This is a genomic window from Streptomyces sp. NPDC007189 (assembly GCF_040703635.1).
Taxonomy (GTDB): domain Bacteria; phylum Actinomycetota; class Actinomycetes; order Streptomycetales; family Streptomycetaceae; genus Streptomyces.
The window spans coordinates 1-56,247 of record NZ_JBEYEY010000016.1; the positions used below are offsets into that span (position 1 = coordinate 1).

Sequence of the window (56,247 nt, forward strand, 5' to 3'; positions counted from 1 at the left end):
GGGCCGGTTGCCCATGCTTCGGTGTCCCGCGCGCTTCCCGTGAGGCCGGCCGTGATGTCCCCGACGAGGCCGGCGGCGCGCTCCCAACTCACCCCGCGACACCGGTCGTTAACCCAACCGGGACCGGCACATCAACCGCCGCACGGGTAATCGTCCGCCACGCCGAGCACCCTCACGGCATGGCATGCACCTCGTACAGACCCGGACCCACACGCGCGGCCGCGCTCGCGGTGGCCGCCCTCCTCCTGCTGCTCGTGCCGCCCGCCGGCCGGGCCGCCGCCGCCGAGCCGGGGCTCCCGCTCGGCGACCCCGGCCTGACGGAGACCCGTACGACGCAGACGCTCGCCCAGGGCGTGACCCTCACCCGTATCGTCCGCGGGACCGAGCCCGCCCCGGCCGACCAGATCAACACCACCACGCGCGGCCCCTGGATGGTCGACGTCCTGACCATCGACCCGCGCACGGCGCGCGGCCACCTGCGGGCGACGTACGGCCCCGACCTGGCCCACACCGAGAAGACGACGGATCTCGTCCGGTCCTCCGGCGCCCTGGCCGGCGTCAACGGCTCCTTCTTCACCTTCACCGCCAGCCAGGACTACCCCGGTGACCCCGTGGGGCTCGGTCTCTTCGACGGGCGGCTGCTCAGCGAACCCACCGGTGACGGCACGGAGGCCGACTTCGTCGTGGACGCGCCCGGCAACCGCGCCGTCATGGGCAGGCTGAGCTGGTCGGGCAGCCTGCACAACCGGCGGACCGGCGCGACGCTGCCGCTGACGTACGTGAACCATCCGCCGGTCGTCCCGGCGGCCTGCGCCGATCCGACGGATCCCACCCAGTGCACCGCCCCCGGTGACGTCGTGCGCTTCACGCCCGAGTTCGCCGCGTCCACGCCCTCCGGCGCGGGTGTCGAGGTGGTCCTCGACCGGCACGGGTGCGTCGTCCGCACGCAGCGGACGCGCGGCACACAGCTGGCCTCCGGCCAGACCTCGGTCCAGGCCACGGGCGCCGGTGCGGCGGCCCTGCTGCACACCGTGGACGGCGGCTGCCTGCGCACCGATTCCGTGCTGACCGACGAGCAGGGCCGGCGCGTTCCCGTCCATCCGGGTCTGTTCGGCGTCAACGGCCGCTACCGGCTCACCGCGGACGGCCGGATCGTGGTGCCGACGGGCTCGGGCAGCTTCTTCGACCGCAACCCGCGCACCATCGCCGGCACCACCCGGGACGGCAGGATCGTCCTGGCGACCGTCGACGGCCGTATGACGACCAGCGTCGGCACGACGATGGCCGAGACGGCGGCGGTCGCCGACGCGCTGGGCCTGACCGACGCGGTCAACCTGGACGGCGGCGGCTCCACCACCCTGTCCGTCGAGGGTGCTCTGGTGAACCATCCCAGCGGGTCCGCCGAACGCGCCGTGGGCGACGCCCTGGTCTTCGTGCCCGGCCCGTACCGTCCCGCCGAGGGCTGAGCCCGCCGCTCAACCGCCCGTGCTCTCCCGCACGATGATCCGGTGCCCGGCCACATGGTCGCGCACGGCGGCGGCGTCCGGGTCGTCGATCCGCTCCAGCAGCAGCGACACGGCGACCCGGGCGATCTCCTGTTTGTCGGGGGCGACGGTGGTCAGGCTGGGCACGCTGAACCGGGAGGCCTCGATGTCGTCGAAGCCGACCACGTCGAGGTCCCCCGGCACCGCACAGTCGTGCTCGTGCAGGGCGCGCAGGGCGCCCAGCGCCAGATGGTCGTTCAGGCACAAAAGCGCGTCCGGCCGCTGCTCCCGTGCCATGAGCGTGCCGGCGGCGCGCAGACCGTCCTGCCAGTGGAAGGCCTCCACCGGCACCACCAGGTGGGCGTCGAAGGGCAGCCCGGCCGCCTTCAGTGCCTCCCGGTAGCCCTCGGTGCGCAGCCGGTCGGTGCCCTGCGGGCCGCGCAGCGCGCCGCCGATGACGGCGATGCGCCTGCGTCCCCGCGCCAGAAGGTGCTCGGTGGCCTCGCGGGCCGCCAGGACGTTGTCGATGCCGACATGGTCGGTGCTGCCCTTGGCCGAGCGCTCCCCGAGCAGCACGACGGGCAGCCGCCGGTCACGGGTGGCGAGGTCGCGGGGGAGCAGGGAGAGGGGGCTGAGGATGACGCCGTCGGAGAACTGCGCGTCGAAGCCGTGCAGCGCCGCCAGTTCACGGTCGCGTGCCGCTCCGGTCTGGTGCAGCAGGACCGTACGGCCGCGCCGGCCGGCCTCGGCCATGACGTGCTTGGCCAGCTCGGAGAAGTAGGCGACGTCGAGTTCCGGGACCGCCAGGGTGATCATGCCGGTGCGGCCCTGGCGCAGCTGACGCCCGGCGATGTTCACCCGGTAGCCGAGGGCGTCGATGGCCTCCTGGACGGCGGCGCGGGTCCGCTCCGAGACGTGCTCGAAGTTGTTGATCACGTTGGAGACGGTCTTGGGGGAGACACCGGCGTACTCCGCCACGTCCTTGATCCTCGGTCTGGCCGCCACGCTGCTCCATCCTTCCGCCTGCCGTGATCGTACCGACCGTCACGAATCGATTGCGGGCCCGGTCATCTTCTCCCGACGGGTTTACATCGATGTAATCCCATGGTGCCATGTGTCCCGCACCGATCCGCACCCCCGATGCGAGGAGCCCCATGCCTGTCCCGCACGCCGCCGACGTGCCGCGTCCCGAATACCCCAGGCCGCAGTTCGTGCGCGACGCCTGGCTCAATCTCAACGGCGAGTGGCAGTTCGAGATCGACCGGTCGGACACCGGCCTGGAGCGCGGTCTCGCGGCGCGGGAACTGACCGGCACGATCCTCGTGCCGTTCTGCCCGGAGTCGGCGCTGTCCGGGATCGGGGAGACGGACTTCCTGGAGGCCGTCTGGTACCGGCGGACCGTGACCGTGCCCGCCGCCTGGGGCGACGCCCGGGTGCTGCTGCACTTCGGCGCCGTCGACCACGACACCACGGTCTGGGTGGGCGGCGTCGAGGTCGCCCGGCACCGCGGCGGCTTCACCCCGTTCACCGCCGACCTCGGCGAAGTCGCCGCTCCAGGCGAGGAGTTGACCATCGTCGTCCGGGCCCGCGACAGCAGGCACGGCGTGCAGGCGCGCGGCAAGCAGTCCACCTGGTACGCCAACTCCCATTGCCACTACACCCGGACGACCGGCATCTGGCAGACGGTGTGGCTGGAACCGGTCCCGCGCGCCGCCGCCCTCAAGCGGCCCCGCATCACACCCGACCTGGCGTCCGGCTCCTTCTTCCTGGACCTCCCGCTGACCGCCAACCGGCCCGGCCACCGCGTCCGCGCCACCCTCGCCGACGGCCAGGGGGAGATCGTCAGCGCCGAGACCCGTGCCGACCTCGACCTGTGCCCCCGGCTCGTCCTGCCGCTGCCCGCCGACCGGGTGCGCCCCTGGTCGCCGCAGGACCCGCACCTGTACGACCTGACCCTGGACCTCCTCGACGCCGACGGCACGGTCGTCGACTCGGCCCGCTCCTACGCCGGCCTGCGCTCGGTCGCCGTCGACGGCAGGCGGCTGCTGCTGAACGGGCGGCCCGTCTTCCAGCGCCTCGTCCTCGACCAGGGCTACTACCCGGACGGCCTGATGACCGCGCCGAGCGACGCCGACCTGGTCCGGGACATCGAACTGGGCCTGGCCGCCGGCTTCAACGGCGCCCGGCTGCACCAGAAGGTCTTCGAGGAGCGCTACCTCTACCACGCCGACCGGCTCGGCTATCTGGTCTGGGGCGAGTTCGGGGACTGGGGCTGCGAGGTCGGCGTCCGCGACGACAACCAGCGCCCCGACGCCTCGTACGTCGCCCAGTGGCTGGAGGCCCTGGAACGCGACCACTCGCACCCCTCGATCGTCGGCTGGTGCCCGCTGAACGAGACGTACCAGCCGCTGCACGACCGCATCACCCAGCTCGACGACGTCACCCGGGCGATGTTCCTGGCCACCAAGCAGGCCGACCCCACCCGGCCGGTGATCGACGCCTCCGGATACGCCCACCGGGTCGCCGAGACCGACGTGTACGACTCCCACTGCTACGAGCAGGACCCGGCCGTCCTCGCCAAGACCATGGGCGGTCTCGCCGAGGGCAGGCCGTACGTCAACGCGGCGCCGGACGGCCGGCCGTGGTCGGTGCCCTACCGCGGACAGCCGTACTTCTGCAGCGAGTTCGGCGGCATCTGGTGGGACCCGGACGCCGCCGGCGAGGCGGCCGGGAACGAGCCGGGCAGCTCCTGGGGGTACGGCGAACGGCCGCGCACCGCCGATGAGTTCGTCGAGCGCTTCACCGGCCTCACCGGCGTGCTGCTCGACGACCCGGACATGTTCGGCTACTGCTATACCCAGCTCACCGACGTCTTCCAGGAACGCAACGGCGTCTACCGCTTCGACCGCTCCGAGAAGGTCGACACCGCCCGGCTGAGGGACGCCCAGTCCCGCCCCGCGGCCTTCGAGAGGGCGACGCCCTGACAACGGCCGCCTTCCGCGTGAGCGGAGGCAGCGCACCCTGCCCGAGATTTACATCGATGTATGTCCGTAGGGCGGTGAGCATGGCGGACCCGAGTCCGCCGCGTCCCACCGCCCCCGGGAAAGGAGCCACATGACCGGCATGCCCACACCCGTCGGTCCACCCGGCCCGACCAGGCGCCGCGCCCTGACCGCGGCCCTCGCCTCCGCAGCCGCCGTCCTCGGCGCCGGCGCGCTCTCCGGCTGCGGATCCGCGCTCGCCGCCGACGACTCCACCGTCCGCCTCTGGGACCTGTTCAGCGGCGCCGACGGCGGCCTGCTCAACGACATGGTGCGCGCCGCGCGACCCGACATGCCGGGCACGCGCATCCAGCGCACCGTCCTGGAGTGGGGCACCCCGTACTACACCAAGCTCGCCATGGCCTCCGCCGGCGGCCGGGGCCCGGACGTCGCCGTGGCGCACATGTCCCGCCTCGCCGGATACGCGCCCACCGGACTGCTCGACCCCTGGGACCTCGACACCCTGGCCGAGTACGGCATCCGGCGCGAGGACTTCGCCGACGCGGTGTGGTCCCGTACCCAGTTCGAGGGCAAGACGTACGCCGTCCCGCTCGACACCCACCCGTTCATCGTCTTCTTCCACCCCGAACCGGCCGCCAAGGCAGGGCTGTTGACGAAGGACGGCACCCTGGACGCGGAGGCGTTCGACTCGCCCGACAAGTTCCTCGCCGCCGGCCGGGAACTGGCGAAGGCGTCGGGCAGACAGGGCATCGCCTTCGGCTATGTCACCGACACCGCCCAGGGCTGGCGCCTGTTCTACGGCCTGTACCGGCAGACCGGAGGCGCCTTCCGGCTCCCGGCGGGCGGCCCCGCCGAGGTCGACGAGGACCGCATGGCCGAGGTCATCGCCTTCATGGCCAAACTCGTCGACGGCCGTGTCAACCCCGGGCAGCTCGACTACGCCGCCGCCATCGCCGCGTTCGCCAACCGGCAGACCGCGATGATCCTGTCGGGCGAGTGGGAGCTCGGCACCTTCCGCGCCGCCGACAAGAACATCGGCGCGGCGCCCTTCCCCACCGTGTTCGGCACCCCCGCCGTGTACGCCGACTCCCACTCCTTCGTCCTGCCGCACCACCCGCACCCCGACCCCGCACACCGGCGCCGCGCCCACCGCGCGGTCGCCGCCCTGCTCAAGGCCGGCCAGATCTGGGCCACCGCGGGACACATCCCCGCCTACCGCCCGGTGACCCGCACCCAGGCCTACCGGAACCTCGAGCCGCAGTCCCACTACGCCCAGGCGCAGAGCCATGTCGTGCTCGACCCCGCCGTCTGGTTCGCCGGCGCCGGATCCGACTTCCAGAACGCCATGTCCCAGGTCCTGCAGCAGGCCCTCCTCGACGGGCTCGCCCCCGACCGCGCGGCCCGCGCCATGGTGCGGCGCCTGAACACCTTCCTCTCCCAGCCCAGCCCGGCCTGACCGGCTGCGAACCATCCGCGCAGGAGGCACGACGATGTCCTCACCCCGCAACGCCACACTGCCGGCGCGCCGGCTGCTCCCACCCGGGCTGCTCTTCGCGCTCCCCTTCCTCGTCCTGTTCGCCGTCTTCATGCTCTGGCCGCTGGCCCAGGGGCTGTGGATGAGCCTCACCGACACCTCCCTGTCGGCGCACGCCCCGTCCTTCGTCGGCCTCGACAACTTCACCGAGGCCCTGAAGGACGCGGAGATGTGGCGCGCGCTGGGCCACACCGTGTGGTTCACCGTCCTGTCCACCGTCCCGCTCGTCGTCGTCGCCCTCGGCATGGCCCTGCTCGTGCACACGGGCCTGCCCGGACAGTGGGTGTGGCGGCTGGCGTTCTTCGCCCCCTATCTGCTGCCCGTGGGCGTGGTCAGCCTGCTGTGGGTGTGGTTGTACCAGCCCGACCTCGGCCTCTACGACCACCTGCTGCACGCGCTCGGCCTCGGCCAGGTGGCCTGGCTCAGCGACCGGTCCGTGGCCATGTGGGCGATCGTCCTGACCACCCTGTGGTGGACCGTCGGCTTCAACTTCCTGCTGTACCTGGCCGCGTTGCAGTCCATCCCGGACCATCTGTACGAGGCGGCCGCCATCGACGGCGCCGGGGCCTGGCGGCGCCTGTGGTCGGTCACCCTGCCCCAGCTGCGCCGGATCACCGCCGTCATCACGGTGCTGCAGATCCTGGCCTCGCTGAAGGTCTTCGACCAGGTGTACCTGCTGACCAAGGGCGGCCCGGACAGCAGCACCCGTCCGGTCGTCGAGTACGTCTACGACGTCGGCTTCACCGGTTACCGGCTCGGTTACGCCTCGGCGATCAGCTACATCTTCTTCGCCCTCGTCGTCCTCGCCTCCGCCGCCCAGTACGCCGCCCTCCGCCGCCGGGAGAAGTGACATGGCCTCCACCGACCTGCCCGTCCGCACCGCCCCCGCGCCCCGAGCGCCGTACGCCGTGAGGGAGGTGGCCGTACGACGCCGTGCGGCGCACCTCTCCCTGGGCGAGAGCCGGACCGCGCGCGTCCTCGCCCTCGCCGCCCTGTCGGTGCTGGCGCTGGTGTGGCTGCTGCCCATGGCCTGGGCGCTGCTGACCGCCTTCAAGTCCGAGCAGGACGCCAGCGATCCCGTGCACTGGCTCTGGCCCCGCCACGGCCTGACCTTCCACGGCTTCAGCACGGTCTGGGACCGCGGGGAGCTGCCGCTGTGGATGCTCAACAGCTTCCTCGTCGCGGCCGCCGTCACCGTGATCACGGTCCTGGTCTCCGCGATGGCCGGATACGCCTTCTCCCGCACCCGGTTCGCGGGCCGCCGCCGGCTGTTCGCGCTCACCGTGGCCGCCGTGGTCGTACCGCCCCAACTCCTCATCGTGCCCTGGTTCCAGCAGATGCTGAGCCTGCATCTGGTCGACACCTATGCGGCGGTGATCCTGCCGCAGACCGTCGCGCCCGTGATGGTCTTCATCCTCAAGAAGCACTTCGACTCCCTGCCCCGCGAACTGGAGGAAGCGGCGCGCATCGACGGCGCGGGCCACTGGCGGATCTTCTGGTCGGTGCTGCTCCCGCTGTCCCGGCCGATGCTCGCCGCCGTGGCGATCTTCGTGTTCATCGGGGCGTGGAACAACTTCCTGTGGCCGTTCGTGTCGACGTCGGACCCGGACCTGATGACGCTGCCGGTCGGCATCACCTCCGTGAAGGACGCCTACGGCATCCAGTACGCCCAGTCGATGGCCTCGGCCGTCCTCGCCGCGCTGCCGCTCGTCGTGGTCTTCATGTTCTTCCAGCGGCACATCGTGAAGTCCGTCGCGACGACCGGACTCGGCGGCCAGTGAGCCGGGCGGAACACCGTCCCGCCGGACGGAGTTGATCACCGCATGACCCAAGGACCCGCACCCCGGCCCCTGTCCGACCAAGCCCTCTCCGAGCTGCTGGCCCGGCAGCGGTTGAGCCCGAGGCCCGCGTCGTGCGGCTGTCGACGACGGCCGACCGGGTGAAGGCCGCGCACCTGCGGCGCGATCCGCGGGCGGCGCTGCATGTGCGGGGCGACGACGTGTGGTCGTTCGCCGTCGCCGAGGGTTCCGAGGTCACGACGGTGCCCGGTGACGCGGTCGGGCGGGAACTCCTCGCGATGATCCCGCCGCCCGCGGGACCGGACGACGAGGAAGCCTTCCTCGCCCAGCAGGTCGCCGAGCGCCGGGTCGTGATCCGGCTCCGGGTGGACCGGCTGTACGGCACAGCCCTGGACGTCGAGGGCTGACGCCGCTCTTGGCCCCTCGGCGTCCGTGTGGTCACAGCGGCTGGCTGGCGAGGGACGCCAGATAGGCGCCGTAGAGGACGGACAGGGCCGTGAGGCCGCCGCACACCAGACGCGCGCGGGGGGACGGGCCGGTGCGCCAGACCCGGACGAGAGCGCGAGCCGGGGGAATGAGCAGGGGGAACGCCGGGAGCAGGAAGCGGGGTTTGGAGGAGAAGGGGCCGGACACGGCGACCACCAGCAGGAGCAGGACGCCCGCGAACACCACGAGCGGCAGCGGGGTGCGGTCCAGGCACAGCACGCAGAACGACACGACGGCGGCCAGGACGAGCACCAGGGCCACCGGATAGGTCACCCAACTGCCCTGCAACGGCATCGACGCCAGAAACCGCAGCGGCCCGACCGTGAGATCCAGCCGGGAGTTCCAGGCGCTCTGCACCTGCAGATAGCCGCGCACCAGGTCACCGGTCTGCCGTCCCACCCACAGCACATAACCCGCCCACCCCAGCGGACCGAGCACCACCCCGGCCAGCAGCCCCGGCGAGGCGCGCCCCCGCTGCCGTACGACCTCGTGCCCGGCCGCGACGGCCACGGCCACGGCGACCGCGATGCCGGTCGGACGCGTGAGCCCCGCGAGCATCGCCAGCGCGCCCGCGGCCGGCCAGCGGCCGCGCAGCACGGCGTACAGGGACCAGGCGGCACACGCGGTGAACAGCGGTTCGGTGTAGGCCAGGGTGAGGACGACCGACTGCGGAAGTACGGCCCACAGGGCGACCAGAGCCGTGGCGACGCGCCGGCCGTGCAGATGATGGCCGACCGTGTAGATGCCGTGGACCGCGAGTGCCGCGGAAGCCCAGGCGATCAGCAGCCCGGCCGCCCCCGTCGAGACGGGCAGTAAGCCGCGCAGGGCGCGGACGAGCCCCGGGTACAGCGGAAAGAACGCCCAGTCGGTCTGGACCGCGCCCGTGGAGGTGATCCGCAGCTGCGTCCCGTAGCCGTGCTCGGCGATGTGCAGGTACCAGACCGAGTCCCAGGCATGGACCAGGCTCTTGCCGAACGGGCGGCCGGCCACGGCGTCCACGATCACCAGCAGCACGAGCGAGGCGAGCCGGACGACGGCGAAGACACCGAGGGCCCGCAGTGCTCCCGGAGGCACCTCCACCCGACCGCGGCCGGCGTCGCGGGGGCTGTCGGGCGACCGCAGCGCGGAGGACATACTCACTCTCCGACCATGAGCGGCGGCATACCCGAGCGCAAACCGGAACCCTCCGCATGGCCGAGAACCGGGGGCGGCGGCGTTGTCAGGCCGCCGTGCCGCGTAGTTCCGCCAGGGTGTCCGGGGTCAGGGGGCGGGGGGTGTGGTCGGCGTCGACCAGGACGACCGTGCAGGGGGCGCTGTGGGTGAGCGCGGTGGTGAGGCTGCCGTCGGCGAACTGGGCGAGCGGACCGCGCGGGGAACGGCCGACCGCGATCGCGCGAGCGCCCACCTGTGCCGCGTGCCGGGCCAGCGCACGGCCGGCGGCCGCGTGATCGCCGACGCTGGTGAGGATCTGACCGGTGGCGGCGATGCCCCGCCCGGCGAGCCGGTCCAGGTGAGCGGCGACGGCGGCGCGTGCGTGCTCGGTGGTCTCGGTCTCGACGGCCTGCTCCTCGACCACCGCCGTCTGCTGGACGTGGACGACCTCCAGCGGGCTCCCGGTGTCCCGGGCGAGACGGGCCGCGGCGTCGACGATCGCGGCGGCCCGGTCGTGCGCGCCCACGGCGACGATGACCGGCGGTGTGCCCGGAGCGGCCGGGCGGCCCACGGGGGTCAGCGAGGGCGTCATCGGCTCGCTCTCGCCGGTGTCCGTCTCGGCCCGGCGCAGCAGGCCGTGCCCGCTGGCCAGCACGGGGATGGCCAGGACGAAGGTGGCGGCGCCGAGGTAGAACGGCACGCTCAGGTCGGTGGCGTCGGCGAGCTTGCCGGCGAGGTACGGCGCCAGACCGCCGCCGATGAAGCGCAGGAAGCCGTACGCGGAGGAGGCCACGGGCCGCTCCACGGGGGAGACGAGCATGACGGCCTGGGTGGTGAGGGTGTTGTTGATGCCGATGAAGGCGCCGCTGAGGATGACGGCGACGATGACCACGGCCGGCGTCTGGACGCCCGCGGCGATGACGGCCATCACCACGCCGAGGCCGGCGAGGTTGACGTACAGGACCGGGGCGGTGCCGAAGCGGGCCTGCAGGCGCGGGGCGAAGAACACGCTGAACGCGGCCACCAGCAGTCCCCAGGCGGTGAAGACGAGGCCCAGCTCGTGGGCGCTCAGCTTCATCGGGTAGGGGGCGTAGCCGAGCATGGTGAAGAAGCCCCAGTTGTAGAGCAGGGCCATGATGCCCATGGTCAGCAGACCGCGGTGGCGCAGCGCCTTCAGCGGCGCCAGGGGGGAGGTGCGCCGGGCGGGCCTGGGCAGCGACGGCACGAAGGCGAGGGTCGCGACGAGGGCTATGGACATGAGGACGGCGACGCCGAAGAACGGGCCGCGCCAGCTGATGGCGCCCAACTCGCCGCCGAGCAGCGGCCCCACGGCGATGCCGAGGCCCAGCGCGGTCTCGTAGAGGATGATCGCGCCGCCGAAGCCGCCGCTGGCCGAGGCGACGATGACCGCGAGCGAGGTGGCGATGAAGAGGGCGTTGCCCAGGCCCCAGCCCGCGCGGAAGCCGACGATGCCGTTGATGGAGCCGGAGGAGCCGGCCAGCGCGGCGAACACCACGATGACGGCCAGGCCGATGACCAGGGTGCGCTTGGCGCCGAACCGGCTGGAGAACCAGCCCACCACCAGCATGGCCACCGCGGTGACGATCAGGTAGCTGCTGAACAGCAGGGAGACCTGGCTGGGCGAGGCGTGCAGGCTCTCGGCGAGGGCGGGCAGGATCGGGTCGACCAGGCCGATGCCCATGAACGAGATCACGCAGGCGAACGCCACGGCCCAGACGGCCTTCGGCTGCCGGAACGGACCGGCGGTCTTTCCGTGCGGTGCGCTCATGAACGCTTCATCTCCAGTTCTTGGCGGGGACGGTGCGAGGGGCGGGCAGGTTCAGGAACCGGCCTGGCGGTCCCGGATCACCCTGGCCAGCGCGGGCAGCGCGACGGTCACGGCGTGCCGCTCCGGCTCGGTCAGCTCATCCAGGACTCCAGCGAGGGCGTCGGCGCGCTCGGCCCGGCGCCGGCGGAAGACGTCGAGACCGGCGGGGGTCGCCTCCACCAGCACCCCGCGGCCGTCGGTGCGGTCGGCGGTGCGGCGTACCAGCCCTGCCCGTTCCAGACGGGTGACGAGCTGGGTCATGTTGGGCTGGGAGGCGTTCTCCGCGCGGGCCAGTTCGGTCAGCCGCTGGGGGCCCTCGCGTCCCAGCCGGCTGAGCGCGGACGAGGCCGCGGTGCTGAGCCCGCCGGTCGTGGCGCTGCGGCGCACGTACCGGACGATCTCCTCCACGGCGAGCATCAGGTGCTCGGCCGACGCGTCCGCCGGGTCGGCAGAGTCCATAACCCGCTTATGCATAAGCTCATTATGCATGTACGTGTACTGCTCATCAATCCCTGTGATGCCTCGTCATAGTGGGGATTTTTCGGGCAGGACGGGACAGATGGCGCTGGATATGGTGGGTACGCGGGGGACACCCCAACTCGCGCGATCCGCTGGGCCGGCGGCGTGGAAGAAGTGATTGCGATGATCTCCGACATGGTTCTGGTGCCCACCAGCGACGCCACTCTCTCCGGTGACCTCGTCGTTCCCTCGGCGGCGCGCGCCGTGGTGCTCTTCGCCCACGGCAGCGGCAGTTCCCGGCACAGTCCGCGCAACCGGATGGTGGCCGCCGAACTGCGCACCGCCGGATTCGGCACCCTGCTGATGGACCTGCTCAGCGAGCGGGAGGAGCGGCACGACGCGGTGACCGGCGAGCACCGCTTCGACATCCCGCTGCTGGGCCGGCGGCTCGTGGCCACGATCGACTGGCTGGACACCCAGCCGGACACCCGGGGCCTGCCGGTCGTCCTGTTCGGCGCCAGCACCGGCGCTGCCGCGGCGCTGGTGGCCGCGGCCCAGCGTCCGGACCGGGTGCTGACCGTGGTGTCGCGCGGCGGCCGCCCCGACCTGGCGGGCGACGCCCTGGGACGGGTGCGGGTCCCGGTGCTGCTCATCGTCGGCGGCCATGACCAGCAGGTCCAGGAGCTGAACGAGGAAGCGGCCGGGTACCTGCGGGTCCCGCACGCCCTGCACGTCGTTCCGGGGGCGACCCACTTGTTCGGCGAGCCCGGCGCCCTGGAGGAGGTCGCCGAGGTGGCCCGGCGGTGGTGCGAGGAGCGGATGACCGGACAGACCGCGCAGCACGCCTGACGACGACCTTCCCGGTCGGCTCGGGCTCGGGGCCCGTCAGCCCGGACTCGGGCGGCCGAAGAACTCGGCGTAGCGGGCCGGCAGCCCGGACAGCAGCTCGTCCAGCTGCCGGTCCGGCACCGCGTCGGCGACCGTGGACAGCACGGCGTCCGCGTCCCACTCGGCGGTGCGGGGCCGGGCGCCGGTCTGCACGGACACCCGGCGCAGGAACTCGTCGCAGTCGAACGACTCGGGACGCCCCCGGTCCAGATGCAGGGCCTCGTCCAGCGGTGCGGGCAGCCGGGCGGCCAGCTCGTCGGCCTCCTCGGGGGCGATCCGGGTCGCGAGCGCCCACAGGACCGCCTCGCAGACGTGCTCGGTCTCCTCGCGGCTGCGGTACTCCCCGCGGTCGCGGACCTGGGCCAGGAACTCTTCCAGTTGCACGGCGGCCTCCCACTGTCGTCGCAGGCCATCACGGCGAGCCGCACCCTTCCCGGCCGCCGTGGGCCCGGTCGGGCGGACGGCGGACAGGGTGATGTCGTCATTGTAGGTTCCGACCGCCGACGCCGGAGGTCGAGCGGTGCCGTGCGCCCGCGCAACGCCCCGGCCCGCCGATGTGCATCCGGGCGGCGGGCGGCGGGGAAGCCGGTCGGGTGATTGACGGGCAGGTCCCGGCTCGGGTGCGGCCTGTCGCGGGCAGGGCCGGAGACACTGCCGTCATCCCGACGGAGGTGGCGAACATATGCTCAGCGACAGCACAGCCACGGCGACGATCATCGCCGAGAAGCCGGGCGTGGCGGCGGTCGTCGCCGGTGCTCCGCGCGTGGCCGAGATCGCGGCGCGGTGCAGCGACGAGACGGAGGCCGCCCGGAGGCTTGCGCCGGACGTGGTCGAGGCGGTGCGGGCGGCCGGATTCGCCCGGCACTTCGTGCCCGCGGCCTTCGGCGGCACGGAAGGCCGTTTCGCGGACATGACCTCGGCGGTGACCCTGGTCGGCGAGGGCTGCGCCTCGGCGGCCTGGGCCGCCTCGCTGTCCGCCTACGCGGCCCGGTACGGCGCGTACCTCCCCCCGGAGGGACAGGAGGTGCTCTGGGCCGACGGGCCGGACGCCCTGATGGCGGGCGCGCTGATGCCGGCCGGGAAGGCGGAGCGGGTCTCCGGCGGCTGGCGGCTGCGCGGCGAGTGGAAGTACATCAGCGGGATCCGGTTCGCCGACTGGGTCTTCGCCTGCTCCGCCGTACCCGGCAAGGTGGGCCCCGACGGGCGGGGCGAGGTGCGGTTCTTCGCGGTGCCGCGGGCCGACATCACCGTGAAGGACACCTGGTTCACGCTGGGCATGCGCGGGACCGGCAGCGACACCATGGTCCTGGACGACGTCTTCGTGCCCGACCATCTGACCCTGTCGAGGCTCGACATCAACGCGGGGCGGGCCACGGCCTCCACGGCCCGCTGCCACACGGCGCCCGTCAACGAGGTGAACGCGCTGCCGCTCGCCGTCCCCGTGGTGGGCGCCGCCCGCGGGGCGGTGCGGACCGCGGCCGAGCAGACCATGCGGCGCACCGACCGGCGGGGCGCCCCGCTGCGCGAGAAGCCCTCGGTGCAGACCGACCTGGCGCGCTCGGCGGCCGAGGTGGACGCCGCGGAACTCCTCGTCCAGCGGGCCGCCCGGGTCGCCGACGGCGTCGAGGCGACCAGGGACGGCGAGGCGGCGGTGCGCGGCCCGCGGGACCTGGCGCTCGCGGTCGAGCTGTCGGTGTCGGCCGTCGAACGGCTCTTCCGGGCCACCGGGACGACGGGCCACTTCGAGTCCGACCCCGTCCAGCGCTTCTGGCGCGACGTCAACACCGCGGCCTCCCACGTGATCTTCTCCTTCGAGACCGCCGGGTCGGCCTACGGCGCCTGGGCCCTGGGCGCGGAGGGCGCCGAGCCCGGGCGCTGACCTCCCCCTCGCGTCGACCGGGCCCGGCGGAGTCGGCACACGTGGCCGGATCGGTCGGGCCGGGTTCGAGGCGGAGATGGAACCATGGGGTGCCATGCGCGCTGCGTACATCGAGGAGCTGGGGTCCCCGGACGTCATCCGGTACGGCGAGATCGCCCCGCCCCGGCCGGGACCCACCGACGTACTGGTGGACGTCCTGGCCACCGCGGTCAACCCGGTGGACACCTTCGTACGCTCGGGACTCTTCCGCACCCACGTCGACTTCCCCTTCGTCGTCGGCCGTGACCTGGTCGGCACGGTCGCGGAGACGGGCCCCGGCGTCACCGGATTCCGCGCCGGGGACCGGGTGTGGTGCAACAGCCTCGGGCACGGCGGACGGCAGGGCGCGGCGGCGGAGCAGGCGGTGGTGGCGGCCGACCGGCTGTACCGGCTGCCCGAGGGGGTCGACCCGTGCGCCGCGGTGGCGGTGTTCCACCCGGCCGCGACCGCCTATCTCGCCCTGTTCGTCCACGGGCGGCTCCACGTGGGGGAGACCGTGCTGGTCGCGGGCGCCGCCGGGAACGTCGGCAGCGCCCTGGTGACGATGGCGGTGCGGGCCGGCGCCCGCGTCCTCGCCACGGCCGCCGCGCGGGACGCGCGCTACTGCGCGGAGCTGGGCGCGGCCGAGGTGTTCGACTACCGGGATCCGGACCTGACGGAGAAGATCCGTGCGGCGGCGCCGTCGGGACTGGACCTGTACCTGGACACGGCGGGCGTCAACGACCTGGAGACCTGGGTCGGCCTGCTCGCCCTCAGGGGCCGCGTGGTGCTGCTGGCCGGCCCCCGGACCCGTCCCGTGCTGCCCGCCGGGGCGCTGTACATGAACGACCGCTCCGTCGTGGGGTTCGTGATCTCCCACGCGACACCCGGCGAACTCGCCGAGGCCGCCGCGTACATCAACGACCTGCTGGGCCGCGGTGTGCTCCGGCCCCGCACCATGGAGCTCCTCCCGCTGAGCGCGGCGGCCGACGTGCACGCCCGGATGGAGAAGGGCCAACTGCACGGCCGCCGCGCCGTCCTGCGCACCGACCTCCCCGCCGGCGGCTGACTCCCGCGCCCCAACCCGGTGGGGCGCGAAGCCGGCTGCGCTGGACGGCATGCGCCCGGTGTCAGGTGATGTGCCGCAGCAGGGCCGCGACCGCCGGGGGCGGATCGCCGTGCGGCCGTACCACCATCACCTTCCAGCTCGGCGCGTGCCGGGCGAAGCGGTACGTGGCCAGGTCCGGGAAGCGGCCGGCGATGGACGGGGGCATGATGCACACGCCCAGGTCGCCGCGGACCAGTTCGGATGCCGCCACGATGTCGTTCACCTCGAAGGTCGTGACCCGGTCGACGCCGGCGGCGCGGAAGGCCCGGTCGACGGCGTGCCGGATCGCCCAGCCCGGGGCGAAGTCCACCAGCGGCAACTGGGCGACCGTGTCCGGTGCGACGGCGCCCTCGGGGGCGCTCGCCGCGAGGTCCCGGCCGGGGGAGGCGACCAGGACCATCTCCTCGCGGGACAGCAGCCGGGTCACCAGCCCGCGCTGCTGCTGCCGGTCGAGCGCCACCACGGCCAGGTCCACCGTGCCCTCGCGCAGGGCCTGCCGGATGTCGGTCACCGCCGCCTGCCGCAGCTGCACCACCACCCCCGGATGCTCCGCCCGCAGTGCGGCCAGCGCGCGGTGCAGTCCCGCCCAGACACCCTGCATGATGCCGACGGTCACGCGGCCGCGCAGCTCCCCCTTCGCGGCGTCGACGGCCTCGCGCGCCAGCTCGGCGGCGCGCAGGGTGGCCCGTGCCGCGGGGACGAAGGCTTCGCCGGCCGGGGTGAGCGCCACGCGGTGGGTGTTCCGGGTGAACAGCGCGGTGCCCAGCTCCCGTTCGAGGGCGCGGACCGTGCCGGAGACGGCGGACTGGACCACGTGCAGCCGCCGCGCCGCCGCCGTGAACCCGCCCGCGTCCGCCACCGCGACGACGACTTCCATCTGCCGCAGGTCCATCATCCGCTCCAGGTGACGCCGTGCCCGTCCGCAGCCGGGGATCTTCGCAGCATCGTATGCGGAGGGGCGGCGTCCGGACGTCTGCCGCCGTGCGCGGGACGTCCCTACGCGGTGTCCCGGGCGCGGTTCCGGTCCGCCTTCCGGTGCTCGGTGAGCCAGTACAGCAGCGCCACGACGGGCAGCGCCGCGCCGAGCGCCGTCACCCCCGTCCAGCCGCCTGCGTGGTAGGCCAGCGAACCGAGTTGGGAGCCGAGGGCGCCGCCGAGGAAGAAGGTGGCGATGAAGGCGCTGTTGAGGCGGGCACGGGCGTCGGGATCGAGCCGGTAGATGGTGTGCTGGCCGAGGATCAGGGTGGCCTGTACGGCCATGTCGAGCAGCACGGCCGCCAGGGCGATCAGGACGATGTGGTGCCGTCCGATGCCCCCGACGCCGAAGGCCAGCGCGGCGAGGACGAACGCGGCGCCCGTCATGGGCCGGGCCAGGTTCCGGTCGGCCCACCGCCCGGCCAGCGGGGCCACCGCCGCACCGGCGGCCCCGACGAGGGCGAACACGCCGATCCCGACGGCGGAGTAGTGAAAGCCGGGACCGGCGAGGACGTAGGAGATGGTCGTCCAGAAGGCGCTGAACGCGCCGAACATCGCCGCCTGGTACAGGGCGCGGCGCAGCAGCGCGGGGTGGATGCGCAGCATCCGCACGGTGGAGTGCAGCACCCGGGCGTACGGGATGGTCGTGGTCGGCGCCTGCCGGGGCAGGGCCGAGCGCAGGGCGACGGCGAGCACGGCCATCAGGACCGCCGAACCCAGGTAGACCACGCGCCAGCCGGCGATGTCGGAGACCAGACTGCTGAGGGTGCGCGAGAGCAGGATCCCGGTGAGCAGTCCGCTCATCACCCGGCCCACGATCCGGCCGCGGGCGTGGTCGGGTGCGAGGCTCGCGGCGAACGGGACCAGGATCTGGGCGACGACCGAGGTGGCGCCGGCGGCCAGGGAGGCGATCAGCAGGGTGGGGAAGTTCCCGGCCAGCCCGGCCGTCAGGAGAGCGGCCGTGGTGACCATCAGCAGCACCGTGATCAGGCCGCGCTTCTCCAGCCGGTCGCCGAGCGGCACCAGGAAGAGCATGCCGATCACATAGCCGACCTGGGTGAGCGTGATCAGCCAGCCCGCCGCCGCGGTGCTGGTGTGGAACACCTCGCGCAGCGAGGAGAGCAGGGGCTGGGCGTAGTACAGGTTGGCGACGGTCATGCCGGAGGCGACGGCCAGCAGCGCGATCAGCCGGCCCGGCACACCGTGCGCGGGCTCGGCGCCGGTCGCAGGCCGACGTGACGTCCGGACTTCGGATGACTGGGGCACGTGACCTTCTTCGTAGTGGGAAGCCGAGCAGCCTGGCCGGCCGCCCTCACCTGCACCAGCAACCGGGCGGCCTCTCTGCTTCCCTCCTGGTCGCGATGATTGGGGATAGCCCTCATCACCGTCGGAGATGGCCGGTGCGCTCAGCGGGCGGGACGCGTACCGTCGGTTCGGCAACAGTGCCGCGCCCAGGGAGGTCATGGCCATGGACGGACCGGCCCCGCACTCCGAAGCGGACGCGGTGGAGGCCGCACAGCAGCGGCTCGACGGCCTGTACGCCGTACGGCCGCCGTGGGAGATCGGACGCCCCCAGCCGGCGTTCCTCGCCCTCGCCCGGTCCGGTGCCCTCCGGGGCCGGGTGCTCGACGTCGGCTGCGGCACCGGGGAACACGTGCTCATGTGCGCCGGCCTCGGGCTCGACGCCACCGGAGTGGACCTGGCGGACACGGCCCTGCGCGCCGCCGAGGACAAGGCGCGCCGGAGTGGCGTGCGCGCCCGGTTCCTGCACCACGACACCCGGAGGCTGGCGGACCTGGGGGAGCGGTTCGACACCGTCCTGGACAGCGGCATGTTCCACATGCTCGACCCGGACGACCGTCCCGCCTTCATCCGCGGCCTGCGCGCCGTTCTGCGCCCCGGCGGCCGCTACTTCCTGCTCTGCTTCAGCGACAGGGAGCCCGAGACACCCGGCGCCACGGGACCCCACCGGCTGACGCGGGACGACCTCACGGACACGTTCGCCGGCACGCTGCACCTCGACTTCGCCGTACCGGCCACCATCGAGATCAACCTGGACCGCCCCGGCATCCGCGGCTGGCTCGCCGCCATGACCATGCTCTCCCGCCCGGCGGACCGTACCTGAGCGCATGCGTCGCCGGTGCACGGCGGGACGCGTACAGGTGGCAGGACGTCAGCCGGACCCCGGGGTGTGACCCGTCCCGGACTCGAGGGCCAGCGCCGCGAAGGTGGCCAGCCAGTGGTCGGTGGTGAAGTCCTCGCGCCGCACGGCGGGCAGGCCCGCCGCCAGGTGGGCGTCGGCGGCCTCGGCCAGGCGCGTCCGCACCGGCCCGTCCGGCAGCGCGGCGGCGATCGAGCGCAGGGCGGCGGCCCGGCTGAGGGTGAGCCCGAGCAGATGGCCGATCTGCGGGTCGGCCCGGTCGGAGACGACGGGTACCTCCAGCACCGGGCAGGGTGCGCCGGAGCGCAGCGCGGGCAGGAAGCGGTCCAGCCACCGGGCGAACTGCTCCCCGCCGAGCACCCGGCGCATGGCGTCGGCCTCGGTCAGCGCCGGGGACAGGAAGTCCTGGCCGGACGGTTCCCAGTGCGCGGGCGCGTCGTGGTCGTCGGCGAACCAGGTCAGCAGCCGCCGCCGTACGGCCTCGGCGGTCGCGGCGGGCAGTTCGGCCGCGTCGAGCAGGAGGCCCAGCGCGAAGGCGCTGTTGGGATGGGTGCCGTGGCGCACCGGATAGGTGGCCTTCGGCAGCCACTCGGTCAGCAGGGCGTCGACGGCGGCGACCGCCGGCGCCAGCGCCTCCGCCCAGCGGGCCCCGGCCGCGCCTGCGTCCCGGCATTCGGCGGCGAGTGCCACGAGCCAGGCCCAGCCGTACGGCCGCTCGAAGGAGGGACGGCCGAGCAGGTAGGCGGCTTCTACGGCGATGTTCGCGCAGGTGAGGTGCCGGTCGAGGACGTCGGTGACCGGCGCCGTGTCCGGCAGGGCGGGCGTGGCGCCGTGCCGGCGCAGGAGGCGGACCAGCAGCCAGTGCATGTGCACCGACGAGTGCCAGTCGTAGGAGCCGTAGAAGGCCGGGTGCAGGGCGCTGGGCCGTACCTCCTCGTCCGGCGACGTCATCAGGTGGGCGGGGGAGTTGGGGTACTCGCGGGTGATGTTGGCCAGGGCGAGCCGGGCGAATCCGGCCGCGTGCGCGGCGAGCGGCATCAGTGGGTGGCTCCCTCGGTGACCTTCAGGTCGCCGTCCGCGGGGGTGCGGGCGGCGGCCAGCAGCAGCGCGCGCAGTCCGCGGGCGACCGTGGCGGGCTCCAGGGCGGGCGCGGTGCCGTCCGTGACCTGCTCGGGCGCCCAGGGCACATGCACGAAACCGCCGCGGGCGTGCGGGAACTCGGTGGTGATGAGGTGACCGAGGCCGTACGCGACGTGGTTGCAGACGAACGTGCCGGCCGTGTTGGACACCGCGGCCGGCACGCCCGCCGCGCGCAGGGCGGCGACGCAGGCCTTGACCGGGAGCGTGGAGAAGTACGCGGCGGGGCCGCCGGGGATGACGGGCTCGTCGATGGGCTGGTTGCCCGCGTTGTCGGGGATGCGGGCGTCGTCGACGTTGAGGCCGACGCGTTCGACGGTCACGCCGGGACGGCCGCCCGCCTGGCCGAGGCACAGGATCAGATCGGGCTCGGCGGCGCGGACGGCGTCGCGCAGGGCGTCTATCGACTCGCCGAAGACACAGGGGAGTTCGGCGGCGGTGACGGTGAGCCCGGCGGGCGGCTCGGCGGCCACGAGCGAGGCCGCCTGCCAGGACGGGTTGACCTGCTGGCCGTCGAAGGGGGCGAAGCCGGTGATGAGCACGCGGGTCATGGCACTTCCTTACCTGGGGTGCGGTGGCCGGACCGGTCAGAACGCGAAGAACGCCATGAGCGCCGTGCAGCAGACCAGGAGCGGAAGGGCCGTGGGGATCTGCGCCTTGATGGGGCCGTACTGGTCCTTCAGCTCCAGCAGGGTCGCCGGGACGATGTTGAAGTTGGCCGCCATCGGCGTGCACAGCGTGCCGCAGAAGCCGGCCAGCATGCCGACGGCGAGGACGGCCGGCGGATCGCCGTGCATCTGCTGGATGAGGACGGGCCAGCCGATCGCCGCGGTCATCACGGGGAACGCGGCGAAGGCGTTGCCCATGATCACGGTGAACAGGAACATGCCGACGCAGTAGGCGAGGACGGCGAGGTACTTCGAGTGGTCCGGCAGGACGTCGTGCACGATGGTGCCGACCTGGGTGCCGACGCCCGCGAGCGCGAAGATCGAGCCGAGTACGGCGAGGAGCTGGGGCAGCAGCAGGGCCGAGCCCATCGCCTCCAGCATGGAACGCCCGGAGTGCAGCGGCACGGACAGCTTCCGCTCGCCGGTGACCAGCATGCCGACGCCGAGGGCGACGAGACAGCCGATGCCGAGCCCGATCAGGGTGGCCTTGCCGGTCTCGAACAGGCCCGAGTCGTCGAGGACCGAGGCGCAGACGATGGCGACGAGCGGGATCGCCAGGGCCGGGATGAAGATGCGGCTGCCGAGCCGGGTGGCGGAGGCCTCGCGCTCCTCGGCGGTGCTGGTGACGGGGACGCCCTTGCCGAGGAAGTTGAAGCCGGCGAGCACGATCAGGGCGAGGACCGCGGCGCCGAGCGGTTCGGCGGGCAGGGTCCAGCCGCCGTTCTTCGCGGTGGCGTTGGCGACCCCGGTGCCGTAGGGGAAGGTCAGCCCGAGCAGGCCCCAGAACGCGGCGGAGGTCCACCGCCTGGGGTTGCTGCGGTCGGCCGCCATCTGCACGGCCATGACGACGAAGACGAGGCCCACCAGCCAGTACAGCCATTCGACCTTGATCACTTGTTGCTCTCCTTCGGCAGCGGCAGGTCGTGTTCGGCGGCGGCGAGCGCCATCTCGCGCTGCAACTCGCGGTCCAGGAGCAGCAGCCGGGCGCCGTGGATCAGGAAGGCGCAGACGGCGACCGGAACCGCCCACAGGGCCAGCTGGGTCGGCTCCAGGTTCTGGTGGTACGTGGAGTTGACGAAGCCGGTGATCAGCAGGATCGAGCCGATCGCGACGAAGCAGTCCTCGCCGAAGAACACGCCGACGGTGTCGGCGGACGCGGAGTAGGACCGCACCTTCTCCCGCAGCCGCTCGGGCAGCGCCGCACCCGCCGAGCGTTCGGCGGCGGCCTCGGCCATGGGCGCGACGAGCGGCCGCACCGTCTGCGCGGGCCCGCACATGCTGGTCAGGCCGAACGCCGCGGTGACCTGACGGACCAGCAGGTAGACGGTGAGGAACCGGCCGGTGCTCAGCGCGCCGAGCCGGGCGATCAGCCTGCGGGCCTGTTCCCGCAGGCCGTAACGCTCCAGCAGACCGATCACGGGCAGGGCGACGGCGAAGACGGTGACCGAGCGGCTGTCGGCGAAGGACCGGCCGAAGGCCGCCAGGACCTCCAGCGGGTTCATCCCGCCGACCAGTCCGGTGAAGACACCGGCGACGCCCACCACGAGGACGGGATTGCGGCGCGTGACGAATCCGAGGATCACCACGACGACGCCGAGGAGAACGATCATGCGGTGGCCTTAGGGGTTGTGCGGGCGTGACGCCCGGGCGGCGCGGATCCGGGGCCCCGGATCCGTGAGGGATGCAGGGACCCTAGGGGATCGTTCAACGATCGAACAAGGGGGCGTTCGTAAATCCATCTCTTGTCGGATCGTTCAACAATCGATTAGGTTCGGAATGTGATCGACCTCAACGCGGACCTCGGTGAGGGCTTCGGCCGCTGGACCCTCACCGACGACGACGCCCTGCTCTCCGTCGTGACCAGCGCCAACGTCGCCTGCGGCTTCCACGCCGGCGACCCCTCCGTGATGCGCCGCGTCTGCGACCTGGCCGCCGAGCGCGGCGTCCGGATCGGCGCCCAGGTCTCCTACCGCGACCTGGCCGGATTCGGCCGCCGCGCCATGGACGTGCCCGGCGAGGAGCTGGCGGCCGAGATCGCCTACCAGATCGGCGCGTTGCGGGTCTTCGCCCAGGCCGCCGGCGCCGACGTCGTCTACGTCAAGCCGCACGGCGCGCTCTACAACCGCACCGTGCACGACGCCGAGCAGGCCGCGGCCGTCGTGGCCGGCGTCCGGCTCGCGGGCGGGGCCCTGCCGGTGCTCGGCCTGCCCGGCTCGCGCCTGCTGGCCGCCGCGCAGGAGGCGGGCCTGACCGCCGTACCGGAGGCCTTCGCGGACCGCGCCTACACCCCCGCGGGCACCCTCGTGCCGCGCCGCGAGGCGGGCGCCGTGGTGACCGACGAGGACGCGGTGATCCGGCGCGCGCTCGCCTTCGCCGTGGACGGCGCGGTCGCGGCCGTGGACGGTACGACGGTCCCGGTGGCCGCCCGCTCCCTGTGCGTCCACGGCGACACCCCGGGCGCCGCCCGGATCGCGGCGCGGGTGCGCGAGGCCCTCGACGCGGCCGGGGTCGAGGTCGGGGCGTTCGCATGAAGGACAGCCGGTCCCTGGACGTGCGCCCCGCCGGACGGCACGCACTGCTCGTCGAACTGCCGGACGCCGAGCGCACCGCGGCGTTCCACGCCGAGCTGCTGCGGCGCCGCGCCGCGGGAACCCTGCCCCCGGTCGAGGAGATCGTGCCCGGCGCGCGCACCGTCCTGCTGGACGGCGTCGCCCGCCCCGGCGAACTGGCCCGCCGGATCGCCGCATGGGACGTGCCCGCCCACCCCTCCGACACCGGAGGACTCGTGGAGATCCCCGTGCGCTACGACGGCCCGGATCTCGCGCGGGTGGCCGAGCTGTGGGGCGTGGGCGCCGACAAGGTCGCCGCCCGGCACTCCTCGTACACCTACCGCGTCGCCTTCTGCGGCTTCGCCCCCGGCTTCGGCTACCTCACCGGCCTGCCCCCCGAGCTGCACGTGCCGCGCCGCGAGACCCCCCGCACCCGGGTCCCGGCCGGCGCGGTCGCCCTCGCCGGCCCCTACAGCGCGGTCTACCCGCGCGCCACCCCCGGTGGCTGGCAGCTCATCGGCACCATGCCGGACCCGACCCCGCTGTGGGACCTCGGCCGCGAGGAACCGGCCCTGCTCACGCCGGGCACGCGGGTGCGGTTCGTGGCCGAGGGCGGCACACCATGACCGCCAAGCTCACCGTCGTACGCTCCGGCGCCCTGACCACCGTCCAGGACGGCGGCCGGCGCGGCCACGCCCACCTGGGCGTCCCCCGCTCCGGCGCCCTGGACGCACCCGCCATGCGCCTGGCCAACCGGCTCCTCGGCAACACCCCCGACGCCGCCGTCCTGGAGACCACCCTGACCGGCTGCGCCCTGCGCCCCGACCGCGCCGTCACCGTCGTCGTGGGCGGCGCGCCCTGCCCGGTGACGGTCGAGCGCCGGCCGGTGGCCTGGGGCGTGCCCGTACGGGTGCCCGCGGGCGCCGTGCTGAACGTGGGCGGGGTGACCGCGGGCGTGCGGGCCTATGTCGCCGTCGCCGGCGGCGTCGCCGTCGACCCGGTCCTCGGCAGCCGTGCGACGGACCTGCTCTCCGGCCTCGGCCCGGCGCCCCTGCGCGACGGCGACGTCCTCCCGCTGGGCGCCCCCGCCCCGCTGCCCGCGCTCCCCGACAGCGCCCCCTGGCCGGCGCCGCCCACCGAGCTCGCCCTGCCGCTCACCCTCGGGCCCCGCGCCGACTGGTTCGCCCCCGCCGCGCTGCGCACCCTCACCTCGGCGACCTACCGCGTGTCGCAGCACAGCAACCGCATCGGCCTGCGCACCGAAGGACCGGCGCTGGAACGCGTCTCGACCGGCGAGCTGCCCAGCGAGGGCATGGTGCTCGGCGCCGTACAGGTCCCTCCGGACGGAGGCCCGGTGGTGTTCCTGCACGACCACCCCACCACCGGGGGCTATCCGGTGATCGGGGTCGTGCCCGAGGACGCCCTGGCCGCTGCCGCGCAGGCCACGGCGGGCACGCCGGTCCGCTTCACCGTGGGGTGACGGCACTGCGCCGTTTGGTGCACGTCACCCGTGGGGACCCGGAGGGACATGTTCCGAAGCCTCGCGCGCGGCTGTGTGGCGGGAGCCGCCGGCACCACCGCGCTGAACGCCGTCGGCTATCTGGACATGGCGCTGCGCGGCCGGTCGTCGAGCGGCGCCCCGCAGGCCGTGGTGGACAAGATCACCACCAAGGCGGGAGTACCGATTCCGGACGGGGAGGAACGGGACAACCGGCTCTCCGCACTGGGGGCGCTTGCCGGCATCGGCGTCGCAGTCGGGACCGGCGCCGTCATGTCCCTGCTCCACCGCGCCGGTGTGCGTCCGCCCCCCTGCCTCGGCGGCGTGCTGACCGGAGCCCTGGCCATGACGCTGACCGACGTGCCGATTGCGGCCCTGGACGTCAGCGACCCCCGCACCTGGTCGCCCGCCGACTGGGCCGCCGACGCGCTGCCCCACCTCGCCTACGGCCTGGTCACCTACGGCGTCATCACGTCCGCGCGAGAACCCGCCGCAGCCAGCGGGTGCGGGCGCCGCGGGCGTCCCGGCTGAGGGCCGCCGCGGGGGCGAGGGTGTCGAAGCCGTGGAAGGCGCCCGGCCAGACGTGCAGTTCGGCCTGGCCGCCGGCCTGCCAGATCCCCTGGGCGTACGCCACGGCCTCGTCCCGCAGGGTCTCGGCCGACCCGACGTCGAGGTAGGCCGGGGCCAGCCCGGACAGGTCGGCGGCGCGGGCGGGGGCCGCATAGGCAGGCAGGTCGGCGGCGCCGTACCGGTCGCCGAGCAGCGCCTGCCACGCCATCGCGTTGGAGATCCGGTCCCAGGTGTCGATGCCGGCCGACTGGTGACTGGAGACGGTGTCGTTGCGGTCGTCCAGCATCGGGCACAGCAGCAGCTGCCCGGCCGGGCGGGGGCCGCGACGGTCACGGGCGAGCAGGGCGAGGGCCGCCGCCAGTCCGCCGCCCGCGCTCTTCCCGCCGATGACTATGCGATCGGGGTCGACGCCGAGGTCGGCCGCGTGCGCCGCCACCCAGAGCAGTCCCGCGTAACAGTCCTCCACCGCCGCCGGATACCGCGCCCCGGGCGCCAGCCGGTACTCGGCGGAGACGACGGCCAGCCCCAGCGGCTCGGCCCACTCGCGCAGGATCCGCGGCAGCACGGACCACGCGTTGCCCGTGACCATTCCGCCGCCGTGCAGGTAGTACAGCAGGGGCAGCGGCCCGGTGATCCCGGCGGGCCGTGCGGCGACGAGCGTGACGTCCGGCGCGTTCGGCGGCCCCGGCACCCGCAGCTCCTCCGCCTCGAACCGGCCGCCGTCCCGGAGTTGGCGGACCGTCGGTCTCGGCCGGGCGGCGGCGTCCCGCTCCTGCCGGGCCGCGAGGTTCTCCGGGGTGACGGGCTCCCTCGCCGCAGGCCCCAAACCCTCCAGAACCGCGGCCAGTTCGGGGTCGAGCGGCGGCGCCTGCCGGGGCGTCGGGACGGGGCCGGGCCCGGCGGGCAGATCGTCGGCGAGGTCCATGCGGACAGTCAATCAGGCCGGACATCGCAGGGCCGCGGTCGCTGCCGGCCCGCCCGCCCCCGCCCGGCCTTGGCCGCGAGCCGCTGCTGCTGGTAGGCATGGCCTGTGCGATTCGAGAGTGTTCCCATGCCGGCGGCGGTCGCGGCACGGCCCCGTGACGCCCGCGGTTATCCGGTGCCGGCCATCACCCCCTGGGAAGGGGAGGAGCCCCAGTTCGCGCTCACCGACTACGAACGCAGCGCCGCATGCGCCCGCAAGCGCCTGTGCTCGGTGTGCAACCAGGGCATGCCGCAGGGGCCGGTGTGGCGGGTGGTGGGGGCCGCGGAGAGCACGGCGATCGGCGAGGCGCTGGCCGCGGGGCGGCCCTACCGCAATCTCGCGCCGACCCTGGAGGGGCCGGGGCACCGCGCGTGCATGCTGTACGCGTCGATGGTGTGCCCGTATCTGGCCCGGCCCAACGCCCGGCGCGGCATGTCGGCGGCGGAACCGGACGACATGACCGCGCATGTGGTGCGGGGCGCGGTGCGGGGCACGATGGGCGCGGTGGTGGGCTTCGGCGCGTACGAGTACGCCGTCACCGAAAGCCGGGTGCTCTTCCGGTTCCTCGACGTGGTCGAGTTCCTGCCGCACGACACCGCCGACGCCCACCTGGACGAACTGCGGGCCGAGCTCGCCCGGACCGCGAAGTGACCCGCACTCCGCGCCCCGGACGCGCCCGGCCCGTCGTCTGACATCGCGTCAGGGGCGGTATGCCGCCAGGCCGACCGTCGAGGTGACCTTGGCCGGACGCCCCGAGCCGTCGGCCGGCAGGGTCACCGTCCCGGACGGGGTGCGCACCGCGAGGGTCTTGCCGTCGGGGGACCAGGCGGGCTCGGTGTAGTCGGTCGTGGCGTGCGGGGTGAGGTCCTTGATGCGGTTGCCGTGCGTGAAGTCCTCGACGAGCACGTGGTCGTGGCCGGCGACCGAGCGCACGAAGACGACCTCCTCCTCGTTCGGGGACAGGGCCGGCTGGGAGCCCTTGGTGAGCTTGCCGCCCTGCTGGCGCAGGTAGTCGTCGCGGATGTAGACGGCGCCGGTGTCGGCGTTGGCGTACACCGAGGTGCCGTAGTGGCCGGCCGCGTCGGGCCAGACGTTGCCCGTCTGCGGGACCGCGCCGTCCGGGTCGGGGGAGCCGTTCAGGGGCAGGGTCTTCGGCGTGCCGTGTACGGCCTTGGCGGACACGTACTTCAGCCGGGAGACGCCCTTGGCGCGGGCGGCGAAGATGAGGTTGTCCTTGGCGGGGATGTTGTAGCGGGTGTCCTTCGCGGCCACCTGCCAGGTCGGGTGGGACCAGTTCTGGTCGCCGGGGTTCTTGGCGACCACCACACGCCCGCTGCCGTCGGGGTTGGCGATGTCCAGGTTGCCGGAGCCGTCCACGAAGGCGGCCTTCTTGCCGTCCGGGGACCAGGCGAGGTCCCGGACGGGCACCTTGAAGTCGACCTTGCGGCCGTTGATCAGCACGTACCGGGTGCCGTTGCTGACGGTCAGGGTGCCGTGCGAGGCGCCGGTGGCGGCGGAGGCGGCGCCGGAGGCGCCCAGCAGCGCGGAGCCGGTGACGGCGGCGGCCACGGCGATGGCGGCCGCCACGGTGCGGGTGCGGGTGGTCATGAGTGCATTCCCCCAGGAACGTCGACTGGTCGGGTCGTACGGTGCGTCTGTGTCAGAGCCGCTTGGTCGGCGCCCTGGTCGCTGAAGGCCACGCGATGGTCTGCCGCTCTGTTCCGATCCGAGCCTGACAGATCCGGATCTTCGAATCGTCCGTTCGCTGTCACAGGGGTGTAACACGGACATTCCTCACCGCTACCACCAAAAGGCCGGGCGGGGTGAGAACGCGACGTGCATGGCGTACGCGTACGTCAGGCGACGGAGGCCGCCAGGTCCAGTTCGCCTGCGATCGCGTCCCGCAGCGCGTCGTGCTGCGGCCCGAGTGCGAACCGCTCGTCCCGCCACCGCTCCGGCGGGTACAGCCACACGGGTTTGCCCACCAGTTCGGGCGGCTCCCACCCGAACCGGGGCCAGACATGGGCGTGCAGGAACGGGTCCGTGTTGCCGAGGATCTCCAGGTTCACCCGGCGGAAGGCGGGATCCAGGCGCCGGCAGGCCCGCTCCACGGCCTCGCCGAGCCGGTCCATGTCGGACAGGAACGCCAGCCGCCTCGCCCTCGGCAGGTCCGACAGCCGCTGCACACCCGGCTCGTCCGCCAGCAGGACCGAGTAGCCGGGCAGGAACTGTACATCCCCGATCACCGCGAAGCCCGCCTCCAGCCGCCGCAGCACCGTCGGGTTCTCGCCCCGCAGAGCAGCCCCGATGCGATCGTCACGCCAGTCGTCACTCATGGCCCCAACCTACGGCCTGTCCATACAGGCAAGGGCGGCAGCCGGGTGACCGCCTCAGACCGTCGACAGATCGATGGCCCGGTCGACTTCCTGCGGCCGCAGCACGCGGAGGATGCCTTCCAGCAGGTAGTAGTCGGCGTAGGGGAGGGATATCTCGACTCCGTCCTCGGCCGGCCGGTTGCGGGTGCAGCGGGCGACTATCGCTTGCGCGCGGGTGGAGTTCCGGGTCAGGCAGGTCTGCGCAAGCGCGGTGAGGATCCGCAGGGCGACCTGCCGGTAGTCGTGCCGCCCGGTCGCGGCGGACAGGTCCAGCAGCCCGCAGGCCATCACGGCACCGGCCGAGGCGTCCTTGACGTCGTACGGCGCCTGGGGTGCGCGGTAGTCCCACACGGGGACGTGGTCCGGACTCAGCGCTCCCACCGCGAAGTCGGCGAGTCTGCGGGCCGTGCTCAGGAACTGCTGGTCTCCGGTCCGGCGGTACATCGTGGTGAACCCGTAGATCCCCCAGGCCTGTCCGCGGGACCAGCAGGAGTCCGGGCTGTATCCCTGGACGGTGTTCGGGCCGATCGGCGCGCCGGTGTCGGGGTCGAAGTCGAAGACGTGGGGAGTCGAGCCGTCCGGGCGGGGAAAGACCCGCTGTGCCGTCCTGGCGTGCTCCACGGCTACGCGGAGATACCTGCCGTCTCCCGTCTCCCGGCTGGCGAACGCCAGCAGGTCGAGGTTCATGATCGTGTCCATGATGACCCGGCCCGCGTTGACCGGGTCGTTCAGTGCTCCCCAGGCCCGGATGAAGTGGCCGTGGGGGTTGTAGCGCTGGATGAGCGAGCCGGCCGCCTCGATCGCGCCCGCGCGCCAGTAGTCGTCGCCGGTCAGCCGCCAGGCGGTGACCCAGGACGGAGAGAAGAGGAACCCGAGGTCGTGCGTGGTGGTGTCGTACCGGCGCGGGGCGAGCCGGCGGGCGGAGTCGAGGGCCAGCGTCCGGAACACCTGGTCCCCGCTGTGGAGGTACGCCATCCACAGCGTCCCCGGCCAGAATCCGCCGACCCAGTCACCGTTCTGCGAGTAGACCCACTTCTCGGCCTTCGTGCCGACGGGAAAGCTCGTCACCCCCGGTGCGACGGCGCGGAGTTTCTCCACCGCGTAGTCGGCGGCCGCGCGCAGTGCTCGCACGGTCGGCGCCGGGACCGGGTCGCCGGACGCCTGAGCTGCCTGTGCGGGTGCGACGGTGGTGGCCGTGGCGCCGGCCGCCACGGTGAGCACGGTGCGCCGGGGAATGCTCATGGACGCCTCCAAGTGAGCGGTGCCGCAGGGACGTTGAGGGAGTCTGGCACGGCGGCCGTCCTCACGTACACCCATGTGTGCAATGTTCACGTTGATGAACATCGGATCGTCGGGCCTCGTTGCGGCGGGCGGCTCGGCCGCGGGTAGCGTGCGCAGCGACCCGCTCATCCGGCCGCGTGTCCGGCGATCCCGGGCACGGCCGGACGCGTCGCTCCGTCAGGCCCCTGGTTCCGTCAGGAAGGTGACCCGCCGATGCCTCAGCCCGCCACGACACCCACCGCGAGCACGCCGAGCGCCCCGGTCCTCGCCGAGGTCGTCCGCTCCGGATTCGTCGAAGGACGCCACCGGGGCAGCGTGGTGGCGCTCGCCGCCGACGGCTCGGTGGAGTGGGCGATCGGTGATGTCACGTCCCCCGTCTTCCCGCGCTCCGCCAACAAGCCGATGCAGGCGGCGGGCATGCTGCGGGCCGGCCTCGACCTCGTGGGAGAGCGGCTGGCCCTGGCCGCGGCAAGCCACTCCGGGGAACCGTTCCACCGCGACCTGGTGCGCACGATGCTGAAGGAGCATGGGCTGACCCCGGATCACCTCCAGTGCCCGCTCGCCCTCCCTCTGGACCAGCAGGAGCAGGAGGCCTACCTGGCGGCCGGCGGCCGGCGCGACCGGGTGGCCATGAACTGCTCCGGCAAGCACGCGGCGATGCTGGCCGCCGCCGCGCTGCGCACCTGGCCGCTGGAGTCCTACCTCGACCCGGAGCATCCCCTCCAGCGCGTCATCCGCACGGCCCTGGAGGAGGCGGCCGGCGAACCGGTGGCCGCCGTCGGCGTGGACGGCTGCGGGGCGCCGCTGATGGCGATCAGCCTGACCGGCCTCGCCCGCGCCTTCCGCTCCTTCGTCCTCGCCGCCCCCGGCACCCCCGAACGGCGGGTCGCCGACGCCATGCGGGCCCACCCCGAGTACGTCGCGGGCACCCACCGCCACGACACCTGGCTCATGCGGGAGATACCGGGCGTCCTGGCGAAGGTGGGCGCCGAAGCCGTACAGGGCCTCGCCCTGCCCGACGGGCGTGCCCTGGCCCTCAAGGTCGAGGACGGGGGAGTCCGGGCCCTCGGCCCCGTGCTGGCCCGCACGTTGCGGCTGATGGGGGTCACGGCGCCCGTCCTGGAGCGCGTCGGCCGTACGCCGGTGCTGGGCCGCGGGGAGGAGGTGGGTCAGGTGCGTGCCGTCTTCTGAAACGCCGCTGACGGCACGTCATGGGGCTCCGGCGGCGAGAGGGCCGGGGCGGCCTTGCCGTCCGGGGGGCTGACGGACGGCTGTTGTCTTCCGTTCCTTGAGCGTTCAACTGACGCTTCCTGTGCGTACGGTGTGCTCTCCCTAGGGTCCATGAGGCTTGCGAAAGAAGGGGCTCATGGACTCACTCCTCGCCGTCCGGGCGCGCGGGATCACCAAGTGCTTCGGTGACGTCGTCGCGCTCGACGGGATCGATCTGGATGTGGCGCAGGGACGGATCCACGGCCTGGTCGGCCCGAACGGCGCCGGCAAGACGACGCTTCTCGGGCTCCTGCTCGGGCTGGCCGTGGCCGACAGCGGCCGTCTGGAGATCCTCGGTACGCCGGTGGGCAGGACGTACGCCGCTCCGGACGGGGTCGCCGGGTTCGTCGACGGCCCCGGGCTCTACCCGTCGCTGACCGCCCGGCAGAACCTAGCCGCGCTGGCCGCCCTGCGCGGCAGCGACGCGCGCAAGGCCGGCATCGACGACGTCATCGGCCAGGTCGGTCTCACCGATGTCGCCGACGACCGGATCCGCGGCTTCTCCCTCGGCATGCGGCAGCGGCTCGGGCTCGCCGCCGCCCTGCTCACCAAGCCCCGGCTGCTCGTGCTCGACGAGCCGTCCAACGGCCTCGACCCGGCCGGCAAGAAGCACGTCCACGGCGTCCTCACCCGGCTGGCGGCGGAGGGGACCGGCGTCGTGCTCTCCAGCCACCGCATGGACGACCTCGAGGCGCTGTGCTCCGAGGTCACCATCCTCGCCACCGGACGGGTGGTGTTCTCCGGCCCCGTGCGCAAGCTGGCCGCGGAGAGCCGGGAACTCGACTACCGGCTGATCGCCTCCGACCCGCAAGGCGCCCGCCGCATCGCCGCCGACACGCCCGGGATCCACCTCATCGAGCAGGGACGTCCCGGTGGCGACGAGGTGCTCGTCGTACGCGCCCTGGTGCCGGACCTCGACGCGCTCGTGGTGCGGCTCGTCCGGTCGGGCATCGCCCTGCGCGAACTGGCCCCCGTGGTCTCCCCGCTGGAAGCGGCCTTCCTGGCCCTGACGGAGCGTCAGGAGCCCGAAGAGGAAAGGGCGGACTCCGGCGCCGGGCAGGCGGAGCCCGGCACGGGCCGGCCCGCGTCCGCCGTCGCACCGCGACTGGAAACCGGCGCCCAGGCCCAGCACACCCACGCCCAGCAGCAGGAGGCCGGCCGATGACCGCGACCGCACCCGCCCCCGCCCCCGACCGGACCACCGCTCCCGCACGTGTCTCGGTTGCCCGGGGCTACCGCTTCGAGCTCGTCAAGCTCGTCTCGCAATGGCGGATCCGCCTGCTGGTGCTCGCCTGCTGGATCGCGCCGGGGCTCTTCGTCGCGGCGGTGAGCCAGCAGAGCACGCTCCCCTCGGACACCCTCTTCGGCCGCTGGATGCTCGCCACCGGATGGGCCGGACCGCTGGTGATGCTCGGCTTCTCGGGCACCTGGGCGCTGCCGCTGCTGACCTCGGTGGTCGCCGGTGACGTGTTCGCCTCCGAGGACCGGCTCGGCACCTGGCGGCACCTGCTCGTGGCGGTCCGCTCGCCCCGGCGGATCTTCGCGGCGAAGGCGCTGGCCGGCCTCACCGTCATCCTGCTGCTCGTGGCCGGGCTGGCCTGCTCCAGCGCGGCCGGCGGCGTCGTGACCGTCGGCAGCCGGCCGATGGTCGGCCTCGACGGCCACCAGCTGACGCCCTCGGACGCGGCCGGCAAGGTCGCCCTCGCCTGGCTGTGCGTCCTCGCCCCGACCCTGGCCCTCGCCGCGATCGGACTCCTCGGCTCCGTCGTGCTGGGACGGTCCCCGATGGGGCTGCTGCTGCCCGCGGTCGTCGCGCTCGCCATGCAGCTCGCCCAGATGCTGCCGCTCCCCGTCGCCGTGCGCATCGCCCTGCCCGGCTACGCCTTCATCGCCTGGAACGGCCTGTTCACCAGCCCCGCACAGCTCGGCCCGCTCCTGATCGGCGTCGCGGTCGGCCTGGTGTGGGCCGTGGTGGCGACAACGCTGGCGTACCTGCTGTTCCTGCGGCGGGACTTCACCAATGTGACCGCCGACGGCTTGGGACACCGCGCGGTCACCGCCGGTCTCCTGCCGCTGCTCGCGCTGACCGGCGTGACCGTCGCCGTCGTCGCCCCGGCGACCGGGGCCACCGGCTCCGGCATCTCGCAGGACAAGGTGCAGCGCTCGCTCGCCACGGAGTTCGCGCACCTCTACCGCCTGCAGACCGAGCAGCTCAACCGTCCCGATGTCACCGAAGCACAGCTGAAGGCCACGGCCGCGTGCGACAAGGGCAGCGTCCGGGTCGCCGCCGAGGGACCCGGCAACGACTGGCGCTGCGTCGTGTCCTGGCATCTCCCCGGCGTCGAGGCCACAGGGACGGCCGTCTACCAGCTCGACGTCACCTCAGACGGGCGGTTCGTCGCCGACGGCGACGGGCCGAAGGAAGTGAACGGCTACTTCCTGGTGCGGACCCCGACCGGCGACGCACCGAACCCCCTATGGCAGTTCGACGGCAACGTCGAACTTCTCAAGCCCTCGAAGGGATGACTCTCCCATGCAGGTAACCCGCAACCGCCGATCCGAGCAGACGGAGTTCCGCGGTAGACGAGCGGGGCGCCGCAGCGCCCTCACGGTGGGCGCCACGGCCGTGGTCCTCGCCGTCACCGCCGGCGTCGGTTACGCCCAGACCCACCAGTTCGGCACCGACCAGGTCGGCCAGACGACCGACCACGGCCAAGTGATCTCCAGCGACCAGTACATCGCCCCCTACGGCGACCGCCTCGTCATCAACAACGGCAAGATCATGTCGTCCTCGCCCAGCCCGGACGGCACCCACCTCGCGGCCTCGGTCACCGACGGCGGTGCCGCGCTGGCCATCGTCGACGTCAAGAACTGGAAGGTGCAGCAGGTCGTCGGCACCGCGGCCACCTCGAGCCCGCGTCTGAGCAGCAACTCCGTGGGCCAGGAAGGCCCCACGTACTCGCCCGACGGCAAGCAGCTGTGGCTGGGCCAGACCGACGGCTACACCAGGTTCACGGTCAACCCGGACGGCACGGTCGCCGACCCGGTGTCCATCAAGATCCCGGCGGACGGATCCAAGCACGCCCTGGTCGGACAGGCGGTGTTCTCCGCCGACGGCTCCACTGTGTACTCCGCGGTCAACGGCCAGAACCGGGTGGTCGCCATCGACACGGCGACCGGCGCCGTCAAGCAGAGCTGGAGCGTGGGCAACGCCCCGCGCGACCTGGTCCAGGTCGGCGACAAGCTCTACGTCAGCAACGAGGGCGGCCGCCCGGCCAAGGCCGGCGACACCACCATCAACTCCTACGGCACCCAGGTGCCGGCCGACCCGAAGACCGGCGCCACCACCACCGGCACGGTCAGCGTCATCGACCTGGCGGACCCGGCCGCGGCCCCGTCCAGCATCGACGTCGGCCTGCACCCGACCGCCCTGTACGCCAAGGGCAAGGCCCTGTTCGTCACCAACACGGCGAGCAACACCGTGTCCGTCATCGACACCGGCAAGAACAAGGTCGTGCAGACCATCGGCACCCAGCCCTGGCCGGAGGCGTCGGTGGGCTACGAGCCCAACGCGGTGACCCTCACCGACGACGGCCGCCTGCTGGTGACCCTCGGCCGCGCCAACGCGGTCGCCGTCTACCGGTACAAGAGCCCGCTGGAGCCGGTGAGTTACGTCGGCCTGCTCCCGACGGACTACTTCCCCTCCGAGATCACGACCGTCGGCGACCAGGTGCTGGTCTCCAACACCCGCGGCATCGACGCCCGCCGTCCCACCACCGCCGGCGGCCACGCCACGCACGACACGACCTCGAGCCTGACGCGTTTCACGCTGCCGGACGACAGCGTCATCAGGTCCGAGACGGCCAAGGTCTTCCAGCAGAACGGCTGGACGCCCGGCTCGGTCTCCCTGGCCAAGGGCGCCGGCAAGGCGCAGCCGGCGGCGGTCCCGCAGCGGCTCGGCGACCCGTCGACGATCAAGCACGTCTTCCTGATCGTCAAGGAGAACCGGACCTACGACCAGGTCTTCGGCGACATGCCGCAGGGCAACGGCGACCCGTCGGTGACGCAGTTCGGCGAGAACGTGACGCCGAACCAGCACGCGCTGGCCAAGCAGTTCGGCCTGTACGACAACACGTACGACATCGGCACCAACTCCGCCGAGGGCCACAACTGGCTGATGCAGGCCGACGACCCGGAGTACACCGAGTCCTCGGCGGGCGAGTACCAGCGCAGCTACGACACCGAGAACGACGCCCTCGGCCACCAGAAGTCCGGGTTCCTGTGGACCGGTGCGCAGGCCGCCGGGAAGACGGTGCGGGACTTCGGCGAGTTCCAGTCGGTCGAGAGCAAGCCGGCCGGCGCGACCTGGCAGAACCTGTACTGCGACGCCAAGAACATGGACGCGACGGGTCAGCCCACCGCCTACCCCATCCAGACGGGTTCGGCGATACCGTCGCTCAACTCCGTGTCGGCGCCCGGCTTCCCGATGTTCGACCTGGACGTCCCGGACGTCTACAAGTACCAGATCTGGAAGCAGGACTTCGAGAAGAACGGCCCGGCGAACCTGAACATGTTCTGGCTCTCCAACGACCACACCGGTGGTCCGGCGAGCCCGGCGGCCCAGGTGGCGGACAACGACCTCGCCGTCGGGAAGATGGTCGACGAGATCTCGCACAGCAAGTACTGGAAGGACTCGGCGATCTTCGTCGTCGAGGACGACTCGCAGGCCGGTCTCGACCACGTCGACGGCCACCGTGCCCCGATCCAGATCATCAGCCCGTGGGCCCAGCACGGCACGGTCGACAGCCACTACTACTCGCAGATCACGATGATCCGCACCATCGAGCAGATCCTCGGGATCCACCCGATGAACCAGAAGGACAGCGCGGCCACTCCGATGCGCGGGGCCTTCACCCGGCGCCCGGACTACACGCCGTTCACGGCGCTGCCCAACCGGACCTCGCTCACCGACGGCCTGAAGACCCCGCCCTCCTGCGGTACGGACACCCCGGCGGCGCAGGACCCGAAGGCGGCGGCCGTCCCGGCGACGAAGGTCCCGGCGGACATGCAGAAGCTCGCCGCCGAGTGGGACGGCTGGAAGTCGAAGCAGCACCTGACCGGCTCCCATGCCATCCCCGACTTCGCCAACCCCGCCCAGATGAACCACTACACCTGGTACATGACGCACAACTGGAAGACGCCGTACCCCGGTGAGAAGAAGATCTACGCACCGAACGACGTGCCGGGTGCCTACATCCCGTCGTCGGAGTCCGACGGCTGACGCACCCTGATGCGCCGAGGACCCCGGGCAGGCCACCCGCCCGCCGGGGTCCTCGTCGTTCACCGGAACGTTCGCGGCTACGGCTTCCGGGCCAGGCCTCCGTGCTCGGCGATGATCTCCGGGGTGGGGGAGCCGGGGTCCGGGCGCCACTGCGTGACCGAGACGACGCCGGGATCGACGAGCTCCAAGCCGTCGAAGTACGCGGTGATCTCGTCGACGGTGCGGAGGTTGTACGGGACGGCGCCGCTGCGGTTGTAGCCGTCCTGGGCCTCCTCGAAGACGGGGTCGATGCCGCGTGAGCCGTCGTTGACGGAGAGGTAGCTGCCCGAGGGCAGGGCGTCCATCAGACGGCCGGCGATCGCGCGCGCCTGAGCGTGGTCGGCCACGTGTCCCAGGATGTTGCTGAGGATCAGGCCGACGGGCCGGCCGAAGTCGAGTGTCCCGGCGGCGGCCTCCAGGATCCGGTCCGGTTCGGTCACGTCGGCGTCGATGTACGCCGTCGCGCCCTCGGGGGTGGAGTACAGCAGCGCGCGGGCGTGCGCCAGCACCATCGGGTCGTTGTCGACGTACACGATCCGCGACTCGGGAGCGAGCCGCTGGGCGACCTCATGGGTGTTCTCGGCGGTCGGCAGGCCCGTGCCGACGTCCAGGAACTGGCGGATCCCCGCCTCGCGGACCAGATAGGTGATGTTGCGGCGCAGAAAGGCGCGGCTGCTGCGGGCGATGGTCACGATCCCGGGGAAGACCGCGGTGTACGCGTCACCGGCCGCCTCGTCGACGGGGTAGTTGTCCTTGCCGCCGAGCCAGTAGTTCCAGATGCGGGCGGAGTGCGGCACCGACGTGTCGATCTTCTGGCTGATCGGCGGCTCGGGCGTCGTCGTGGGGTCGGTCATCAGGCGTGTCCGTCTTTCGCTCATGGCGTGGATCATTCACTGCCCAACCTACGTCCGAACGCCCGCTCCTCGCCCGTGAGTTCGGGAACAGGGCCCGGACCGGGGTGCGGTGCGCCGCCTTCTCGTTCTGGGCACTGTCGACGGTCGCCGTTCCGGCGACCACGGAGAGCTCCGACGGGTCGCGCTCTGCTGTCGCAGGCCTGTGCACACCGTCCCAGCCCAGCCCTGGGCCGAGCCGCCTAGGGTGGAGGACATGGGCGGCGTGGTGACGCTGTTTCTCTGCGGTGACGTGATGCTGGGGCGCGGCGTCGACCAGATCCTTGCGCACCCGGGAGATCCGGTGCTGCGCGAGGGCTATGTGACGGACGCCCGCTCCTACGTGGAGCTGGCCGAAGCGGTCAGTGGCCCGGTGCCCGCGCCGGTCGCGCCCGCGTGGCCGTGGGGCGAGGCGCTGCGGCTGCTGGACGAGGCCGCCCCGGACGCCCGGATCGTGAACCTGGAGACGGCTGTCACCCGCAGTGACGACTTCGCGCCGGGCAAGGCGGTGCACTACCGGATGCACCCGGCCAACCTCCCGGCCCTGACGGTGGCCCGGCCCGACGTCTGCGTGCTGGCCAACAACCACGTGCTGGACTTCGGCCGGCCGGGCCTGGAGGAGACGCTGGACTCGCTCGCCGGCGCGGCCTTGCGGACCGTGGGCGCGGGACGCGACGCCGACCAGGCCTTCGCGCCCGCGGTGGTCCCCGCCGGCCCCGGCCGCCGCGTCCTGGTCCTCGCCCTCGGCGCCCTGTCCAGCGGCATCCCGCCCGACTGGGCCGCCACCGCGGACCGGCCGGGCGTCGCCTTCGTCCATGAGCTGTCCGCCGCGGCGGCCGAGGCCTGCGTCCGGCGGGTACGGCGGGCGAGGCGGCCGGGCGACATCGCGGTGGTGTCCGTGCACTGGGGATCCAACTGGGGCTACGGCGTCCCCCGTGAGCAGATCCGCTTCGCGCGCACCCTGGTGGACGGCGGCGTCGACGTCGTCCACGGGCACTCCTCGCACCACCCCCGCCCCGCCGAGGTGTACCGGGGCCGGCTGATCCTCTACGGCTGCGGGGACTTCATCGACGACTACGAGGGCATCACCGGCTACGAGGAGTACCGCGACGACCTCCGGCTCGGCTACCTCGTCTCGGTGGAGGCGGACACGGGCGCGCTGGCCGGGCTGCGGATGTTCCCCCTCAGGGCGCGTCGGATGCGGCTGGAGCCCGCCGACGAGCAGGACCGCGCCTGGCTGCGCTCGACCCTCGACCGCGTCAGCCACGGCGTCCACATCGGCCTCGCGGCCGACGGCACACTCGTCCTCGAGGCGGGGGGCAGGGGCGGGCCGGCGTAGTGCCCCCGGGCGCGTCTCGCACGGGGGCTCCCCCTGCCCCAGGTGGCGAGTGCCGCGGCGGTATGGGCGGAGTGTCGCGGGTACCCGAGGCGTCGGCAGACGTTTCCTGAGGAGATGACTCGCATGCTGTTCCTCGGACTGCTCCTGCTCGCGGGTGCGGGCGCCTTCACGGCTCTGGCGATCCTCGGCAACCTGTCGGGCGGGCCCAAGTACACCGTTTCCGTCCTCGGTCACGACATCGCCAGCATGAACGGGCTCGCGCTGTTCAGCTCGGGCCTGGCGCTGGCGCTGATCTTCTGTCTGGGGCTGGCCATGATGTCGGCGAGCGCCGCCCACCGCCGCCGTCACCGCCGCCCTCGCACGCCCTGGCGGCGCGGGACGCGGGACACGACGACGCTCGGACCCGCATGACCCTCCCCGATGCTCTCCGGGCCACCGATTGAAAGCCCAACAAGACATCGCCATACGGCGGGTGCACGATGGCTGAAGGCCTTGTTCGGGGTGAAGGATGCGCGCCGTTGCGCCGTGGCAGCGGCGTCACCACTGTCGGAGAGTCCGCCGAGTCCGTGGGGCGGTGACCTGGATCATGCTGCTACCGTCCAGATCCGAAGTGTTCCGTCAGCTACGACGCTACCTGGTGTGCGAACGGGCCGCGGTCGCTGCGCCCGCCGACCTCGTCACCCGCGCGGCCTTCGAGGACTGCGGTTACACGCTGTGCGTGCTGATGGGCGAGCGCACCCCGCGCGAGGCGGCCGACGCCGCCCGTCGATACCTGCGCACCGATCTGGTCACCTATCTGCGCGAGCGGAACCGGCGTACGCCCGTGACGCGTTGACGGCATCCGGGCCCGCGCTCCCGGCCGCTCCGCGCGCTCCACATGGAAGGACGAGCGATGACGACTGCCAAGGACATCATGCACCCGGGGGCCCAGTGGATCCCCCGGTACGAGACGCTGGACCGCGCCGCACAGATGATGCGGGACCACGAGGTGGGCGCGCTCCCGGTCAGCGACCCCGACAACGGCGACCGGATGGTCGGCATCATCACCGACCGCGACATCGTGGTGAAGTGCGTCGCCTCGGGCCACGACCCGGCGCGGATGACCTGCGCCGAGCTGTGCGAGGGGACGCCGCGCTGGATCGATGCGGGCGCCGACATCTCGGAGGCGCTGCGGGAGATGGAGGGCCACCGGATCAAGCGTCTGCCGGTGGTCGAGAACAAGCGCATGATCGGCATGATCAGCGAGACCGACATCGCCCGGCACCTGGGCGAAGGCCAGCTCGCGGAGTTCGTGCAGCACGTCTACGCCTGATCACGGCAAAGGGGCGGCGCCCGGGCCGGATGCCACCGCGTCCGGCCGGCGCCGCCTTTGCGTGTCCGCCGGTACCCGCCGATAACCGCTGCCTGTTCCCTGCTGCCGGATCCTTGACCGCTGCTTCGGCCTCCGCGATGCTGTGTTGCGAAACGTGAGAGGTGTGCCGTAATAGGCAACATCTCGCCCTTCTGTGAGCCGAGGAGTGGCCATGACTCAGCAGGTCCGCGGTGTCGTCGCGCGGAGCAAGGGCGCCCCCGTCAGTCTGGAGACGATCATCGTGCCCGACCCGGGTCCGGGCGAGGCGCTGGTCAAGATCGAGGCCTGCGGGGTCTGCCACACCGATCTGCACTACCGAGAGGGCGGCATCAGCGACGACTTCCCGTTCCTGCTGGGGCACGAGGCCGCGGGCGTCGTCGAGGCGGTCGGCGAGGGGGTCACCGACGTGGCGCCCGGTGACTTCGTGATCCTCAACTGGCGTGCGGTGTGCGGGAATTGCCGGGCGTGTCTGCGCGGCCGGCCCTGGTACTGCTTCAACACGCACAACGCGAAGCAGAAGATGACCCTGGCCGACGGCACCGAACTCTCCCCGGCGCTGGGCATCGGCGCCTTCGCCGAGAAGACGCTCGTGGCGGCGGGCCAGTGCACCAAGGTCGACCGGGCCGCTTCGCCGGCCGCCGCCGGGCTGCTGGGCTGCGGGGTGATGGCCGGCATCGGCGCGGCCATCAACACCGGGAACGTCGGGCGCGGGGACTCCGTCGCCGTGATCGGCTGCGGCGGTGTCGGAGCCGCCGCGGTCGTCGGCTCGAGCCTGGCCGGGGCGGCGAAGGTCATCGCGGTGGACATCGACGACCGCAAGCTGGAGACCGCCAGGAAGCTGGGCGCCACGCACACCGTCAACTCGAAGAACACCGAGGCGGTCGACGCGATCCGCGAGCTGACCGGCGGCTTCGGCGCCGACGTCGTCATCGAGGCCGTCGGCCGCCCGGAGACGTACCGGCAGGCCTTCTACGCGCGCGACCTCGCCGGCACCGTCGTCCTGGTCGGCGTGCCCACGCCCGAGATGAAGCTCGAACTGCCCCTGCTGGACGTCTTCGGCCGCGGGGGCGCCCTGAAGTCGAGCTGGTACGGCGACTGCCTGCCCTCCCGCGACTTCCCCATGCTGATCGACCTGTATCTGCAGGGCCGTCTCGACCTGGACGCCTTCGTCACCGAGACGATCCAGCTGGACGAGGTGGAGAAGGCCTTCGAGCGGATGCACGGCGGCGACGTGCTGCGCTCGGTGGTGGTCCTCTGATGGCGGGCGCGCGCATCGAACGCCTCGTCACCAGTGGGCAGTTCACCCTCGACGGCGGCACCTGGGACGTCGAGAACAACATGTGGATCGTCGGCGACGACACCGAGGCGGTCGTCATCGACGCCGCCCATGACGCCGGGGCCATCGCCCGGGCGGTCGGCGGACGCGTGCTGCGGGCGATCGTGTGCACCCACGCGCACAACGACCACATCGACGCCGCACCCGAACTCTCCGCCCGCACCGGCGCCCCGGTCCTGCTGCACCCCGACGACCTGCCGCTGTGGAAACAGACCCATCCCGACCGGGCGCCCGACGGCGAGCTGGCCGACGGGCAGCGCCTGGCCGTCGCCGGAGTGGAGCTGACCGTGCTGCACACCCCGGGACACGCCCCGGGGGCCGTCTGCCTGCACGCCCCGCGGCTCTCCGCGCTCTTCAGCGGCGACACCCTGTTCTCCGGCGGGCCGGGGGCGACGGGACGGTCGTACAGCGACTTCCCGACCATCATCGGCTCGATCACGGAACGCCTGCTCACCCTGCCCGGGGACACCGTCGTGCACACCGGTCACGGCGACACGACCACCATCGGCGCCGAGGCGCCGCATCTTCAGGAGTGGATCGAACGCGGTCACTGACCGCCCGGCGGCACGCGGCCCTGCCCCGGTGACGGACCGAAGCGTCACGGCACCGGGGCAGGGCCGTCGCCGTCCCCGCGCACGGCCGCCGATCCACCCGCTGACCTGCGCCTTCGAAGGCGCTTCAGGCTGCCCGCACGCCGCCCGGAAAACACCCTGCGAACCGCTTCGCGCACGCCTTGACATCGCTTCAGGGCGGCCCCAGACTGACGTTGCGCTAACTGCAATCCGTTTCGCTATACGCACCGAGGTGTCATGATGATTCCCGCGTGCCGTCTCGCGGATCTGCCGCGAGGCGAGGCCCACCGGCTCGACATCGACCCGCCGGTCTCGGTGTTCCACACCGACGACGGCGAACTTTTCGCGATCGACGACACCTGCACCCACCAGGACGCGTCGCTCGCCGACGGCTGGCTGGAGGGCTGCGAGGTCGAATGCCCGCTGCACGCCTCGAAGTTCGACCTGAGGACCGGAGCCGTGGACGCACCGCCGGCCAAGCTCCCGGTCCGCACCCACGAGGTCGTCGTCGAGGACGGCGTGATCCACGTGCGGCTCTCCACCGACGCGCCCAACCTGCCGCCGTGCGTCGCCGCCCGCCTGGCCGGAGGCCCCGCGTGAGGACCGTCGCCGTGGTGGGCGCCTCGCTGGCCGGTCTGTCGGCCGCGCGCTCGCTGCGGAAGCGGGGGTACGACGGCCGGCTGGTGATCGTCGGCGACGAGCCCCACCGCCCCTACGACAGGCCGCCGTTGTCCAAGGAGTTCCTGGCCGGCGCCATCGGCGAAGCGGACCTGGCGCTGGAGACGGACGACGACGATCTGGGGGCGGAGTGGATGCTCGGCGCCCGCGCCACCGGACTGGACCGCACCGAGCGGGCCGTCCGCCTCGCCGACGGCCGTGCGATACGCGCCGACGGCGTGGTCATCGCGACCGGCGCGGCCGCCCGCACCCTGCCCGGCACCGAGGACCTGGCCGGCGTCCATGTGCTGCGCACCCTCGACGACGCCCGCGCCCTGCGGGACGACCTGGCCCGCGGCGGACGGGTGGTGGTGATCGGCGGCGGATTCGTCGGCGCCGAGGTCGCCTCGACGGCGTACGCCCTCGGCCTCGACGTCACCGTGATCGAGGCCGCCCCGACACCGCTGGCCGGACCGCTCGGCGCGGACATGGGCGCGGTCGTCTCCGCCCTCCACGCCGACCACGGTGTGCGCCTGCTGTGCGGCGTGGGCGTCAAGGGACTGAGCGGCGAGCGGCGCGTCGACGCCGTGCTGCTGGAGGACGGCCGCACCGTCGCCGCGGACATGGTCGTCGTCGGCGTCGGCGCACGCCCCTGCGTCGAGTGGCTTCAGGGATCCGGCGTCGCCCTCGACAACGGCGTGAAGTGCGGCGCCGACGGCCGCACCAGCGTGGCCGGGGTGGTCGCCGTGGGCGACTGCGCCAACTGGTACGACCCGCACACCGGGCTCCACCGCAGGGTCGAGCACTGGACCGGCGCACGGGAACGCCCGGACGCCGCCGTCGCCGCGCTGCTCGCGCACGGCGCCGTCGAGCCGGCCGCGCCCCGGCCGCCGTACTTCTGGTCCGACCAGTACGGCGTGAAGATCCAGTTCGTCGGGCACGCCGCCGGCGCCGACAGCGTGACGGTCGAGGAGGGCTCGGTCGACGACCGCAGCTTTCTGGCCGTCTACCGCAAGGACGGCCGGGAGGTCGCCGTGCTCGGCATGAACCAGCCGCGGCTGTTCACCCGCCGGCGCAAGCAGTTCGCCGCCGCCGCGGCTTGACACCACCCCGGCGCCACCCCTGCTGCGTTGCACAGCAAACGCAGTGTCGCCTCATACACAACGCTGACCGGAGTCGCTCTTCCCGGCGCGTGACCTACCGATCCACGACGTTCCCCCGAGGAGTGCACCGTGACCTCGACCAGCCTGCCGGACAGCCTGATCGCCACCCTCCCCGGCTCCGCCTACACCGACCCCGGCGTCTTCGCCCAGGAACAGGAGCACGTCTTCGAGGCGATGTGGTTCTGCGTCGCACGCGCCTGCGACCTGGCCAGGCCCGGCGCCTTCCGCACCGTGGACGTGGGCCGCGAGAGCATCCTCGTCACCCGGGCCCGGGACCACTCGATCCGTGCCTACTTCAACGTCTGCCGGCACCGCGGCGCCAGGCTGTGCACCGAGGAGACGGGCGAGGTGAAGCGGGCCTTCCAGTGCCCCTACCACGCCTGGACCTACGACCTGAACGGCAAGCTCGTCGCGGCGCCCAACCTGACCAAGATGCCCGACGTGGGCCGCACCGAGTACGGCCTGGTGAGCGTGGCCGTCCGCGAATGGCTCGGCTACGTCTGGGTGTGCCTGGCGGAGAACCCGCCCTCCTTCGAGGAGGACGTGATCGGCGCGGTGGTGGAGCGGCTCGGCGACACCGAGTCGATCGAGCGCTACGACATCCCGAACCTGTCGGTGGGCCGGCGGATCGTCTACGACGTGAAGGCGAACTGGAAGCTCATCATCGAGAACTTCATGGAGTGCTACCACTGCGCCACGATCCACCCGGAACTCACGGAGGTGCTCCCGGAGTTCGCCGACGGCTACGCGGCGCAGTACTACGTCGGCCACGGCGCGGAGTTCGGTGAGGAGATCCAGGGCTTCACCGTGGACGGCTCCGAGGGTCTCGACCGCATCCCCGGGGTCTCCGAGGACCAGGACCGCCGCTACTACGCGATCACGGTCAAGCCGCAGGTGTTCATCAACCTGGTGCCCGACCATGTGATCTTCCACCGGATGTACCCGGTGGCCGTCGACCGCACGGTCGTCGAGTGCGACTGGCTCTACCTGCCGCACGTCGTGGAGAGCGGCAAGGACGTCAGCCGCTCGGTGGAGCTGTTCGACCGGGTCAACCGCCAGGACTTCGACGCCTGCGAGCGCACCCAGCCCGGGATGAGCTCGCGGATGTACGCCAAGGGCGGCGTCCTCGTGCCCAGTGAGCACCACATCGGCGCCTTCCACGACTGGCTGAACGAGCGTCTGGGCACGCCGCGGCAGCGGTGACGCCAAGGCGGGCGCCGTCCAGGAGGGACGACCGTGGCCCGCGCGGGGGGCGTACGCGGGCCGTGCGGCGGTCGTGCGGCGGTCGCGGACGGGGCGTTCAGCCCAGGTGTCCCATCCGGTGGCTGATCTCCTCCGCGCCCTTGACCAGCAGCGGAGCCAGCTCGTGCATGCGCTCCTCGGTGAACCGGTACGCGGGCCCGGAGGCGCTGAGCGACGCGATGACCCGGCCCTCCCGGTCCCGGATCGGGGCGGCCATGGCGTGCAGGCCGATCTCCAGCTCCTCCAGTGTCCAGGCGTAACCGCGCTCCCGGGCCTCGCTGAGGTTCTTCTCCAGCTTCGCCTTCGCGGTGATCGTGTGCGGGGTCAGCTTCTTCAGGCCCGCGTCCGCGAGCAGCGCGGCGCGCTGCTTGGCCGGCAGGTGGGCCAGCATGATCTTGCCGCTGGAGGTGGCGTGCAGCGGGGTCAGCTGGCCGACCCAGTTGTGCGCGGTGATGGCGGACTGGCCGCGCACCTGGTAGAGGTTGATCGCATAGTGCTCCTGCATCACGGCGATGTTGACCGTCTCGCCGATCTCCTCCGCCAGCCGCTCGCACACCGCGCGGCCCTGCTGGGTGATGTCGATGCGTCCCGTGACGGCGCCCGCCAGGCGTACGATGCCGAAGCCGAGCGCGTACTTGCCCCGCTCGCCCGCCTGCTCCACCAGGCCGCGCGCCTCCAGGGCGCCGAGCAGGCGGAACGCGGTCGACTTGTGCACATCGATCTCGGCGGCCACCTCGCTCACACCGGCCTCACCGCGCTGGGCCAGGATCTCCAGCACGCTGATGGCCCGGTCGACGGACTGCACTCCGCCGGGCGGTGAACCTTGCGTTTCCGTATCCGGACTGTAGTTGCTCATAGCGGAACTATACGCGCAGTAAACAACACCTCTGCAAGTAACGCGGCGTGCACAAAGATCTTACAAGTTGCGTTGTTCGCAACCTGGTGCGTATAGCGGCACCCGTACTAGCATGCCCCGCACATCACAAGGCGCGAGCGAGACGAGGCACCATGGCTCCCTTGCAGTACGACTTCGTCATCGTCGGCGGTGGATCGGCCGGCAGCGCACTGGCCAACCGGCTGTCGGCCGATCCCGCCAACCGGGTGCTGGTCCTGGAGGCGGGCCGCTCCGACTATCCCTGGGACGTCTTCATCCACATGCCCGCCGCGCTGACCTACCCCATAGGCAGCCGCTTCTACGACTGGAAGTACGAGTCCGAGCCCGAGCCCCACATGGGCGGCCGGCGCATCTACCACGCCCGCGGCAAGGTGCTCGGCGGCTCCAGCAGCATCAACGGCATGATCTTCCAGCGCGGCAACCCCATGGACTACGAGCGCTGGGCGGCCGGCCCCGGCATGGAGACCTGGGACTACGCCCACTGTCTGCCGTACTTCCGCCGCATGGAGAACTGCCTGGCCGCCGACCCCGACGACGAGTTCCGCGGCCACGACGGCCCCCTCGTCCTGGAGCGCGGCCCGGCCACCAACCCGCTGTTCACCGCCTTCCTCAAGGCCACCCAGGAGGCCGGTTACGCACCGACCGACGACGTCAACGGCTACCGGCAGGAAGGATTCGCCAAGTTCGACCGCAACGTCCACCGCGGCCGCCGCCTTTCCGCCTCCAAGGCCTACCTCCGCCCCGCGATGAACCGGCCGAACCTCACCGTGAAGACGCGCACCCTGGTCACCCGGGTGCTCTTCGAGGGCAAGCGGGCCGTCGGCGTCGAGTACCGGCGCGGCAGGGGCGCCGTCCAGCAGGTCCGCGCCGGCGAGGTCATCCTGTGCGGCGGCGCCATCAACTCCCCGCAGCTGCTGCAGCTCTCCGGCGTCGGCAACGCCGCCGAACTGTCCGCCCTCGGCATCGACCCCGTGCACGACCTGCCGGGTGTCGGCGAGAACATGCAGGACCACCTGGAGGTGTACGTCCAGTACGCCTGCACGCAGCCCGTCTCCATGCAGCCGTACATGGCGAAGTGGCGCGCCCCCCTGATCGGGCTGCAGTGGCTGTTCCGCAAGGGCCCCGCGGCCACCAACCACTTCGAGGCCGGCGGCTTCGCCCGCAGCAACGAGGACGTGGAGTATCCCAACCTGATGTTCCACTTCCTGCCGGTCGCCGTCCGCTACGACGGCTCCTCGCCCGCCGGCGGCCACGGCTACCAGGTGCATGTCGGGCCCATGTACTCGGACGCCATCGGCTCGGTGAAGATCAAGAGCCGGGACCCGCGGGTGAAGCCCGCCCTGCGCTTCAACTACCTGTCCACCGAACAGGACCGCCGGGAGTGGGTGGAGGCGATCCGGGTGGCGCGCAGGATCCTCAACCAGCCCGCCCTCGCCCCCTACAACGGCGGCGAGGTCTCGCCCGGACCGTCCGTCGAGACCGACGAGGAGATCCTCGCCTGGGTCGCCAAGGAGGGCGAGACCGCCCTGCACCCCTCCTGCACCTGCAAGATGGGCACCGACGAGATGTCCGTCGTCGACCCGCTGACCATGCGGGTGCACGGACTGGACGGGCTGCGCGTGGTGGACGCCTCGGTGATGCCCTATGTCACCAACGGCAACATCTACGCACCGGTGATGATGATCGCCGAGAAGGCGGCCGACCTCATCCTGGGCAACGAGCCGCTGCCGCCGTCCAAGGCCGCCTACTACCGGCACCGCGACGCCCAGAAACAGGCCGGCTGAACCATGGGCGCCCAGGCCCTGCGGACGCTCCTCACCCGCGTCCGCTACGAGGTGCTGCCGGCGAAGGCCACCGAGGAGAAGGTCCTCGCCCATGTCCCGCGCGAGGTCGTGGTCACGGTCACGGCGTCGCCGGCCAAGGGACTGGAGCCGACGCTGCTGCTCACCGAGCGGCTCGCGGCGCACGGGTACCGCGTCGTCCCGCACGTCCCCGCCCGGCTGCTGCGGGACGACGCGCACCTGAAGGACGTCGCCGAACGGCTGCGCACGGCAGGCGTCAGGGACGTCTTCGTCCCGGCCGGCGACGCCGATCCGCCGGCCGGGCCGTACCACGGCGCCCTGCCGGTGCTGCGCGCGCTCGCCGACCTGGGCAGCCCCTTCGCCGACCTCGGCATCACCGGTTATCCGGAGAGCCATCCGCTCATCCACGACGACATCACCATCCAGTCGATGTGGGACAAGCGGACACACGCCACCTACATCGTCAGCAACCTGTGCTTCGACGCGCGCGTGCTCGGCGACTGGCTCGCCCGGATCCGGCGCCGCGACGTCACGCTGCCCGTGCACCTGGGCGTCGCCGGGCCCGTGCAGCGGGCGAAGCTGCTGTCGATGGCGACGAAGATCGGGGTGGGGGAGTCGACGCGCTTCCTCACCCGGCACCCCTCCTGGTTCCTGCGGTTCGCGGCGCCCGGGGGATACGCGCCCGAGCGCCTGCTCACCCGCGGCGCACCGGCGTTCACCGATCCCGCCGCCGGGGTGGCAGGACTGCACCTGTTCACCTTCAACCAGATTGCCGAGACGGAGCGTTGGCGCCGTGCGGCACTGGACCGCCTGGCCGGCTGATGCGGGCCGGGGGAAACACGACCGGGGGCGGCGAAATCGAGACATGCCGACCTCTTGACGGGCGTCAGCCCGTTCCGCAAAGGTGTTCCACCACAAGCAATTCGATGCACAATGCGCAACGAATTCCGCTCGAAGGGCGCAGCGCGTGGCAGATCTGTATGTGGACGGAGAATGGCGCGCCCCAGTGGCCGGCGGCCACCGGGAGATCCGCTGTCCGGCCGACGGCACCCTGGTCGCCACGGTCTCCGAGGCGACCCGCCCCGACACCGAGGCGGCGATCACAGCGGCTCGGCGCGCCTTCGACGACGGACCCTGGCCGCGGACCCCCGAGCGCGAGCGCGGCGCACTGCTGCTGCGCACCGCCGGCATCATCGAGCGCGACGCCAAGGAATTCGCCCGCGCCGAGTCCCTCGACACCGGCAAGCGGCTGGTGGAGAGCGAGTACGACATCGCCGACGTCGTCTCCTGCTTCCGCTACTACGGCGGCATCGCGGGCACCAGCGCCGGCCGGGTGGTCGACACCGGACGCGACGACGCACTGAGCCGCGTCACCTATGAGCCGGTCGGCGTCTGCGGACTGATCACCCCCTGGAACTACCCACTGCTGCAGGCCAGTTGGAAGATCGCCCCGGCCCTGCTCGCGGGCAATACGGTCGTCCTCAAGCCCAGCGAGCTGACGCCCTCCACCTCGATCCTGCTGATGAAGGCCCTCGAGGAGGCAGGGCTCCCGGGCGGCGCGGCCAACCTGGTGCTCGGCGCCGGGGCCGAGGCGGGCGCGCCGCTCGCCGAGCACCCGGCCGTCGACATGGTGTCGTTCACCGGAGGACTGCACACCGGGCGGCACATCATGGCCACCGCCGCGGCGACGGTGAAGAAGGTCGCCCTCGAACTCGGCGGCAAGAACCCCAACGTGGTCTTCGCCGACGCCGACTTCGAAACGGCCGTCGACTTCGCGCTCACCGCCGTCTTCCTGCACTCCGGGCAGGTCTGCTCGGCCGGCGCCCGCCTGATCGTCGAGGACGCGATCCACGACGCCTTCGTCGACGAGGTCGTACGCCGCGCCCGGCGGATCCGGCTCGGCGGCCCCTTCGACGCGGAGGCCGAGACCGGGCCGCTGATCTCCGCACAGCACCGGGAGAAGGTCGAGGCGTACGTCGCCGCCGGCCTCGCCGAGGGCGCCGTCCTGCGCTGCGGCGGCGCCCGCCCCGACGACCCGGCGCTGGCGCACGGCTTCTACTACCCGCCGACCGTCCTGGACGAGTGCCGGCAGGACATGCGGGTGGTGCACGAGGAGTCCTTCGGACCCGTGCTCACCGTCGAGCGCTTCCACGACGAGGACGACGCCGTCCGCATCGCCAACGACACGGAGTACGGCCTCGCCGGGGCCGTCTGGACCCAGGACGCGGGCAGGGCCCAGCGGGTGGCCCGCGCGCTGCGCCACGGCACCGTGTGGATCAACGACTACCACCCCTATGTACCGCAGGCGGAATGGGGCGGCTTCGGACACTCGGGCGTGGGCCGTGAGCTGGGACCGGCCGGCCTCGACGAGTACCGGGAGCCCAAGCACGTCTGGCAGAACATCCAACCCCGGCCGCAGCACTGGTTCCGCGGCTGACCGCCAAGAGAGGCCCGATCATGACCCCAGCCCAGACCGAGGTGTCGCGGCCGAGCGACACGTCCCAGGAGCCCCAGGCGCGTACGCCGGTCATCTCCGTGCGCCGGCTGTGGAAGGTGTTCGGACCCAAGGCCGACGAGGTGCCGGGCTCCGAGGAGCTGTGCGGGCTCAGCCGCCGCGAGCTGATGGACCGCACCGGCTGCACCGCCGCCGTACGGGATGTCAGCTTCGACGTGTCGCCCGGCGAGGTCTTCGTCGTCATGGGCCTGTCCGGCTCCGGCAAGTCCACCCTGGTGCGATGTCTGACCCGGCTGATCGAACCCACCGCCGGAGAGGTCGTCTTCGAGGGCGAGGACATCCGCGACGCCGACGCCCGGCGCCTGCGCGAGCTGCGGCGCAGCAAGTTCTCCATGGTCTTCCAGCACTTCGGCCTGCTGCCGCACCGCAGGGTCGTCGACAACGTGGCGTTCGGCCTGGAGATACGGGGCATGGGCAAGGCCGAGCGCACCAGGAAGGCCCTGGAGGTCGTCGAGCTGGTGGGCCTGGCCGGATACGAGAACTCCTACCCCGACCAGCTCTCCGGCGGCATGCAGCAGCGCGTCGGCCTCGCCCGCGCCCTCGCCGGCGACCCCGACGTCCTCTTCTTCGACGAGCCGTTCTCCGCGCTCGACCCGCTGATCCGCCGTGACATGCAGAGCGAGGTCATCCGGCTGCACCACGAGGTCGGCAAGACCATGGTCTTCATCACCCACGACCTGTCCGAGGCGCTGAAGCTGGGCGACCGCATCCTCATCATGCGGGACGGCAAGACGGTCCAGTGCGGCACCGGCGACGAACTCGTCGGCGCCCCCGCCGACGACTACGTACGGGACTTCGTCAAGGACGTGCCGCGCGGCGACGTCCTCACCCTGCGCTGGATCATGCGCCCCGCCGAGCCCGGCGACGCCCTGGACGGACCCGAGCTGGGGCCGGACGTCGTGGTGCGCGAGGCCACCCGCGCGGTGCTCGCCGCCGAGAAGCCCGTCAAGGTCGTGGAGAACGGCAAGCTGCTCGGCATCGTCGGCGACGAGGAGATCCTCTCCGTCGTCGCCGGGCAGGAAGGCGGTGCGTGATGGCCGTCGTCGCCGACGCGACCGCGCCGGTCGCGACGCTACGTGACAAGGTCAGCCGCCCCATGGTGGTGGCGGCCGTCCTGCTCGCCTGGCTGGTGCTCTTCGCCGTACTGCGCGGCCGGCAGACCCTGGCCCTCGCGGCGGCCGACCTCACCGGTCTGCACCGGTGGCTGAACGACCTCAACGACAGCATCGGGGCCAACCGCAACTCCAACCCGCTCTTCCTGTACTTCTTCAACGAGATCCGGCTGGCCATCGACAACCTGGTCACCTTCGTCCAGTCCCTGATCTCCCAGCCCACCGGCGCCCGCCCGGTGCCGCAGATCGGCTGGCTCGGCGTCGTCGGACTCACCGGCTACGTCTCCTGGGCCGTGGGCAACTGGCGGGTGGCACTGCTGGCGGTCGCGGGCTTCACCTTCTTCGGGCTCCAGGGCCTGTGGCAGCAGAGCATGGACACCCTCGCGCTGACCGTGTCGGCGGTCCTCGTGGCGCTGCTCATCGGCATCCCGCTGGGCGTGTGGGCGGGGCTCTCCGACCGGTTCAACCGGATCATGACGCCCTTCCTGGACTTCATGCAGACGATGCCGACCTTCGTCTACCTCGCCCCGCTGACCCTGATCTTCCTCATCGGCGGAGCCTCCGCCGTGATCACCACCGTCATCTACGCGGCACCGCCCGCCATCCGCATCACCGCGCACGCCATCCGCTCGGTGCCGAAGACCACCGTCGAGGCGGCCGACTCGCTCGGCACCACACGGTCGCAGCAGCTGCTGAAGGTGCTGCTGCCGATGTCCCGGCGCACGGTGGTCATGGGCGTCAACCAGACCATCATGGCCGCGCTGGCCATGGTGACCATCGCCGCTCTGATCGACGCGCCCGGCCTCGGCAAGACCGTCGTCCAGGCCCTGCAGTCGCTCGACGTCGGTACGGCGTTCAACGCCGGGCTCGCCATCGTCGTCATGGCCATCGTGCTCGACCGGGTCACCACCGCGGCGGCCGCGCGCACCGAGACCCGCCGCACGGGCGGCCGGCTCCTGAAGTGGCGCCGGCCGCTGCTGGTGGCGGGCGGCGCAGGGGCCGCCGTCCTGGTGTACCTGTCCCACACCTACGTCTGGGCGGCCGAGTTCCCGGGCAACGGCAGCACGGGCAGCCACATCGCGAGCGCGGCCGACACCACGACCACCTGGCTGCAGGACCATCTGTCGGGGATCACCAACGCTGTGCGGAACGTCATCACCAACGGTCTGCTCAACCCGTTCCAGACGCTGCTCACCGACTCCCCGTGGTGGCTGGTCGGCATCACCCTGGTCGCGCTCGGCGCGGTGCTCGGCGGATGGCGCGCCGCGGCGACGGCCGCGGTGTGCGTCGGGCTGCTGGTCGGCACGGGTGTGTGGTCCGACGGCATGACGACACTGGCCTCCACCGCCGTCGCCACGGTCCTGGTGATGCTGTTCGGTGTCGTCTTCGGCGTGTGGATGGGCCGCAGCCGGCTGGTGGACCGGCTGGTGCGGCCCACTCTGGACGCCGCGCAGGTCATGCCGCCGTTCGTCTATCTCGTGCCGTTCCTGGCCCTGTTCGGCGCCACCCGGTTCACCGCGATCGTCGCGGCCGTCGTGTACGCGGCGCCCGTCGCCATCAAGATCATCGCGGATGGTGTGCGGAACGTGTCCGAGTCCACCGTGGAGGCGGCCACCTCCTCCGGGTGCAACACCTGGCAGATCATCACCAAGGTCCAGCTGCCGATGGCACGCAGCGCGCTGACCCTCGCCACCAACCAGGGTCTGATCTATGTGCTGTCGATGGTTGTGGTGGGCGGCCTGGTAGGGGCAGGCGCCCTCGGCTACGACGTCGTGGCCGGTTTCTCGCAGGGAGAGCTGTACGGCAAGGGGCTGGCGGCGGGGCTCGCCATCGTACTGCTCGGAGTCATGTTCGACCGGATCACGCAGGCTGCGGCGCGACGCACCAGGGCATAAGGAGCACGACACCATGGCACATCACTGGCGGGCCGGCGCGGCCGCACTGGCCGTCCTCGGCCTCACCCTCACGGCCTGCTCGGGGGCGAAGGTCGGCGACAGCACCTCGGCCGGCGCGAAGTCCTCGGGCGGCAAGTGCGGCACCTTCAACCTCGCCGTCAACCCGTGGGTCGGCTACGAGGCGGACGCGGCGGTCGTCGCGTACGTGGCGCAGCACGACCTCGGTTGCACGGTCAACAAGAAGGACCTGAAGGAGGAGATCGCCTGGCAGGGCTTCGGGACCGGCGAGGTGGACGCCGTCCTGGAGAACTGGGGCCACGACGACCTGAAGAAGAAGTACATCACCGAGCAGAAGACCGCGGTGGAAGCGGGATCGACGGGCAACAAGGGCGTGATCGGCTGGTTCGTGCCGCCGTGGCTGGCCAAGGCCCACCCGGACATCACCGACTGGAAGAACCTCGACAAGTACGCCGACAAGTTCAGGACCTCCGAGTCGGGCGGCAAGGGCCAGCTCCTCGACGGCGACCCGTCGTACGTCACCAACGACGCGGCGCTGGTGAAGAACCTGAAGCTCAACTTCAAGGTGGTGTACGCGGGCAGCGAGACCGCGCTCATCCAGGCCTACCGGACGGCCGAGAAGAACAAGCAATGGGTGATCGGCTACTTCTACGAGCCCCAGTGGTTCATGTCCGAGGTGCCGCTGGTCAAGGTCGACCTGCCGAAGTACACGACGGGGTGTGACGCCGACGCCGCGAAGATCGCCTGCGACTATCCGGTCTACGACCTGGACAAGATCGTCAGCGCGCGGTTCGCCAAGTCGGGCAGCCCCGCCTACCAGCTGGTGAAGAACTTCCACTGGACCAACGACGACCAGAACACCGTGGCCAGGTACATCGCGGTGGACAAGATGTCGGACGACGCGGCGGCCAAGAAGTGGGTCGACACCCACCGCGACAAGGTCGACGCCTGGCTGAAGTAGCACGGGGTCGCAACAGGCCGGCGAGGACGCCCGGCGGGCGGTGCGCAGCTGCGCGCACCGCCCGCCGGGCGTTGCCGTTCCCGGGCCCGTTCACCGGGCTGTTTTCCGACGTCACCGACCCCTTGACACCCTCCACGGCGACAGGCACATTGAGTTGCGTAACCTGAATCACGTTGCGTACAAAGCAACTGAGCCGGTCTCAAGTGCGGAGGTTGGGCGATGGCGGGACCCCGAGTGGTGATCATCGGAGCGGGTGTCGTGGGAGCGGCCCTGGCGGACGAGATCTCCGCGCGCGGCTGGACCGAAGTGACCGTGGTCGACCAGGGCCCCCTCCCGGCCACCGGGGGATCCAGCTCGCACGCCCCGGGCCTGGTCTTCCAGACGAACGCCTCGAAGACGATGACGGAGCTGGCCCGCTACACCGTCGAGAAGTTGTGCTCCCTCGACGTTGACGGCAAGCCCTGCTTCCTCCAGGTCGGCGGCCTGGAAGTGGCGACCAGCGCCGAACGGCTCGCCGAGATCCAGCGCCGGCACGGCTGGATCACGGCCTGGGGCATCGAGGCGCGCCTGCTGACCCCCGACGAGTGCGTGGCCAAGCACCCGCTGGTCGACCGCGACAAGGTCCTCGGCGGACTCTTCGTCCCCACCGACGGCCTGGCCAAGGCCGTCCTCGCCGTCGAGGCGCAGATCCGCCGGGCCGCCGAGCGCGGTGTGCGCTTCCTCGCCCGGCACGAGGTCCTCGACATCCGGCAGAGCGAGGGCCGCGTCACCGGCGTCGTCACCGACCACGGCGAGATCGACGCCGACATCGTCGTGTGCTGCGCCGGCATCTGGGGCCCGAAGATCGCCCGCATGGCCGGGATGAACCTGCCGCTGACCCCGCTCGGCCACCAGCTCGCCTGGACCGGTCCCGTCCCCGCCCTCGCCGGCCAGACCGAGGAGGCGGTCCGCCCGATCCTGCGCCACCAGGACGCCGACCTGTACTACCGCGACCGCTTCGACGGCCTCGGCATCGGCTACTACGGTCACCGCCCCATGCCGGTCTCCGCCGACGACATCCTCTCCGTGGACGCGGCCGAACAGATGCCCTCGGTGCTGAAGTTCACCGAGGAGGACTTCGAGCCGGCCTGGACCGAGACGCAGTCCCTGCTCCCGGCGACCAAGGAGGCGAAGGTCGAGGAGGGCATCAACGGCCTGTTCTCCTTCACCACCGACGGCTACCCGCTGCTCGGCGAGTCCCCGGACGTCAAGGGCTTCTGGGTCGCCGAGGCCGTGTGGGTCACCCACTCCGCGGGCGTCGGCCGGGCCGTCGCCGAATGGCTGGTCGACGGCTACTGCTCCTCCTTCGACCTGCACGAGTGCGACGTCAACCGCTTCGAGCCGCACCAGCTCTCCCCGGAGTACGTCCTGGCGCGCGACTGCCAGAACTTCGTGGAGGTCTACGACATCCTCCACCCGCTCCAGCCGTCGGGTGAGCCGCGTCCGATCCGCACCAGCCCCTTCTACGCCCGCCAGCAGGAGCACGGCGCGTTCTTCCTGGAGGCGAACGGCTGGGAGCGCCCCCAGTGGTACGAGGCCAACGCCTCCCTGACCGAAGGCCGCGACATCCCCACCCCGAACGACTGGGCAGCCCGCTACTGGTCGCCCGTCGTCGGCGCCGAGGCCCAGGTCACCCGCGAGAAGGCCGCCCTGTACGACATGACGGCCCTCAAGCGCCTGGAGGTCAGCGGCCCCGGCGCCGCCGACTTCCTGGAGGGCCTGGTCACCGGCAAGGTCGCCAAGTCCGTCGGCTCGGTGACGTACACGCTGCTGCTGGACCACGACGGCGGCATCCGCAGCGACATCACCGTCGCCCGCCTCGGCCGCGACCTCTTCCAGGTGGGCGCCAACGGCAACCTGGACCTCGACTGGTTCACCCGCCACCTGCCCGCCGACGGCCGCGTCCAGGTCCGCGACGTCACCGCCGGCACCTGCTGCATCGGCCTGTGGGGCCCGCTCGCCCGCGAGGTGCTGCAGCCGCTCACGGACGAGGACTTCTCGGGTGACGGCCTGAAGTACTTCCGCGCCAAGCGCGCCTACATCGGCTCGGTGCCGG

General features: G+C 72.3%; 51 protein-coding genes and 1 pseudogene (1 of these 52 only partly in view). 35 read left to right on the plus strand and 17 right to left on the minus strand.

Translation table 11 applies throughout. From position 1 onward, the window contains the following. Positions 1–179: 179 nt before the first annotated feature. Positions 180–1,466: a phosphodiester glycosidase family protein gene (locus AB0950_RS28855; protein WP_366779719.1), complete on the plus strand. Its 1,287-nt coding sequence runs from the start codon at positions 180–182 to the stop codon at positions 1,464–1,466. Between the two features lie 9 nt (positions 1,467–1,475). On the opposite strand, the gene AB0950_RS28860 is transcribed toward AB0950_RS28855, so the two are convergent. After that, the gene (locus tag AB0950_RS28860) at positions 1,476–2,489 is read right to left on the minus strand and encodes a LacI family DNA-binding transcriptional regulator (RefSeq protein ID WP_366779720.1); all 1,014 of its coding nucleotides are present in this window, start codon (positions 2,487–2,489) and stop codon (positions 1,476–1,478) included. 149 nt (positions 2,490–2,638) lie between these two features. Here AB0950_RS28860 and AB0950_RS28865 point away from each other — a divergent pair, with 149 nt between their 5' ends. The 5 genes and pseudogenes from AB0950_RS28865 (at position 2,639) to AB0950_RS28885 (ending at position 8,226) form a co-directional block, all read left to right on the plus strand. Beyond that, entirely contained in the window at positions 2,639–4,468 is a 1,830-nt protein-coding gene (locus tag AB0950_RS28865; RefSeq protein WP_366779721.1) for a sugar-binding domain-containing protein, read from the plus strand. Positions 4,469–4,598: 130 nt separating this feature from the next. Next, positions 4,599–5,942: an extracellular solute-binding protein gene (locus AB0950_RS28870; RefSeq protein WP_360151367.1), complete on the plus strand. Its 1,344-nt coding sequence runs from the start codon at positions 4,599–4,601 to the stop codon at positions 5,940–5,942. Positions 5,943–5,976: 34 nt separating this feature from the next. Further along, a complete protein-coding gene (locus AB0950_RS28875) occupies positions 5,977–6,870 on the plus strand; it encodes a sugar ABC transporter permease (RefSeq protein ID WP_360151370.1) in 894 nt (297 codons plus the stop codon). A gap of 1 nt (position 6,871) precedes the next feature. Beyond that, complete coding sequence (locus AB0950_RS28880; RefSeq protein ID WP_360151373.1) at positions 6,872–7,801, plus strand: carbohydrate ABC transporter permease; 930 nt, start codon at positions 6,872–6,874, stop codon at positions 7,799–7,801. Between the two features lie 42 nt (positions 7,802–7,843). Then, positions 7,844–8,226: pseudogene (locus AB0950_RS28885) on the plus strand (PPOX class F420-dependent oxidoreductase). Positions 8,227–8,257: 31 nt separating this feature from the next. Here AB0950_RS28885 and AB0950_RS28890 read toward each other — a convergent pair. From AB0950_RS28890 to AB0950_RS28900, 3 genes are all read right to left on the minus strand, one after another. After that, on the minus strand, positions 8,258–9,439 hold the full coding sequence (locus tag AB0950_RS28890; protein WP_366779834.1) for a hypothetical protein: 1,182 nt from the start codon (positions 9,437–9,439) through the stop codon (positions 8,258–8,260). A gap of 85 nt (positions 9,440–9,524) precedes the next feature. Next, the gene (locus AB0950_RS28895; RefSeq protein WP_366779722.1) at positions 9,525–11,246 is read right to left on the minus strand and encodes an MFS transporter; all 1,722 of its coding nucleotides are present in this window, start codon (positions 11,244–11,246) and stop codon (positions 9,525–9,527) included. A gap of 51 nt (positions 11,247–11,297) precedes the next feature. Then, on the minus strand, positions 11,298–11,744 hold the full coding sequence (locus AB0950_RS28900; protein ID WP_360151379.1) for a MarR family transcriptional regulator: 447 nt from the start codon (positions 11,742–11,744) through the stop codon (positions 11,298–11,300). A gap of 183 nt (positions 11,745–11,927) precedes the next feature. Here AB0950_RS28900 and AB0950_RS28905 point away from each other — a divergent pair, with 183 nt between their 5' ends. Beyond that, positions 11,928–12,593: a dienelactone hydrolase family protein gene (locus AB0950_RS28905; protein ID WP_366779723.1), complete on the plus strand. Its 666-nt coding sequence runs from the start codon at positions 11,928–11,930 to the stop codon at positions 12,591–12,593. A 36-nt stretch (positions 12,594–12,629) separates the two neighbouring features. Here the strand turns inward: AB0950_RS28905 and AB0950_RS28910 are convergent, their stop codons facing one another. Then, on the minus strand, positions 12,630–13,016 hold the full coding sequence (locus AB0950_RS28910; protein WP_366779724.1) for a DUF2267 domain-containing protein: 387 nt from the start codon (positions 13,014–13,016) through the stop codon (positions 12,630–12,632). Positions 13,017–13,314: 298 nt separating this feature from the next. Here AB0950_RS28910 and AB0950_RS28915 point away from each other — a divergent pair, with 298 nt between their 5' ends. Both AB0950_RS28915 and AB0950_RS28920 read left to right on the plus strand, forming a co-directional pair. Beyond that, on the plus strand, positions 13,315–14,511 hold the full coding sequence (locus tag AB0950_RS28915) for an acyl-CoA dehydrogenase family protein (protein WP_366779725.1): 1,197 nt from the start codon (positions 13,315–13,317) through the stop codon (positions 14,509–14,511). Positions 14,512–14,605: 94 nt separating this feature from the next. After that, complete coding sequence (locus AB0950_RS28920) at positions 14,606–15,598, plus strand: NADPH:quinone reductase (RefSeq protein WP_366779726.1); 993 nt, start codon at positions 14,606–14,608, stop codon at positions 15,596–15,598. Positions 15,599–15,659: 61 nt separating this feature from the next. On the opposite strand, the gene AB0950_RS28925 is transcribed toward AB0950_RS28920, so the two are convergent. Together AB0950_RS28925 and AB0950_RS28930 are read right to left on the minus strand one after the other, a co-directional pair. Then, positions 15,660–16,532: a LysR family transcriptional regulator gene (locus AB0950_RS28925; RefSeq protein ID WP_360569841.1), complete on the minus strand. Its 873-nt coding sequence runs from the start codon at positions 16,530–16,532 to the stop codon at positions 15,660–15,662. Between the two features lie 101 nt (positions 16,533–16,633). Further along, entirely contained in the window at positions 16,634–17,878 is a 1,245-nt protein-coding gene (locus tag AB0950_RS28930) for an MFS transporter (protein WP_366779727.1), read from the minus strand. Between the two features lie 202 nt (positions 17,879–18,080). Here AB0950_RS28930 and AB0950_RS28935 point away from each other — a divergent pair, with 202 nt between their 5' ends. Then, positions 18,081–18,737, plus strand: a complete 657-nt coding sequence (locus tag AB0950_RS28935) for a class I SAM-dependent methyltransferase (protein ID WP_366779729.1) — start codon at positions 18,081–18,083, stop codon at positions 18,735–18,737. A 48-nt stretch (positions 18,738–18,785) separates the two neighbouring features. On the opposite strand, the gene AB0950_RS28940 is transcribed toward AB0950_RS28935, so the two are convergent. Genes AB0950_RS28940 through AB0950_RS28955 form a run of 4 tightly spaced genes read right to left on the minus strand, consistent with a single transcriptional unit; the run spans position 18,786 to position 22,188 of the window. Next, a complete protein-coding gene (locus AB0950_RS28940; RefSeq protein WP_366779730.1) occupies positions 18,786–19,811 on the minus strand; it encodes a DUF2891 domain-containing protein in 1,026 nt (341 codons plus the stop codon). Continuing rightward, positions 19,811–20,461 carry a pyroglutamyl-peptidase I gene (gene pcp, locus AB0950_RS28945; RefSeq protein WP_366779731.1) on the minus strand — a complete coding sequence of 217 codons (651 nt, stop codon included), beginning with the start codon at positions 20,459–20,461 and terminating at the stop codon, positions 19,811–19,813. The genes AB0950_RS28940 and pcp overlap by 1 nt, the downstream gene beginning before the upstream one ends. Positions 20,462–20,497: 36 nt before the next feature. After that, positions 20,498–21,472 (minus strand): DUF979 domain-containing protein, encoded by a 975-nt coding sequence (locus tag AB0950_RS28950; protein WP_366779732.1) that lies wholly within the window; start codon positions 21,470–21,472, stop codon positions 20,498–20,500. Then, complete coding sequence (locus AB0950_RS28955) at positions 21,469–22,188, minus strand: DUF969 domain-containing protein (protein ID WP_360151411.1); 720 nt, start codon at positions 22,186–22,188, stop codon at positions 21,469–21,471. Before AB0950_RS28955 ends, AB0950_RS28950 begins: the two co-directional genes overlap by 4 nt. A gap of 168 nt (positions 22,189–22,356) precedes the next feature. On the opposite strand from AB0950_RS28955, the gene AB0950_RS28960 reads away from it, so the two are divergent. From AB0950_RS28960 to AB0950_RS28975, 4 genes are read left to right on the plus strand one after another with little or no spacing between them, the layout of a single operon-like run. Beyond that, on the plus strand, positions 22,357–23,109 hold the full coding sequence (locus AB0950_RS28960; RefSeq protein WP_366779733.1) for a 5-oxoprolinase subunit PxpA: 753 nt from the start codon (positions 22,357–22,359) through the stop codon (positions 23,107–23,109). Further along, positions 23,106–23,753 carry an allophanate hydrolase subunit 1 gene (locus AB0950_RS28965; protein WP_366779734.1) on the plus strand — a complete coding sequence of 216 codons (648 nt, stop codon included), beginning with the start codon at positions 23,106–23,108 and terminating at the stop codon, positions 23,751–23,753. The genes AB0950_RS28960 and AB0950_RS28965 overlap by 4 nt, the downstream gene beginning before the upstream one ends. Beyond that, on the plus strand, positions 23,750–24,607 hold the full coding sequence (locus AB0950_RS28970) for a biotin-dependent carboxyltransferase family protein (protein ID WP_366779735.1): 858 nt from the start codon (positions 23,750–23,752) through the stop codon (positions 24,605–24,607). Before AB0950_RS28965 ends, AB0950_RS28970 begins: the two co-directional genes overlap by 4 nt. A gap of 48 nt (positions 24,608–24,655) precedes the next feature. Next, entirely contained in the window at positions 24,656–25,156 is a 501-nt protein-coding gene (locus tag AB0950_RS28975) for a hypothetical protein (RefSeq protein ID WP_360151423.1), read from the plus strand. On the opposite strand, the gene AB0950_RS28980 is transcribed toward AB0950_RS28975, so the two are convergent. Continuing rightward, positions 25,095–26,120 (minus strand): alpha/beta hydrolase, encoded by a 1,026-nt coding sequence (locus AB0950_RS28980; RefSeq protein WP_366779736.1) that lies wholly within the window; start codon positions 26,118–26,120, stop codon positions 25,095–25,097. The two genes, AB0950_RS28975 and AB0950_RS28980, sit on opposite strands and share 62 nt — an antisense overlap. 126 nt (positions 26,121–26,246) lie before the next feature. Between AB0950_RS28980 and AB0950_RS28985 the strand changes: the two genes are divergently transcribed. Further along, positions 26,247–26,810, plus strand: a complete 564-nt coding sequence (locus AB0950_RS28985; RefSeq protein ID WP_360151429.1) for a hypothetical protein — start codon at positions 26,247–26,249, stop codon at positions 26,808–26,810. 48 nt (positions 26,811–26,858) lie between these two features. On the opposite strand, the gene AB0950_RS28990 is transcribed toward AB0950_RS28985, so the two are convergent. The 3 genes from AB0950_RS28990 to AB0950_RS29000 form a co-directional block, all read right to left on the minus strand. Continuing rightward, positions 26,859–27,767, minus strand: coding sequence for a hypothetical protein (locus tag AB0950_RS28990; RefSeq protein ID WP_366779737.1), 909 nt, complete (start codon positions 27,765–27,767; stop codon positions 26,859–26,861). A 248-nt stretch (positions 27,768–28,015) separates the two neighbouring features. Continuing rightward, entirely contained in the window at positions 28,016–28,495 is a 480-nt protein-coding gene (locus AB0950_RS28995; protein WP_366779738.1) for a diadenosine tetraphosphate hydrolase, read from the minus strand. 54 nt (positions 28,496–28,549) lie between these two features. Beyond that, a complete protein-coding gene (locus AB0950_RS29000; RefSeq protein ID WP_366779739.1) occupies positions 28,550–29,776 on the minus strand; it encodes a glucuronyl hydrolase in 1,227 nt (408 codons plus the stop codon). 252 nt (positions 29,777–30,028) lie between these two features. Between AB0950_RS29000 and AB0950_RS29005 the strand changes: the two genes are divergently transcribed. From AB0950_RS29005 to AB0950_RS29020, 4 genes are all read left to right on the plus strand, one after another. Then, on the plus strand, positions 30,029–31,006 hold the full coding sequence (locus AB0950_RS29005; protein WP_360151441.1) for an asparaginase: 978 nt from the start codon (positions 30,029–30,031) through the stop codon (positions 31,004–31,006). Between the two features lie 175 nt (positions 31,007–31,181). After that, positions 31,182–32,249 (plus strand): ABC transporter ATP-binding protein, encoded by a 1,068-nt coding sequence (locus tag AB0950_RS29010; protein ID WP_366779740.1) that lies wholly within the window; start codon positions 31,182–31,184, stop codon positions 32,247–32,249. Further along, positions 32,246–33,610 (plus strand): ABC transporter permease, encoded by a 1,365-nt coding sequence (locus tag AB0950_RS29015; protein WP_366779741.1) that lies wholly within the window; start codon positions 32,246–32,248, stop codon positions 33,608–33,610. The genes AB0950_RS29010 and AB0950_RS29015 overlap by 4 nt, the downstream gene beginning before the upstream one ends. 7 nt (positions 33,611–33,617) lie before the next feature. Beyond that, a complete protein-coding gene (locus AB0950_RS29020) occupies positions 33,618–36,365 on the plus strand; it encodes an alkaline phosphatase family protein (protein ID WP_360569814.1) in 2,748 nt (915 codons plus the stop codon). A gap of 77 nt (positions 36,366–36,442) precedes the next feature. Here the strand turns inward: AB0950_RS29020 and AB0950_RS29025 are convergent, their stop codons facing one another. Continuing rightward, positions 36,443–37,258 (minus strand): SAM-dependent methyltransferase, encoded by an 816-nt coding sequence (locus tag AB0950_RS29025; protein ID WP_360152070.1) that lies wholly within the window; start codon positions 37,256–37,258, stop codon positions 36,443–36,445. Positions 37,259–37,511: 253 nt separating this feature from the next. On the opposite strand from AB0950_RS29025, the gene AB0950_RS29030 reads away from it, so the two are divergent. From AB0950_RS29030 to AB0950_RS29070, 9 genes are all read left to right on the plus strand, one after another. Continuing rightward, positions 37,512–38,633: a CapA family protein gene (locus tag AB0950_RS29030; protein ID WP_366779742.1), complete on the plus strand. Its 1,122-nt coding sequence runs from the start codon at positions 37,512–37,514 to the stop codon at positions 38,631–38,633. 123 nt (positions 38,634–38,756) lie between these two features. Further along, positions 38,757–39,044, plus strand: a complete 288-nt coding sequence (locus AB0950_RS29035; RefSeq protein ID WP_360151456.1) for a hypothetical protein — start codon at positions 38,757–38,759, stop codon at positions 39,042–39,044. Between the two features lie 175 nt (positions 39,045–39,219). After that, positions 39,220–39,468: a DUF5133 domain-containing protein gene (locus AB0950_RS29040; protein ID WP_360569808.1), complete on the plus strand. Its 249-nt coding sequence runs from the start codon at positions 39,220–39,222 to the stop codon at positions 39,466–39,468. Positions 39,469–39,525: 57 nt separating this feature from the next. Continuing rightward, positions 39,526–39,945: a CBS domain-containing protein gene (locus AB0950_RS29045; protein ID WP_366779743.1), complete on the plus strand. Its 420-nt coding sequence runs from the start codon at positions 39,526–39,528 to the stop codon at positions 39,943–39,945. Positions 39,946–40,156: 211 nt separating this feature from the next. Next, a complete protein-coding gene (locus AB0950_RS29050; RefSeq protein WP_360569806.1) occupies positions 40,157–41,242 on the plus strand; it encodes an S-(hydroxymethyl)mycothiol dehydrogenase in 1,086 nt (361 codons plus the stop codon). Continuing rightward, positions 41,242–41,874, plus strand: a complete 633-nt coding sequence (locus AB0950_RS29055) for an MBL fold metallo-hydrolase (RefSeq protein WP_366779744.1) — start codon at positions 41,242–41,244, stop codon at positions 41,872–41,874. The genes AB0950_RS29050 and AB0950_RS29055 overlap by 1 nt, the downstream gene beginning before the upstream one ends. A 255-nt stretch (positions 41,875–42,129) precedes the next feature. Beyond that, positions 42,130–42,492: a bifunctional 3-phenylpropionate/cinnamic acid dioxygenase ferredoxin subunit gene (locus AB0950_RS29060; RefSeq protein WP_360151472.1), complete on the plus strand. Its 363-nt coding sequence runs from the start codon at positions 42,130–42,132 to the stop codon at positions 42,490–42,492. Further along, positions 42,489–43,652, plus strand: a complete 1,164-nt coding sequence (locus AB0950_RS29065) for an FAD-dependent oxidoreductase (protein ID WP_366779745.1) — start codon at positions 42,489–42,491, stop codon at positions 43,650–43,652. The genes AB0950_RS29060 and AB0950_RS29065 overlap by 4 nt, the downstream gene beginning before the upstream one ends. A gap of 129 nt (positions 43,653–43,781) precedes the next feature. Beyond that, positions 43,782–44,915, plus strand: a complete 1,134-nt coding sequence (locus tag AB0950_RS29070; protein ID WP_366779746.1) for an aromatic ring-hydroxylating dioxygenase subunit alpha — start codon at positions 43,782–43,784, stop codon at positions 44,913–44,915. Between the two features lie 97 nt (positions 44,916–45,012). Here the strand turns inward: AB0950_RS29070 and AB0950_RS29075 are convergent, their stop codons facing one another. Then, the gene (locus tag AB0950_RS29075; protein WP_360151481.1) at positions 45,013–45,810 is read right to left on the minus strand and encodes an IclR family transcriptional regulator; all 798 of its coding nucleotides are present in this window, start codon (positions 45,808–45,810) and stop codon (positions 45,013–45,015) included. A gap of 152 nt (positions 45,811–45,962) precedes the next feature. On the opposite strand from AB0950_RS29075, the gene betA reads away from it, so the two are divergent. The 7 genes from betA to AB0950_RS29110 form a co-directional block, all read left to right on the plus strand. Next, on the plus strand, positions 45,963–47,633 hold the full coding sequence (betA, locus tag AB0950_RS29080) for a choline dehydrogenase (protein WP_360151484.1): 1,671 nt from the start codon (positions 45,963–45,965) through the stop codon (positions 47,631–47,633). A 3-nt stretch (positions 47,634–47,636) separates the two neighbouring features. Then, positions 47,637–48,473, plus strand: a complete 837-nt coding sequence (locus AB0950_RS29085) for a 5,10-methylenetetrahydrofolate reductase (RefSeq protein ID WP_360151487.1) — start codon at positions 47,637–47,639, stop codon at positions 48,471–48,473. Between the two features lie 145 nt (positions 48,474–48,618). After that, a complete protein-coding gene (locus AB0950_RS29090) occupies positions 48,619–50,088 on the plus strand; it encodes an aldehyde dehydrogenase family protein (protein ID WP_360151490.1) in 1,470 nt (489 codons plus the stop codon). 20 nt (positions 50,089–50,108) lie between these two features. Next, on the plus strand, positions 50,109–51,200 hold the full coding sequence (locus tag AB0950_RS29095) for a glycine betaine/L-proline ABC transporter ATP-binding protein (RefSeq protein ID WP_360151493.1): 1,092 nt from the start codon (positions 50,109–50,111) through the stop codon (positions 51,198–51,200). Beyond that, positions 51,200–53,173 carry an ABC transporter permease subunit gene (locus AB0950_RS29100; protein ID WP_366779747.1) on the plus strand — a complete coding sequence of 658 codons (1,974 nt, stop codon included), beginning with the start codon at positions 51,200–51,202 and terminating at the stop codon, positions 53,171–53,173. Before AB0950_RS29095 ends, AB0950_RS29100 begins: the two co-directional genes overlap by 1 nt. Before the next feature lie 13 nt (positions 53,174–53,186). Further along, the gene (locus tag AB0950_RS29105; protein ID WP_360151499.1) at positions 53,187–54,152 is read left to right on the plus strand and encodes an ABC transporter substrate-binding protein; all 966 of its coding nucleotides are present in this window, start codon (positions 53,187–53,189) and stop codon (positions 54,150–54,152) included. A 219-nt stretch (positions 54,153–54,371) separates the two neighbouring features. Beyond that, a protein-coding gene (locus AB0950_RS29110; protein WP_366779748.1) for an FAD-dependent oxidoreductase crosses the window boundary here: on the plus strand, positions 54,372–56,247 show its 5' portion. The gene runs 563 nt beyond the window's last position; 1,876 of the gene's 2,439 nt are visible here — the first part of the coding sequence; it begins with the start codon at positions 54,372–54,374; its stop codon lies off the right edge, out of view.

Coding starts and splice junctions, on each gene's coding strand:
- AB0950_RS29010 (WP_366779740.1), top strand. CDS start 31,182: ATGGACTCACTCCTCGCCGTCCGGGCGCGCGGGATCACCAAGTGCTTC.
- AB0950_RS29060 (WP_360151472.1), top strand. CDS start 42,130: ATGATGATTCCCGCGTGCCGTCTCGCGGATCTGCCGCGAGGCGAGGCC.
- AB0950_RS28895 (WP_366779722.1), bottom strand. CDS start 11,246: ATGAGCGCACCGCACGGAAAGACCGCCGGTCCGTTCCGGCAGCCGAAG.
- AB0950_RS29030 (WP_366779742.1), top strand. CDS start 37,512: ATGGGCGGCGTGGTGACGCTGTTTCTCTGCGGTGACGTGATGCTGGGG.
- AB0950_RS29040 (WP_360569808.1), top strand. CDS start 39,220: ATGCTGCTACCGTCCAGATCCGAAGTGTTCCGTCAGCTACGACGCTAC.
- AB0950_RS28890 (WP_366779834.1), bottom strand. CDS start 9,439: ATGTCCTCCGCGCTGCGGTCGCCCGACAGCCCCCGCGACGCCGGCCGC.
- pcp (WP_366779731.1), bottom strand. CDS start 20,461: ATGACCCGCGTGCTCATCACCGGCTTCGCCCCCTTCGACGGCCAGCAG.
- AB0950_RS29000 (WP_366779739.1), bottom strand. CDS start 29,776: ATGAGCATTCCCCGGCGCACCGTGCTCACCGTGGCGGCCGGCGCCACG.
- AB0950_RS28920 (WP_366779726.1), top strand. CDS start 14,606: ATGCGCGCTGCGTACATCGAGGAGCTGGGGTCCCCGGACGTCATCCGG.
- AB0950_RS28965 (WP_366779734.1), top strand. CDS start 23,106: ATGAAGGACAGCCGGTCCCTGGACGTGCGCCCCGCCGGACGGCACGCA.
- AB0950_RS29075 (WP_360151481.1), bottom strand. CDS start 45,810: ATGAGCAACTACAGTCCGGATACGGAAACGCAAGGTTCACCGCCCGGC.
- AB0950_RS28900 (WP_360151379.1), bottom strand. CDS start 11,744: ATGGACTCTGCCGACCCGGCGGACGCGTCGGCCGAGCACCTGATGCTC.
- AB0950_RS28990 (WP_366779737.1), bottom strand. CDS start 27,767: ATGACCACCCGCACCCGCACCGTGGCGGCCGCCATCGCCGTGGCCGCC.
- AB0950_RS28925 (WP_360569841.1), bottom strand. CDS start 16,532: ATGATGGACCTGCGGCAGATGGAAGTCGTCGTCGCGGTGGCGGACGCG.
- AB0950_RS28875 (WP_360151370.1), top strand. CDS start 5,977: ATGTCCTCACCCCGCAACGCCACACTGCCGGCGCGCCGGCTGCTCCCA.
- AB0950_RS28935 (WP_366779729.1), top strand. CDS start 18,081: ATGGACGGACCGGCCCCGCACTCCGAAGCGGACGCGGTGGAGGCCGCA.
- AB0950_RS28985 (WP_360151429.1), top strand. CDS start 26,247: ATGCCGGCGGCGGTCGCGGCACGGCCCCGTGACGCCCGCGGTTATCCG.
- AB0950_RS28865 (WP_366779721.1), top strand. CDS start 2,639: ATGCCTGTCCCGCACGCCGCCGACGTGCCGCGTCCCGAATACCCCAGG.
- AB0950_RS29005 (WP_360151441.1), top strand. CDS start 30,029: ATGCCTCAGCCCGCCACGACACCCACCGCGAGCACGCCGAGCGCCCCG.
- AB0950_RS29085 (WP_360151487.1), top strand. CDS start 47,637: ATGGGCGCCCAGGCCCTGCGGACGCTCCTCACCCGCGTCCGCTACGAG.
- AB0950_RS29095 (WP_360151493.1), top strand. CDS start 50,109: ATGACCCCAGCCCAGACCGAGGTGTCGCGGCCGAGCGACACGTCCCAG.
- AB0950_RS29025 (WP_360152070.1), bottom strand. CDS start 37,258: ATGACCGACCCCACGACGACGCCCGAGCCGCCGATCAGCCAGAAGATC.
- AB0950_RS28980 (WP_366779736.1), bottom strand. CDS start 26,120: ATGGACCTCGCCGACGATCTGCCCGCCGGGCCCGGCCCCGTCCCGACG.
- AB0950_RS28880 (WP_360151373.1), top strand. CDS start 6,872: ATGGCCTCCACCGACCTGCCCGTCCGCACCGCCCCCGCGCCCCGAGCG.
- AB0950_RS29055 (WP_366779744.1), top strand. CDS start 41,242: ATGGCGGGCGCGCGCATCGAACGCCTCGTCACCAGTGGGCAGTTCACC.
- AB0950_RS29050 (WP_360569806.1), top strand. CDS start 40,157: ATGACTCAGCAGGTCCGCGGTGTCGTCGCGCGGAGCAAGGGCGCCCCC.
- AB0950_RS29035 (WP_360151456.1), top strand. CDS start 38,757: ATGCTGTTCCTCGGACTGCTCCTGCTCGCGGGTGCGGGCGCCTTCACG.
- AB0950_RS29105 (WP_360151499.1), top strand. CDS start 53,187: ATGGCACATCACTGGCGGGCCGGCGCGGCCGCACTGGCCGTCCTCGGC.
- AB0950_RS28955 (WP_360151411.1), bottom strand. CDS start 22,188: ATGATCGTTCTCCTCGGCGTCGTCGTGGTGATCCTCGGATTCGTCACG.
- AB0950_RS28995 (WP_366779738.1), bottom strand. CDS start 28,495: ATGAGTGACGACTGGCGTGACGATCGCATCGGGGCTGCTCTGCGGGGC.
- betA (WP_360151484.1), top strand. CDS start 45,963: ATGGCTCCCTTGCAGTACGACTTCGTCATCGTCGGCGGTGGATCGGCC.
- AB0950_RS29100 (WP_366779747.1), top strand. CDS start 51,200: ATGGCCGTCGTCGCCGACGCGACCGCGCCGGTCGCGACGCTACGTGAC.
- AB0950_RS29015 (WP_366779741.1), top strand. CDS start 32,246: ATGACCGCGACCGCACCCGCCCCCGCCCCCGACCGGACCACCGCTCCC.
- AB0950_RS29045 (WP_366779743.1), top strand. CDS start 39,526: ATGACGACTGCCAAGGACATCATGCACCCGGGGGCCCAGTGGATCCCC.
- AB0950_RS28975 (WP_360151423.1), top strand. CDS start 24,656: ATGTTCCGAAGCCTCGCGCGCGGCTGTGTGGCGGGAGCCGCCGGCACC.
- AB0950_RS28905 (WP_366779723.1), top strand. CDS start 11,928: ATGATCTCCGACATGGTTCTGGTGCCCACCAGCGACGCCACTCTCTCC.
- AB0950_RS28940 (WP_366779730.1), bottom strand. CDS start 19,811: ATGCCGCTCGCCGCGCACGCGGCCGGATTCGCCCGGCTCGCCCTGGCC.
- AB0950_RS29020 (WP_360569814.1), top strand. CDS start 33,618: ATGCAGGTAACCCGCAACCGCCGATCCGAGCAGACGGAGTTCCGCGGT.
- AB0950_RS28870 (WP_360151367.1), top strand. CDS start 4,599: ATGACCGGCATGCCCACACCCGTCGGTCCACCCGGCCCGACCAGGCGC.
- AB0950_RS28915 (WP_366779725.1), top strand. CDS start 13,315: ATGCTCAGCGACAGCACAGCCACGGCGACGATCATCGCCGAGAAGCCG.
- AB0950_RS28970 (WP_366779735.1), top strand. CDS start 23,750: ATGACCGCCAAGCTCACCGTCGTACGCTCCGGCGCCCTGACCACCGTC.
- AB0950_RS28855 (WP_366779719.1), top strand. CDS start 180: ATGGCATGCACCTCGTACAGACCCGGACCCACACGCGCGGCCGCGCTC.